The organism is Asaia astilbis JCM 15831 (genome assembly GCF_000613845.1).
GTDB classification, from domain to species: Bacteria; Pseudomonadota; Alphaproteobacteria; order Acetobacterales; family Acetobacteraceae; genus Asaia; species Asaia astilbis.
Genome location: NZ_BAJT01000014.1, coordinates 57,429 through 108,695 on the forward strand (window position 1 = coordinate 57,429; position 51,267 = coordinate 108,695).

The 51,267-nt window shown below is 57.9% G+C and carries 38 protein-coding genes, 1 tRNA gene and 6 pseudogenes (1 of these 45 cut by a window edge); 27 read left to right on the forward strand and 18 right to left on the reverse strand.

The window, feature by feature from the left end; translation table 11 throughout:
- On the reverse strand, window positions 1-450 hold the 5' end (the start) of the coding sequence (locus JCM15831_RS11275; protein WP_035774360.1) for a TonB-dependent siderophore receptor. The gene continues 1,833 nt to the left of window position 1, outside the view; 450 of the gene's 2,283 nt are visible here — the first part of the coding sequence; its start codon is at window positions 448-450; its stop codon lies off the left edge, out of view.
- A gap of 257 nt (window positions 451-707) precedes the next feature.
- Between JCM15831_RS11275 and JCM15831_RS11280 the strand changes: the two genes are divergently transcribed.
- Window positions 708-1,457, forward strand: coding sequence for a GNAT family N-acetyltransferase (locus JCM15831_RS11280; RefSeq protein WP_025824350.1), 750 nt, complete (start codon window positions 708-710; stop codon window positions 1,455-1,457).
- A gap of 24 nt (window positions 1,458-1,481) precedes the next feature.
- On the opposite strand, the gene JCM15831_RS11285 is transcribed toward JCM15831_RS11280, so the two are convergent.
- Both JCM15831_RS11285 and JCM15831_RS11295 read right to left on the reverse strand, forming a co-directional pair.
- Entirely contained in the window at window positions 1,482-2,282 is an 801-nt protein-coding gene (locus tag JCM15831_RS11285; protein WP_025824351.1) for an N-acetylmuramoyl-L-alanine amidase-like domain-containing protein, read from the reverse strand.
- A 2,763-nt stretch (window positions 2,283-5,045) separates the two neighbouring features.
- Entirely contained in the window at window positions 5,046-5,660 is a 615-nt protein-coding gene (locus JCM15831_RS11295) for an NUDIX domain-containing protein (protein ID WP_025824353.1), read from the reverse strand.
- Window positions 5,661-5,833: 173 nt separating this feature from the next.
- Between JCM15831_RS11295 and JCM15831_RS18545 the strand changes: the two are divergent.
- The 11 genes and pseudogenes from JCM15831_RS18545 (at window position 5,834) to JCM15831_RS11345 (ending at window position 20,273) form a co-directional block, all read left to right on the forward strand.
- Window positions 5,834-6,795, forward strand: a pseudogene (locus JCM15831_RS18545) (bile acid:sodium symporter family protein).
- A 162-nt stretch (window positions 6,796-6,957) separates the two neighbouring features.
- The gene (locus JCM15831_RS11305) at window positions 6,958-8,133 is read left to right on the forward strand and encodes a mechanosensitive ion channel family protein (RefSeq protein ID WP_084490671.1); all 1,176 of its coding nucleotides are present in this window, start codon (window positions 6,958-6,960) and stop codon (window positions 8,131-8,133) included.
- 364 nt (window positions 8,134-8,497) lie between these two features.
- Window positions 8,498-9,622 (forward strand): metallophosphoesterase family protein, encoded by a 1,125-nt coding sequence (locus JCM15831_RS18550; protein ID WP_373277644.1) that lies wholly within the window; start codon window positions 8,498-8,500, stop codon window positions 9,620-9,622.
- Entirely contained in the window at window positions 9,619-12,465 is a 2,847-nt protein-coding gene (locus tag JCM15831_RS11320; protein WP_025824355.1) for an AAA family ATPase, read from the forward strand. Before JCM15831_RS18550 ends, JCM15831_RS11320 begins: the two co-directional genes overlap by 4 nt.
- On the forward strand, window positions 12,462-13,019 hold the full coding sequence (locus JCM15831_RS11325; RefSeq protein ID WP_025824356.1) for an ATP-binding protein: 558 nt from the start codon (window positions 12,462-12,464) through the stop codon (window positions 13,017-13,019). The genes JCM15831_RS11320 and JCM15831_RS11325 overlap by 4 nt, the downstream gene beginning before the upstream one ends.
- An 11-nt stretch (window positions 13,020-13,030) precedes the next feature.
- The gene (locus tag JCM15831_RS11330; protein ID WP_025824357.1) at window positions 13,031-13,891 is read left to right on the forward strand and encodes an SDR family NAD(P)-dependent oxidoreductase; all 861 of its coding nucleotides are present in this window, start codon (window positions 13,031-13,033) and stop codon (window positions 13,889-13,891) included.
- Window positions 13,892-13,957: 66 nt separating this feature from the next.
- Window positions 13,958-14,311, forward strand: coding sequence for an efflux RND transporter permease subunit (locus JCM15831_RS23385; protein WP_156938846.1), 354 nt, complete (start codon window positions 13,958-13,960; stop codon window positions 14,309-14,311).
- Window positions 14,235-17,265: pseudogene (locus JCM15831_RS18555) on the forward strand (efflux RND transporter permease subunit). Before JCM15831_RS23385 ends, JCM15831_RS18555 begins: the two are co-directional and overlap by 77 nt.
- 9 nt (window positions 17,266-17,274) lie before the next feature.
- Window positions 17,275-18,513 (forward strand): TolB family protein, encoded by a 1,239-nt coding sequence (locus tag JCM15831_RS20350; RefSeq protein WP_051528470.1) that lies wholly within the window; start codon window positions 17,275-17,277, stop codon window positions 18,511-18,513.
- Window positions 18,510-19,241 carry an alpha/beta hydrolase family protein gene (locus tag JCM15831_RS20355; RefSeq protein ID WP_051528471.1) on the forward strand — a complete coding sequence of 244 codons (732 nt, stop codon included), beginning with the start codon at window positions 18,510-18,512 and terminating at the stop codon, window positions 19,239-19,241. The genes JCM15831_RS20350 and JCM15831_RS20355 overlap by 4 nt, the downstream gene beginning before the upstream one ends.
- A gap of 63 nt (window positions 19,242-19,304) precedes the next feature.
- Entirely contained in the window at window positions 19,305-20,273 is a 969-nt protein-coding gene (locus JCM15831_RS11345; RefSeq protein ID WP_232228150.1) for a L,D-transpeptidase, read from the forward strand.
- Here the strand turns inward: JCM15831_RS11345 and JCM15831_RS11350 are convergent.
- Window positions 20,261-21,316 carry a LysR family transcriptional regulator gene (locus JCM15831_RS11350; protein WP_306301845.1) on the reverse strand — a complete coding sequence of 352 codons (1,056 nt, stop codon included), beginning with the start codon at window positions 21,314-21,316 and terminating at the stop codon, window positions 20,261-20,263. The two genes, JCM15831_RS11345 and JCM15831_RS11350, sit on opposite strands and share 13 nt — an antisense overlap.
- A gap of 8 nt (window positions 21,317-21,324) precedes the next feature.
- On the opposite strand from JCM15831_RS11350, the gene JCM15831_RS11355 reads away from it, so the two are divergent.
- The 4 genes and pseudogenes from JCM15831_RS11355 (at window position 21,325) to JCM15831_RS24200 (ending at window position 23,910) form a co-directional block, all read left to right on the forward strand.
- Window positions 21,325-22,365: an aromatic ring-hydroxylating oxygenase subunit alpha gene (locus JCM15831_RS11355; protein ID WP_025824360.1), complete on the forward strand. Its 1,041-nt coding sequence runs from the start codon at window positions 21,325-21,327 to the stop codon at window positions 22,363-22,365.
- A gap of 137 nt (window positions 22,366-22,502) precedes the next feature.
- Window positions 22,503-22,985, forward strand: a complete 483-nt coding sequence (locus tag JCM15831_RS24190) for a lyase family protein (protein WP_025824361.1) — start codon at window positions 22,503-22,505, stop codon at window positions 22,983-22,985.
- Window positions 22,986-22,993: 8 nt separating this feature from the next.
- Window positions 22,994-23,469 (forward strand): annotated as a pseudogene (locus tag JCM15831_RS24195) (lyase family protein); the annotation flags it as partial.
- 78 nt (window positions 23,470-23,547) lie between these two features.
- Entirely contained in the window at window positions 23,548-23,910 is a 363-nt protein-coding gene (locus JCM15831_RS24200; protein WP_232228157.1) for a hypothetical protein, read from the forward strand.
- Between the two features lie 125 nt (window positions 23,911-24,035).
- Here JCM15831_RS24200 and JCM15831_RS11375 read toward each other — a convergent pair whose 3' ends face one another.
- Entirely contained in the window at window positions 24,036-24,749 is a 714-nt protein-coding gene (locus JCM15831_RS11375) for an MgtC/SapB family protein (RefSeq protein ID WP_051528472.1), read from the reverse strand.
- Between the two features lie 124 nt (window positions 24,750-24,873).
- Between JCM15831_RS11375 and JCM15831_RS18570 the strand changes: the two are divergent.
- A pseudogene (locus JCM15831_RS18570) lies at window positions 24,874-26,372 on the forward strand (replicative DNA helicase).
- 198 nt (window positions 26,373-26,570) lie between these two features.
- Here JCM15831_RS18570 and JCM15831_RS11385 read toward each other — a convergent pair.
- Window positions 26,571-27,440, reverse strand: coding sequence for an aldo/keto reductase (locus JCM15831_RS11385; protein WP_084490673.1), 870 nt, complete (start codon window positions 27,438-27,440; stop codon window positions 26,571-26,573).
- Window positions 27,441-27,635: 195 nt separating this feature from the next.
- On the opposite strand from JCM15831_RS11385, the gene hisG reads away from it, so the two are divergent.
- The 8 genes and pseudogenes from hisG (at window position 27,636) to JCM15831_RS11420 (ending at window position 31,988) form a co-directional block, all read left to right on the forward strand.
- Window positions 27,636-28,343, forward strand: coding sequence for an ATP phosphoribosyltransferase (hisG, locus tag JCM15831_RS11390; protein WP_025824366.1), 708 nt, complete (start codon window positions 27,636-27,638; stop codon window positions 28,341-28,343).
- Window positions 28,340-29,646 (forward strand): annotated as a pseudogene (gene hisD / locus JCM15831_RS18575) (histidinol dehydrogenase). The gene hisG and the pseudogene hisD overlap by 4 nt, the downstream one beginning before the upstream one ends.
- Window positions 29,647-29,778: 132 nt before the next feature.
- On the forward strand, window positions 29,779-29,997 hold the full coding sequence (gene infA / locus JCM15831_RS11400) for a translation initiation factor IF-1 (RefSeq protein ID WP_023979930.1): 219 nt from the start codon (window positions 29,779-29,781) through the stop codon (window positions 29,995-29,997).
- 10 nt (window positions 29,998-30,007) lie between these two features.
- Window positions 30,008-30,616, forward strand: a complete 609-nt coding sequence (locus JCM15831_RS11405) for a Maf family protein (protein ID WP_025824367.1) — start codon at window positions 30,008-30,010, stop codon at window positions 30,614-30,616.
- Window positions 30,613-30,936, forward strand: coding sequence for a hypothetical protein (locus JCM15831_RS22850; RefSeq protein WP_232228151.1), 324 nt, complete (start codon window positions 30,613-30,615; stop codon window positions 30,934-30,936). The genes JCM15831_RS11405 and JCM15831_RS22850 overlap by 4 nt, the downstream gene beginning before the upstream one ends.
- Window positions 30,937-31,016: 80 nt before the next feature.
- Window positions 31,017-31,688: a ribonuclease E/G gene (locus JCM15831_RS22855; protein WP_232228152.1), complete on the forward strand. Its 672-nt coding sequence runs from the start codon at window positions 31,017-31,019 to the stop codon at window positions 31,686-31,688.
- 10 nt (window positions 31,689-31,698) lie between these two features.
- The gene (locus JCM15831_RS11415) at window positions 31,699-31,884 is read left to right on the forward strand and encodes a DNA gyrase inhibitor YacG (protein WP_025824368.1); all 186 of its coding nucleotides are present in this window, start codon (window positions 31,699-31,701) and stop codon (window positions 31,882-31,884) included.
- A gap of 28 nt (window positions 31,885-31,912) precedes the next feature.
- Window positions 31,913-31,988, forward strand: a tRNA-Phe gene (locus JCM15831_RS11420).
- A 656-nt stretch (window positions 31,989-32,644) separates the two neighbouring features.
- Here JCM15831_RS11420 and JCM15831_RS11430 read toward each other — a convergent pair.
- The 3 genes from JCM15831_RS11430 to JCM15831_RS18585 form a co-directional block, all read right to left on the reverse strand.
- The gene (locus tag JCM15831_RS11430) at window positions 32,645-33,448 is read right to left on the reverse strand and encodes a hypothetical protein (RefSeq protein ID WP_025824370.1); all 804 of its coding nucleotides are present in this window, start codon (window positions 33,446-33,448) and stop codon (window positions 32,645-32,647) included.
- A 3-nt stretch (window positions 33,449-33,451) separates the two neighbouring features.
- On the reverse strand, window positions 33,452-34,375 hold the full coding sequence (locus tag JCM15831_RS11435; protein ID WP_025824371.1) for a glycosyltransferase family 9 protein: 924 nt from the start codon (window positions 34,373-34,375) through the stop codon (window positions 33,452-33,454).
- Window positions 34,376-34,842: 467 nt separating this feature from the next.
- The gene (locus tag JCM15831_RS18585; protein WP_156938849.1) at window positions 34,843-35,652 is read right to left on the reverse strand and encodes an AraC family transcriptional regulator; all 810 of its coding nucleotides are present in this window, start codon (window positions 35,650-35,652) and stop codon (window positions 34,843-34,845) included.
- Between the two features lie 438 nt (window positions 35,653-36,090).
- Here JCM15831_RS18585 and JCM15831_RS11450 point away from each other — a divergent pair, with 438 nt between their 5' ends.
- On the forward strand, window positions 36,091-36,819 hold the full coding sequence (locus JCM15831_RS11450; RefSeq protein ID WP_025824373.1) for an SDR family NAD(P)-dependent oxidoreductase: 729 nt from the start codon (window positions 36,091-36,093) through the stop codon (window positions 36,817-36,819).
- Between the two features lie 65 nt (window positions 36,820-36,884).
- On the opposite strand, the gene JCM15831_RS11455 is transcribed toward JCM15831_RS11450, so the two are convergent.
- Entirely contained in the window at window positions 36,885-39,056 is a 2,172-nt protein-coding gene (locus tag JCM15831_RS11455; protein WP_232228153.1) for a protein-disulfide reductase DsbD family protein, read from the reverse strand.
- Between the two features lies 1 nt (window position 39,057).
- On the opposite strand from JCM15831_RS11455, the pseudogene hrpB reads away from it, so the two are divergent.
- Window positions 39,058-41,584, forward strand: a pseudogene (hrpB, locus tag JCM15831_RS18590) (ATP-dependent helicase HrpB).
- Window positions 41,585-41,653: 69 nt separating this feature from the next.
- Here hrpB and JCM15831_RS22860 read toward each other — a convergent pair.
- From JCM15831_RS22860 to JCM15831_RS11490, 8 genes are all read right to left on the reverse strand, one after another.
- Window positions 41,654-42,895: a TonB-dependent siderophore receptor gene (locus tag JCM15831_RS22860; protein ID WP_373277643.1), complete on the reverse strand. Its 1,242-nt coding sequence runs from the start codon at window positions 42,893-42,895 to the stop codon at window positions 41,654-41,656.
- Window positions 42,896-42,933: 38 nt separating this feature from the next.
- Complete coding sequence (locus JCM15831_RS22865) at window positions 42,934-43,818, reverse strand: TonB-dependent siderophore receptor (RefSeq protein ID WP_232228154.1); 885 nt, start codon at window positions 43,816-43,818, stop codon at window positions 42,934-42,936.
- Between the two features lie 181 nt (window positions 43,819-43,999).
- Complete coding sequence (locus JCM15831_RS18600) at window positions 44,000-46,159, reverse strand: FAD-linked oxidase C-terminal domain-containing protein (protein ID WP_232228155.1); 2,160 nt, start codon at window positions 46,157-46,159, stop codon at window positions 44,000-44,002.
- Window positions 46,129-47,046 (reverse strand): FAD-binding oxidoreductase, encoded by a 918-nt coding sequence (locus JCM15831_RS22870; protein ID WP_232228156.1) that lies wholly within the window; start codon window positions 47,044-47,046, stop codon window positions 46,129-46,131. Before JCM15831_RS22870 ends, JCM15831_RS18600 begins: the two co-directional genes overlap by 31 nt.
- A 151-nt stretch (window positions 47,047-47,197) precedes the next feature.
- A complete protein-coding gene (locus tag JCM15831_RS11475) occupies window positions 47,198-47,536 on the reverse strand; it encodes a hypothetical protein (protein ID WP_025824375.1) in 339 nt (112 codons plus the stop codon).
- Window positions 47,537-47,646: 110 nt separating this feature from the next.
- A complete protein-coding gene (locus JCM15831_RS11480) occupies window positions 47,647-49,059 on the reverse strand; it encodes a HAMP domain-containing sensor histidine kinase (RefSeq protein ID WP_025824376.1) in 1,413 nt (470 codons plus the stop codon).
- An 18-nt stretch (window positions 49,060-49,077) separates the two neighbouring features.
- Window positions 49,078-49,758, reverse strand: coding sequence for a winged helix-turn-helix domain-containing protein (locus JCM15831_RS11485; RefSeq protein WP_025824377.1), 681 nt, complete (start codon window positions 49,756-49,758; stop codon window positions 49,078-49,080).
- A gap of 121 nt (window positions 49,759-49,879) precedes the next feature.
- On the reverse strand, window positions 49,880-51,061 hold the full coding sequence (locus tag JCM15831_RS11490) for a S1C family serine protease (RefSeq protein ID WP_025824378.1): 1,182 nt from the start codon (window positions 51,059-51,061) through the stop codon (window positions 49,880-49,882).
- Window positions 51,062-51,267 lie beyond the last annotated feature (206 nt).

Genomic DNA, 51,267 nt, shown 5'->3' on the forward strand with positions numbered 1-51,267 from the left:
GCCTGACGGGAGACGTAGGCCATCGACGAAATTGTTATTCGACGAAAAGCCTCCTGCACCAAAGCCGCGCACCGAGATCTCATCGACGCGATTATCGATCCCTGATGGCTCGGCCTGAACACCTGCCGTGTACGACAGCGCATCAGCAATCGTAGGGGACGCCCGCAATTCGATTTCTTCTCGCGTGACGATCGAGATCGTCTGAGGGGAGTCGATAATTGGCGTTCGGGTTTTCGTTGTCGCACCAGCCTGCGACAATCCTGTTGCCGAAACGGTGATGACCTCATCGGCCTTGGTCCTGCGGGCTTTGTCTCGCCTGACCGCCGATTGTTTGTCGGAAGCCTGCTTCTGCCGAAGGACTGAATCCGGCTGGCTGTTTTCTGCCTGTGCTGCCGTGAAACTGGTCGCACCTGCCGCAGCAAGAGCAACGAAACCGATAATCCTGCGCATCGCCAAAATTTTTCACATCAGCTGTTTGAAACCCGCAAAAGCCCTTCTTGTAAATGCGAGTCATTGTCAACTGTCTCTGATCACAAGGTTAATTTTTGTCCTCATCATGGAACAATAGCGCCACAGTGCTCATGCCGAGAGAGGACTCAAACGCCCGACGCCGTTGGGGATGAGGTCATCAAAAATGAAGTTGATTTGGCCGCAACGTCAGAAGAAACGATAAACGTTCTTTCTGACGGGAGCGCAGAGGCAAAGCCATGGAAATAGTAATCGACGCTCTTCGCCGCTTTAATTGGTTCTACAGGCATCGCCTTGGCTTGCTTGATCAGCGCTCGCCCTCTCCTGACGCCGTCCTTCCTGAAGAAGACCAGAGTCTCCTCACTCAGACGGATCGAGATGTTCTTCCCGCTTACAGACAGGACCTCGAAGCACTGACCGCGCACGAAAAGCGCGACCTGGTGCAGTCTCTGGCACGAATAGAGCATCTCCTTGCGCCTCAAACTCCGGCCGATGTTCGTATTCGCCCGGCGCGTTCCGGTGAAGTGAGCCTTATCGCCGCACGTCAGTCAGCACTCTATGCAGAGAGCCATGGTTGGGGACACCCTCTGGAATGCCTCATCGCAGAAACCGCCGCACAGTTTCTGCGCAACTTCAAGCCTGACCGCGAGGCGTGCTGGGTCGCAGAGCTGGATGGCCTCATGGCAGGAGCGGTCTTCCTGACCGACGAAGGCTCGGGCACCGCACGTCTGCGCCTGCTTCACGTCGAGCCCTTTGCTCGCCGGCGCGGCGTGGGAGACAGGCTCGTGCAAACCTGCCTCTCCTTCGCGCGCGACCACGATTACGAGCGGGTCATTCTCTGGACCCATACTGTGCTCGAGACCGCACGCCGCCTCTACGCCCGCAATGGCTTCTCCTGTATCGCCACCGCTCCTCACGACCTCTTCGGCATGCCTCTTCAGGGGGAAGACTGGGAATGCCAGCTCCATCGCGATACGCACGTAGCCTGAGGCGGAACAAGGAGCCCGCTACTCTCAGCCCGCTTCGACCATACGCAGGACCAGAAAGCCGGGCTTGCCCTTGAGATAAGCGGCGAGCGGTGTATCGACGACCTTCATGTTTGCCTTGAGTGACGAGGCATTCCGAAAATAAAGGACACCATCTTTCCAGATCGCCAAGCCGGTGTGGGTCACATCCAGCCCAGCCAGCTTGGTATAAATACCGATCACATCACCTGTATGGATTTTCGCAGCAACATCGGCTGTCAGAAATTCAGGAGTAAGATAGGCAATATTGCGCGGCTGAGGAGCGAGGCCCTTGATATAGACATCGCCATCGGCGCGACGATTAAGCTCCTTGCGGACCACCTGCACGTGGGGTGACAGGGAGGACGTCACATCCCGCGCATTGACGGGCGCGTAAGCCACCCAATCGGTCAGGAAGTGACGCCGATCAAGATAGGCCACCTGACGATCATGATAACGGGTTTTTTCCAGCGCTGTGACGAATGTCGCCTTATCCGTCGACAGAGCGAGCGCCCTTGCCAGATCGACGAATGTGTAACAATCGACCCCGTCGAAACGCACAACGAGCTTTTCAGGCGTGTCAGGACCTCCGACAAGTGTGGAAGCGATGTAAGGCGTGCCAAGAAGTTGTGCGGATGCCAGATCGATCCGTTCCATGAAACCGTTGACCGGGGCCAGTCTCTGCTCGATCTGACCTACTCGCGCCTGATCCTCTGACGAAAACTGGATGTCGGCAGCCTGGGCGGAGAGTGGCAGGAAGATTACCGCGAAGGCTCCTAGAATACGGCTAGCGAGGTTAATATGGTTCACTTTTCATTCTCCTTTGACGCGCTTTATGAGCAGCCTCAAGGGCCAAAATCGGTTGTGTTTTCAACCGCTACACAGACCTCGTGGTGAGGCCCATCTGAGATCGACAAGCTCAGCCCGAAATCACTGTTCCAAAGTCTTCATACGATTCCCCATAATCACAAACATCCTGCCACTTCCGCCCGAAGCTACACAAAACATAATCAGGAATGGTCCACTAAAATCGAGAACTCCATCTTCCAAACCGCGATGCAATAACGATCGAACCCACTGTGAAATGTCTGGGCCGTATTCAGAGGGTGTGGTGCGTTTCAGACATGGTAACCAATATGGACGCCATAGCTGACGATCAGCGCACTGCTGCAATCCTGATAAATGTACGCATGTCTCTTAGGTTACATTGACAAAAAAGTTATCAGATCTGATTCACTTTGTGTCTGTTGAATAACGGGCAGAGCAAAGAGATATGGCAAGAACCGCACTGACGGATCGGGAAAGGAAGCCCGTTAGTCCGCCTCTGCCACTTAGGCCTAGCAAGACACGTATGACCGCTACGGTAAGTGGAGCTCGTTTTATGTCCGATTCCAGCTTTGATTCGAACAAAGTGTGTGGAATGCCCTGCTGCAAACACTGGCCGATCTGGGGTTAACTGATGACTGGCACCATATGATTGACAGCACCGTGGTCTGTGCCCATTCACAGACTACTGACGGTAAAGGGAGCTCATTCATAGGGCTTTGGTCAATCACGCGACGGTTTTGAGAGCGAAAACCATGCCCGAAGTGGCAATCAGGGACGCCTTTTCGTTTTTTTCCACACTGGTGGGCAAGAGTCGGGCCCAAGAGCCACAGGCTTTCTAAAGAAGCTACCGCTTCCAAACCCAAGAGGCATGCTGGCCGACCGGGGCTACGAAAGGTGATAGCGTTCGCCAAGATATTCTGATGCACAGGATACTGCTAATCACTCCCCCAGGCAGAAGGCCGCAGCTCTCCACAAAACACTGACTGACAGCGCCACAAGGATCGAAACCCGCAGGATCTCGCATTCCGATCAGGTGACTTCAGATATCATGCCTCACGTTTTTTAAAACGCATCTGACAGCAAGCTGCGATTGACTTCTCACTTGTGTCACTTGCAACATTGGCCAGACCAAGGGCAACTCAGCTATTCCGTCACGACATGAGAAACGTAGATCTCCGAATCGTCAGGCAAACAGAGCTGAAGTACTGCGCTTCTTCTATACACGGAAACCCTTAAATACACTCATCACGTAGATCAAGCAGAATTTCCGCCCATTTCAGCACTAAGACGAGCGATTCATACTACCAATCCACGGCCATAAAAATGATATGACAATAAAAATTTTATGTGGAACCATTTCACTATTTTAAGATACCATCAAACCGTGTACTTTCAAACACCTCACCAGTACCAATAAAATAGAGAGTCGAGAGAGAATTATTATGAATGACTGAAAACGCCTAAGCAAATAAATATATGCTAAAATATAGTTAAACCACCGAGAAATGATCAGAAAATGACAGAATACAAATCGAAAGTGTACTTTTTGGTTTTCCTTTTATGCTCCGCATTTGTAGGACTAATTTCATATCAATTCAATTTACTATGTCTGTCTCAGCATTACGATCGTTTTTCGCAAATGAGTCAAAGCATTTATGACGGCACTATATCGCTTCGTGTCTTTCAACAAAGAATACTTCCTTCCATCGTCGAGAAATCTATATCTCACGTTACAGGCGGGGACATCAATTATGCTACTATGATAAATCATAAGATGATGTTCATTCTAATATCAAGCGTGTTCTTTATATACTCAAGGGCATGCGCTAAATTTGATAATATTAGCTCAATGTTGTTAACTATATTATTCTCCATGGCCAACGTCTTCATAATTGACGCAGGGTTTTGGTTGTACTCCTTCGATTTGTATAATGAGTTCTTATTACTGTGCTTTTTTACGATTTTATTTTCTGATTTGAACCTGCCTGCGAAAACAGTTTCTATCACGGCGCTTATCATTCCCTGGATGTTTGTTTTCGAAGAGGTTATTTTTGTACCCATCCTCATTGCACTTTTGATAAACGCGAGAAGAATAAGGAATCTCGAGATAGTAAGCATGATCAAAGACTACAGAAACTATGCACTCGTTTTTCTGGCGTTCTTGATGATGATCGTAACGAATATTATGAGATCCTCGTTCGCAAAAATAGCAGACACTCCCCACCCCGACACGATACTTGGTCAATGGATAATGGTCCGACCAAATGCAAACACCATTCTCGATGAATTTCGCGCCTTTAGACACTTGGGACATACACTCAAAGATGGATTTTACTGGGATCAGGGAGGTGGAGTATTTTTAGTATTACTTTTTTTCTTTTTTGCCATCATTAAAAAATATAATTGCAAGTCGGATCGCGATATTGGCATGATTATACTCATAAGCTTCATCGCCTTAATTATATTCGTTTTTGCTCACCTTGAAGAACCAAATACAATGCTACCTCTTTCCGCATCTATATTTGTATTTTTCTTGAACAAACTGCCTCGACAACAAGAAACAAACCCATGTAATAGATCGTCAATATAAAATGGTTTGGTGGCGTCACGTTCCAACTGGCGAATTTGAAGCAAATGCGTCAGCGAGGTGAAGAAATTCCGAACAATCGATGCTTCTGAAGGAGCGTTAGCATATCTCGATACAGCTAACGCTCCTGCTCATGCTACCGCGCCAAATCGACCAGCTCACCCCGGAGCGAGCGAACAGAGCCCCTTGAGAGCCGCATGCTGAAGCAGGATGATCGTCTTCGCATCCTTGATGCGACCGTCATCGATCATGGTCATGGCTTGAAGGAAAGGAAGCTCAAGAACGGCGATTTCCTCCCCTTCCTGCACCAATCCGCCGCCGGCACCCGTCCGCATATCCTTTGTATAAGCGCCGACAAACAGGTGCAGCCGCTCACTCACGCTACCGGGGCTGGTATAGACCGTCATGATCTCGCGCACCGACTTGACTGAAACACCAGCTTCCTCTTCAGCTTCTCGCCGTATCGCGGCAGCCGGGTCTTCGCCATCCAGCAATCCGGCGCAGGCCTCGATCAGATCGCCTTCCCCTTCAGCCAGAAAGACGGGCAGACGCATCTGACCGGTCAGAATGACTGTATTATCCTGCGTATTATAAAGCAGGATCGCCGCGCCATCGCCGCGATCATAAACCTCACGCTTGAGAAGCTGGCGCGTTCCGTCCCGACGCAGGAACTCAAAGGTATAGCACCACAAAGTCCCCCAGAAATCGGAGAGTGTCTCACGCGCTTTCACCGCCACACGCGAAGCACCCTGCTCAGGGTTCGAATGGCTCATGATCTTCCTTCCAGACACACAAAACAGGCTCTGATGAGGGCCTCGTTTCCAAAGGCCGCTCCCCGTCGCGTCGATCTCCGCTCCCCACACTTGCCCATTTGGCCCAAGGCGCGCGCATCACGTTTGAGACAGCCTCTTGCCAAAGACCGCCCGGACAGTGGAAATCGTTCCCCATGCGTAAACTCGATCCTTTCCTCCTCAGCCTGATCGGCGCGATCCTTCTCGCCACGTTCCTGCCCTGTTACGGGCAGGGAGCCATGGTGCTGAGCTCGCTGACGACGCTTTGCATTGCGATCATGTTCTTTCTGCAAGGGGCGCGGCTGGAGCCGAAAGCGGTTCTGGAAAGTGTGCGCGACTGGCGTTTGCAGGGCAGCGTTCTGGGATGCACCTTTTTGATGTTCCCCCTGCTCGGCATCGCCTTGCATGCGCTGATGCCCGGGGTGCTCAAACCGGATATGTGGCGTGGCGTGCTGTTTCTGTGCTGTCTGCCCTCGACCGTGCAAAGCTCGATCGCCCTCACCTCGATCGCGCGCGGCAATGTGCCTGCCTCGATCTGCGCCGCGACACTCTCCAATCTGGCCGGTATTGTCGCAACGCCGATCCTCGTGACGCTGGTGATCCAGCGAGGCAATGTGTGGTCCGGGCAGGCGATCATCGATATTGCAACCCAGCTTCTCCTGCCTTCGGGCTCGGTCAGCTTCTGCATACCCGGATCGGAGACTGGGCAAAACGCAACAAGAAGCTGCTCTCTCTCAGCGATCGCGGGTCCATCGTGCTCGTTGTCTATACTGCCTTCAGCCACGCCGTGGTTGAAGGCATCTGGCATCGGGTCTCGCTGCCCGATCTGCTGATCACAGCCCTGTTCGATACGCTCCTTCTGGCACTCGTGCTCTTCCTGTCGCGTGGCATGGGTCGTCTTGCCGGATTCAACGAGGCCAGCAGCATCTCGCTGATGTTCTGCGGTTCCAAAAAATCGCTCGCGACGGGCGTTCCGATGGCCAATATCCTTTTCCCTGCTGCCACCGTCGGGACGATTGTTCTCCCGCTGATGATGTATCATCAGGTCCAGCTTTTCGTCTGCACACTGCTCGCACGACGCTTCGCCGCCCGGTCCGAACCGCACCCGGAGACCTGATCAGAGTTTTCTTACCGCTCTTTCATGGGAAACCCCGACCGGGTGAGCGGTTAAGGCCTGCATCGGGGCCGGGTTAAGGGATCATGCCAGAGCGCTATCCAGACGTCCCCAAAACGGATTACGTCAGGAGCGCCTGTGATCAAGCAAGACTATGTAAACTCCATGTCGAGACTTCTCGCGTGGTTCGACTGGCTGCCCCCCTCACTGGCGTCGACCCTGCTTCTCTGCGCTGCGGCCCTGATTGCTCTTCTTTTCAGCCGCCTGATTACTGAGGCGCTGCCTCGTCTGCCGGGTCTGAAGCGCATTGCCTCCATTCATGAGACGATCGCACGACTTCGAAATCACGTTCGCCTCCTGTTGATGATCGTTGCCGCCAGCGCAGCCTTGCCTGCCGCGACCGGTTTTGCCCCTTCGACGTCGGCGTTCCTCGGGCATTTCTTCGCTTTTGCGTTCATCATGACCATCGGTTTCGGTCTCATTAAGGCGTTTCGTTTCGGCACGGACAAATATCTCGAACGCATCGGCAATCGGGCCGGGGTGGATGACATCACGGTGCGGTCTCACAAGACCCAGATCCGCATTCTGCGTCGCCTCATCGAGATCACGGTCGGCGTCATCACTGTCGGCGCGGCGCTCATGGTGTTTGAATCGGTGCGGCAATACGGTGTGTCGCTCTTTGCCTCTGCCGGTGCGGCCTCTCTCGTCGTCGGTCTCTCGGCACGACCGGCCCTGTCGAACCTGATCGCTGGTATCCAGATCGCCATCACCCAGCCCATCCGGATGGAGGACATGCTGATCCTCAATGGGGACTGGGCCTTTGTCGAAGAAATCAACGCGACCTACGTTGTGCTGCGCACCTGGGACCGTCGACGTTACATCGTCCCCATCGCCTATTTCCTTGAAAACCCCTTCCAGAACTGGACGCACAGCTCACCCTCGCTCATCGGCTCGCTGTTCCTCTGGCTCGACTATCAGACACCGGTGGACGAAGTTCGCCGCATCTTCAACGAAGAGCTCGCCAAAGCGCCCAACTGGGACAAGGATATGAGCTCGGTGGGATGTCAGGTGGCCGACAGCAATGCCCAGGTCATCTCGATCCGCCTGATTGCAGGCGCGAAAGACGCGGGCGGCATGTGGAATCTCTGCTGCGATCTGCGTGAGCGTATGCTCAAGCGCCTGCGTGAAGAGCTGCCTCAGTCCCTGCCACGCGGTCGCACAGCGATCGTTCCCGGCACCCCGGAAGAGCCGGCTTGGCCCGACTCGCTCCTGTCACCCCCGATCAATCACCCGATGTCGGGAGGACAATATTCCGGCCCGGATATCCGTCCAAAAGCCTGACCCCCTCGTTCATCACGTCAGTCTCTCCTACCGGGCGTTGGAAATAAGCTTGTCCCCCTGAAGCTCCGACGCCCACCGCAGACCCGAATGGCGCTGAGGACACCTGCCCCAAGCGCCGTCGAACCCGGCGACTTCAGGCAGGATCGAGACCGAATTCACAGATCTCATGCCGCTGGAAATATCGGACGACGCGCCCTGCTGCGAAATGCGGTAGGATGAATGCCATGAGTTCTTTTCGCTTCCTGCACGCGGCCGATCTTCATCTCGATAGCCCCCTCAAAGGCTGACACGCCATGGTGATTTATCCATCGAGCGCATTCGCTCGGCGTCGCGCCAGGCGCTGGACAATCTGGTCAGGGTCGCCATCGATAATGAGGTCGCCTTCGTCGTGGTCGCGGGCGATCTCTATGACGGCAACTGGAAGACCATCAGCACAGGCCGCTATATGGCCACGGCTCTGGGGCGCCTTAAGGCCCACGGGATCGAGGTTTTTATCCTGCAGGGCAACCACGATGCAGCCTCGGTCCTGACCCGGGATCTCCCCCTTCAGGCCGGGATCGAGCGCTTTCCGTCCCAAAAACCCGGCAGCTTTCAGATCGACGAGCTCGGCGTCGCCCTGCATGGGCAAGCTTGCCACCGGCATGTCCCGCATGACATGACCCCGGCCTACCCGGCCCCGATCCCCGGATATTTCAATATCGGGGTGCTGCATACGTCGCTCTCCAGTCACGGTCAGCACGAGACCTATGCTCCCACCACCCCTGAGACCCTGCGTGCCAAGGGCTACGACTACTGGGCCCTCGGTCATGTGCATGAGCGCATGATTCTCCAGGAGGGCGCACCCATCGTGTTTCCCGGGGTTCTACAAGGACGCCATATTCGGGAGACCGGAGAGAAAGGCGTCATTCTGGTCTCGGTCACGGATCACCGGATCGAGACAATCACCCCCATTCCCTGCGACGTCGTGCGCTGGCATGAAGAACGCTTCGACTGCACAGGACTCGAGCTCGACTCCGCTTTTCAGGACCAGTTGGGGGCGACGTTTCGCAGCATCGCGGAGACTCATGAAGGGCATCTCTGCGTCACACGCCTGATCCTGTACGGCGAAACCGCATTGCATGAGCGCTTGCGCCGTCAGGGCCCCGCCCTGCGCGAGACTCTCCATCATCTTGCCGCCATGAGCGGGGGTGAAATCGAACTCGAAAAACTTGTTCTCGAAACGTCGCCACTCGCAGCCATTGCGACCCCTGCAATGTCTGAGGAAGAGCCTTTCGCCCTCGCGGGCCTTGTTCGCGATGCCGTAAAGGACGACACGCTTCTGAACGAGATCGGCAAGGATCTCGATCTCTGCCTCAAGACGCTCAATCTTGGAGACATCGCGCCGGACTCGCTTCTTGCGCGCATCGACCGACGCGACTGGGCCAGCTTTCTGCCCGAGCTTAGTGAGGCCCTGTGCGACAGGCTCACCGGCAAGGGAGATGCCTCATGAGGCTCGCCCGTCTCGATCTGATCCGTTACGGCAATTTTGCCGACCGGCGCTTTGATTTCTGCGCCGACCCAACCGATCTGCACGTGCTTCATGGGCCAAACGAGGCCGGAAAATCGACGACGCTTGGTGCCATCAGCGATCTGCTTTTCGGTTTTCCCAATCTCAAGGCACAGGATTGGCGCTTCGACGCGGCCCAGCTTCGCGTTGGCGCCTGTGTGGAGCAGGACGACACGCGGTTGGACATGGTCCGCAAGCGGGGACGCACACAGACCCTTCTGACGCCGGATGACGCCACCCCCCTTGATGAGAACATCCTGCTGCGCTGGCTGGGCGGCGTCGATCGCGCTGCGTTCGAACGGATGTGGAGCCTCGACCACCAGCGCCTGCGCGCAGGGGGCGACGCGATGGCGCAATTCGAAGGCGATCTCGGGCAGCAGCTTCTGGCTGCCGGATTTGGCCTTGAAAACGTGCAATCGGTTCTCGACGCTCTTGAGGCCGAAGCGGGCGCAATCTGGAAGAAAAACGGTCGAGGCACACGTCTGAACGAGCTGAAAAACCGTCTCGCCGAGGCCCGCAGTGCTCTGAGCAAAGCAGAGGGCACCCGCGCGCTCTGGACCGCCCTGAATGAGGAGACCCAGACCCTCGACGCGGAGCGTGACCGCATCGAGCAGGCTATCGGGACACTCTGGAGCGAGCGAACGCAACTCGAGCGGCTCAAAAGGCTCAGGCCCAGCCTCACTCAGCTCGAAACGCTGGCCAAAACGCTGAGCACCGATTCCGCGCCTCTTTTCTCCCTTCAGGAACATGAAGCGTTTGATACGCTACTGCGTGACTGGAACGACGCGCAGCAGAAGCGGGCTGAACTGATGCGTCACCATGACAGCCTGACCGCCTTGCGCGCAGGATGTCAGCCCGATCTCGCTCTTCTGGCACAAGCCGAAGAGGTTCTCGCCTTCAGGAAAAAATTCGAGGCACTCGGGCCCCTCCACGCCGATCAGAACGAAGAAGCTGGCCTTGCGCGTCTAGAAGCCGAGCTGAACGCCGCCGGCTATCATGGTAAGGCAGAGGACATTCTCACCGCTTTGCCGGAAGAACGCTTGCTGGAAACCCTGCGTCCCCTGGCGAAAACCCATGATGCGCTCACCCAACGTGAAGATTTGTGGCGCAAGGATATGGAGGCCGCCCAAGAACGGCTGACTCTCGCCGAAACGCGCCTTGGCTCGTCACGTAGTCTCCCGACGCGCCCGTTGCAGATCGCCCTTCAACAGGCTGAAGCTCTGGGTGATGTCGATGGCACAGTCGCAGCGCTTGAACAGAAATGCCACGAGCTTGCCCTGCGTGACGCGCAGGCTCGGCGCGATCTGCTTCCCTGGGAAGGAGATCCAGACTCCCTTGTCACCATGTCGCTGCCCGAAGCGGATTTTCTGGACCAGCAACGGATTTTCTGGCGTGACAGAGACAAGGCCATCACGTCTCTCGAAGAGGAGAGACAGACCCTCGAGCAGGAAAGCGAGCGCCACACGCTCGACAAGACCCAGCTTGAGGAACGCGATATCGTCTCGGAGGCGATGCTGGCTCAGGAACGCGCCCGACGCGACGCCCTGTTCGAACGCGCACTCACGGCGTCTCATGATCCTGAAGCGAGAGAAAACTACGTTCAGGCGAAAAACCAGGCGGATCACCTCGCCGACCGCCGTTTCGAGAACGCTGAAGACTCCGCAAGGCTGACACAGATCGATCAGGCTCTGAAACGCTGCCAGTTGAAGCTGGGTCATGTCGCCGAACGCCGAGCCGAGCTTGCAAAACTCCATGAAGAAGCCGACCGCCAGTGGCGCGCCGAACTGGAACTGCGCGCTCTCCCAGCCCTGCCCCCCGAGCGCCTCTCCGGCTGGCTGGAGCTTCGCAACAAGGCCCTCGACTCACAGGCCGCGCTGCACGCCTCGAGAGACGAACTCGACGCAACACGCGCGCGCCGCACGGCAAGCCTCGCTGCCCTGAGCGCGCTCGTCCCGGAGCTTGCGAACCTCAATCGTCTTTCCGACGCGCTTATCGCAGCACGGCTGCATCTGCGTGATCGTGAGAAGCACGCCGAACGTCTGGCCGAACGTGAACAGGAATGCGAACTGGCCAGACGGGGCCTCGACGCAGAAAAGCGCAAGGGAGGCGAGCTTACGACAGCGCGTAACACACTTACCGCTTACTGGTCTGAAGCGCTTCCCGGCGCACCGCTCTGGTCACTCCAGATGGTGGAAGACCGCGTCCAGCTTCGCGCCAAAGCCACGACCCTTCTGCACAAGAGAAAAACCCTGACCGCACGCACTGCCGAAATTGCGTCGCTCGAGGCCTCCTTTCGCCTCTTCATGACCCGCCTCGGCCGAGGGGATGCCCTCGCTCTGGCCTCTCCTGCCGAAGCAATGGCATCGCTGCATGATGCGCTCATCAAAGCGCATGGCGACAAGGAGCAGGCGGATCGTCAGGATGAACAGATCAGGGAAAGCGCTCTCGCCCGCGAGAAAGCGGACACCGAACTGACAGGGCTGCAGACTCGCCTTGCTCCTTTTGCTGAGCGTCTAGGCACAACCGAGATCGACGCCATGAGGCCCCATTTCTCCGAAGAAGCACGCCATTATCGCGATAGAGACGAGAAAAAGCGGCTCGAAACTCAGATCCTCGACCATTCTGACGGGCTGGATCTCGCGCAGTTACAGCAACAAGCCGAAGCGATCAGTCCAGCCCAGATCGAGACCCGGCTCGGCGCTCTCGAGAGCGAACAAAAGGAACTCGAACGGCAACGCAACGCTGCCTCCTGCGTGGCGGAGAGATCAAGGAATCCCTGCGCTTGATCGAAAAGGATGAAGCCGCGCTTGATGCAGCCCTCACCATCGAGACCTGCCGCACCGAAATGGCCAGTGCCGCCGAAGACTGGGCCTCGGCACGGATCCAGACGCTGATCCTGACTCATGTCGCCAGACGCCAGAGGCTGGAGAGCACCAATCCGCTCCTGAGTGCGGCAGAAGCGTATTTTACGTCTCTCACCTGTGGCCGCTACCGGAAACTCTTCATCTCTGAAGACAGCAAAACGCCCGAACTGGCAGCTCTCCTGCATGACGAGAAACACGACGAGAAAACGGTGCGCCCCTCCGCCATGAGCGAGGGCACGCGCGATCAGCTTTATCTCAGTCTGCGTCTGGCAGCGCTCGATCAGGCTCAATCACGTGGGGTCACGTTGCCCTTTATCGCAGACGATCTTTTCATCACCTTTGACGAGGCGCGTGCGGAAGCGGGTTTTGCCACCTTGTCCGCGCTCGCGCAGAAACGTCAGATCCTCTTCCTGACCCATCACGCTCATCTTGCCGACATGGCTGCACGATTTGGCGCGACGCGGCACGCTGTGTAACGTCCATTGTCATGACCTACGGGACAATCTTCATCACAGGAGCGGCATCCGGTATCGGACGCGCCCTTGCTATAGCTCTGGCTGCACCGGGATGCCGTCTCTATCTGGCGGATTCTCAGCAAACGGGACTCAATGTCACCGGGTCAGCCTGTGAGGAACTCGGCGCCGAGACGCATCTGACCTGCCTTGACGTCACGGACGAGCCCGCCATGACGGCATGGTGCGCACAGGCACCGAGCGAGACGGTCGATCTGCTTTTGGTCTGTGCAGGAATCACCGGCGGTGTCGCCGCCGTTCAGGAGGATGGCGCCGCTTTTGAGAGCCTCGACCAGATACGGCGCATCATGGCCGTCAATCTCGATGGGGCTTTGAATGCCATCCTTCCCATGATCGAGCGCATGCGGGCTCAACCCCTGAGAAAGACCGGCTATTTTCGGCAGCAACGGGGCCAGATTTGCGCCATCGCCTCTGTCGCAGGGCTGGTTTCCTATCCCGGCACCCCGTCCTATTCCGCCTCCAAATCAGCGCTCGATCGTTTTCTGGTTGCCAGTGGTGCCTATACGCGTCGGGCGGGGATCCATCTCTCAAGCGTCTGCTGCAGTTTTGTCGCCACACCAATGGTCGCGCAAAACCGCTTTCCCATGCCCGGTCTTACGAGCATCGAAAGCGCCGTTGCCCGCATTCTACGAGGTCTCGCACGTCGCAAGAGACGGATCATTTTTCCCTCCTGGCTCGTCCTCGGGTCCCGCTTCATGGATATCCTGCCAATCAGACTGGCCGAACTCTATTATACCCGCCAGCCAACGGGCCGGCCTGGATCAATGCCGCCGCTGCCTCAGAAGCATCGTTCAGCGGATCGATCCTCCCAATAACGAAAAGATAAAGACAAACGCACCTCAGACGACGTATTCCGACAAAAACTTTGCTATGAAGACGAAATGAATTTCTGTCGTCTCTTCATCATGCGCCCTGTGGCGACGATTCTGCTCGCCCTTTCGCTCTTTGTAGCGGGGGCTATCTGCTATCCGTTGATGCCCGTGGCGAGCCTGCCCGATATCGGATCATCGACAATCAATGTCGAAATCGAGCAGCCGGGTGCGAGCCCGGAACAGATGGTGAGCTCGGTGACAACACCGCTCGAGCGCTATCTCGGCCAGATCGCCGGGGGTGAAGCTGATCGAATCCGACAGCTCGAACAGCTTCGCCTATATCCGCATCGACTTTGTCGAATCCCGCAATATCGACGGGGCCTTGCGCGACGTTCAGGCGGCCTTGCGGGCGGCACGCGCTGATCTGCCTCAGGGCACGCTGGACCGCGATCCTTACGCCTATAAGGAAGACCCGACGTCCCAGCCGGTCTATCTGCTGTCTCTGACTTCCGATGTCATGACGCTGCCCAAGCTGTTCGATCTGGCGCAGATCCGGGTCAAACCGCTTCTCGCACAGATCAAGGGCGTGGGACATGTGCAGGCTGTGGGGTCTGCCGCGCCCGCCGTGCGCGTGGATGTGAACCCCTATGCGCTGTATAAATGGGGCATCGGATTTGAGGACGTCAGGCAGGCTCTGGCTTCGGCCAATGCCAACACCCCCAAGGGTTTTCTCGATTCAGGTGGCCAGCGCATGATGCTGGAGACGAATGATCAGGCGGAAAACGCCGCGCAATATCGCGATCTGATTATCGGCTATCGTAACAACCTCAACCCGATCAAGCTTTCCTCTGTCGCCGAGGTCAAAGACAGCGTTCAGGATCTGTATCAGGCGGGCTATTACAACAACAAACCTGCCATCACCCTGATCGTGCGTGGCCAGCCCAAGGCCAATACGGTCAAGATCGTCGATGCGGTAAAAGAGCGCATGACCATGCTCCGCGCGGTGCTGCCACCGGGCGTAGAGATGGGAACGGCCATCGATCTGTCATCGAGTATCCGCGCCTCGATGGACGATACACAGCTGACGCTTGGCATTTCGATCGTTCTGGTCATCGGCGTCATTCTCGTCTTTCTGCGCAGACTGCGCTCGACGATCATCCTGCCGTGACGGTCCCCATTGCGCTGGTCGGCACGCTCGCCGTGATGAAATGGGAGCATTTCACCCTCGATATCATGTCGCTGATGGCGCTTACCATTTCGGTCGGCTTCGTCGTGGACGATGCCATCGTGGTGCTGGAAAACATCGCCCGCCACATGGAAGCAGGCATGGACGCATGAGCGCAGCGCTCAAGGGATCGTCCGAGATCGGGTTTACCGTGCTGTCGATTACGGCCTCGCTGGTGGCCGTTTTCATCCCGCTCCTGTTCATCCCCGGTCAGATCGGCGCGATCTTCTACGAATTTTCGATGACCATCGTTTCGGCGTTGCTCATCTCGCTGGCGCTATCGCTCACCCTTACCCCCATGATGTGCGCCTATTGGCTCGATGTGGAACATGAGAAGCCGACAGGGCCGGGCTCGCGGGACCGCACCCTGCGCGCGATCGATTTCGTGCTCGATGGTCTCCTCGCGCTCTATTCCCGTACGCTGCGCTGGTCACTGCGCCATCACATCCTGACCGCGCTCACCCTGCCGCTCAGCTTTATCGTCCTTGTCGGCTCGATTGTGCTGATGCCCAAGACCGGTGTGCCGGGTCAGGATATTTCGTTGATCGGCGGGTCGGTCAGCGGTGACGACACGATGTCGTTTGCCGAGATCACCAAACGGATCAAGTATGTCGGAAAGGTCATGAAATCCGATCCGGATGTGCAATCCCTCACCAGCTGGAATAACAGCAGCAGCGACGGCCAGCTTTTCGCTAGATTGACCGACAAGCGTGAACGCACACGCACAGATCTCCAGATTGTCGAAAGCATCCGCAAAAAACTGGGCGATATGCCGGGCCTGCGCACCTCGTTCTTTTCGGCAGGTGATCCCAATGGCGGCGGCGGACAGCATCGCAGCGGGGCCTATCGCTACGTGCTGCGCGATCAGGACGCGACCGAGCTCAAACTTTGGGTTAAACGCCTCGCTGTCAAACTGCGCAAAAACCCGATGATGACCTCGGTCACAACCAATATCGAAGGCCATGGTGCCTCGGTGCATGTCAGGCTGCGACGCGACACGGAGGCCCGCTATCTAGTCACACCGCAGCTGATCGGGAATGTGCTTTACGACGCCTATGGCCAGACCGTCGCCTCGCGCATCCACACCGATATCACAACGCATTCTGTCGTGATGGAAGTGGCCCGCGCCTATCGTGAATCGCCCGAGCAATTGCGCAGCGCCTGGATTTCCACCGCATCGGGCACCCCGGCTGGTGCCGTGCGCTCCAACCAGATCCGGGTCAGGGCTGTCAGTGATGCCTCGGCGTCAACCTCCACCCAACTGAGCGAAGCGTCTCTCCGTAACGCCATCGCCAACCAGATCACCGGCAACAACTCCAACGGTTCCGCCGTTGCCTCCTCGGTCGAGACCATGATCCCGCTCATCAATGTGGCCGATCTGGTCATGGAGCCGACCCCTCTGGAAATCGAACACCAGCAGGGCATGACCTCGACCGCCATCAGCTTCGATCTGGCCGATGGCAAGACCTATGAAGACGCCCGCAAGCTGATCGAGCAGACCATGCTGGATATGGGTGCTCCCCCGGGTCTGACGGGAGAATTCTCCGGTCTTGCTGGTGAAACCAAGGACATGCTGATCAACGAGCTGCTCGCTTTCGTGGCGGCGTTGTTTGCCATGTATATCGTGCTTGGCGTGCTCTATGAGAGCCTGATCCATCCCTTCACAATTCTCTCCACTTTGCCTTCGGCAGGGATCGGCGCCATTCTTGGCCTGTGGATTGGCGGAGAGTCCTTCAGTCTGATTGCCATGATCGGGATGATCCTGCTCACCGGCATCGTGAAGAAGAACGCGATCCTGATGATCGATTTCGCGCTCTATGCCGAAAAGGAGCTGGGACACACCCCGCGCGAGGCGATCTACGAAGCCTGCCTGACGCGTTTCAGGCCAATCCTCATGACCACCCTGGCTGCAGCTCTCGGTGCAGTGCCGCTCATGGTCGGCCATGGCTACGGATCCGAGATGCGTCGTCCGCTGGGGATCGCCATCGTCGGCGGCATGCTCATCAGCCAGTTGCTCACGCTCTACACGACCCCCGTCGTCTATCTTTACATGGATGCCATCGGGCGCTTCGGCACGCGGCTGTGGCACCGCCTGATCCCGAAGCGCACCGCCCCGCGCAGCCATGCCGCCCCGCTGACCTCACAAAGCTGAAAGCCCGTCATGTCCTTTAAATCGATCGTTCCGGTCTTTCTGCTTGGCGCGACGCTGCTAACCCCCGCTCTTGCAGCCGAAACGCCCCTGCATCTGTTCAGCGCCCCGACGCTTTCTCCCGATGGTCGCCTGCTGGCAACACTCGATACGGTCGAGCACCCGGAGTCAGACGAGACGCCCGTCCCATCCCTCGTTCTGCGAACGCTGCCCGATGGCAAGGCCATCACGATCACGCTTCCCTGCAAGGCGTGTACGCCTTCCAGCCCGAGCTGGAGCCCGGACGGGAAGCATCTGGCCTTTCTCGTCAGGCAGAAGGACACCCAGAACCGTCAGATCCTGCGCGTTGGCAGCAATGGCAAAGGTCTGGAAACTCTGCTGAAATTCACGGGCTCGCTTCAGACCTTGCGCTACGGGCCGGATGGCAGCCTCGCCGTGCTCGCCATTGCAGGCGCACGACGCGATCCCGGTGCCTTGCAGGCCGGGGCACCGGAAACAGGCGAGATCGACGCAAAAGAAGACGAGCAGCGCATCGCCACAGTCGAGAAAAACGCGCTGCACTGGCAATCGCCAGAGGGGCTCTATGTCTATGAATATGACTGGCAGAAAAGCGATCATCCGGCCTTTATCGGCACGGCAGCCGAAGGCAATGGCGATGCGCATTGGTGGCAGGCCCATCTCTCGCACTTTGCCGACGGGCAGGAACGCGTTCTCTACACCCATGCCCTGTCACAGCAGATTGGTCTCCCTGTCGTCGCCCCCGATGGCAAAAGCGTCAGCTTTGTCGCTGGCTTGATGAGCGATTTCGGCTTTTTCGGAGGTGACGCCCTTCAGCTCGACCTGACCAGACAGGACGCCTCTCCCACCACCCTGACCCCCAACAGCAAAAGCACCGTCACCGGGCTGAGCTGGTGTAACAACCGTCTTATTGCCTCGGTGCTCTCAAGCCCCAAAACCGTCTTTCAGGCTCTCGACAACCAACCCCCTCTCACGATCAGTGATGACGATCTCCTGTCCGACGGAGGGGGCGAACCCCGCCTGATCTGTGCTGGCACTCAGAGCGTCGTCATCCGTCAGAACTTCACAAAGGCACCGGAACTCTGGGCGGGCCCTATCGGCAGCTGGAAGCAGATCACTCATCTGAATGCGGGTCTCTCCGTCCCGGCCAAAGCTCCAGCATCAGCTGGACCAGTGACGGATTTACCGTGCAGGGCTGGCATCTCTCGCCTCTCTCTCGTCCTGAATCCATGACGCGTGGGGGCAAAGTGCCCCTGATTACCACCGTTCATGGCGGCCCTTCTTCCGCCGTCACACCGCGCTTTTTGCGTGCAAGTGGCGACGCAGCCGTTTTCCTCAAGGCGGGCTATGATCTGTTCATGCCCAATCCGCGCGGCAGCTATGGTCAGGGCGAGGCCTTTACGATGGCCAACCGGCGTGACTTCGGCCATGGCGACCTGCGTGACGTTCATCGGGGAATCGACGCCCTCGAAAAAGCAGCTCCGATTGACGAAAACCGCCTTGCTCTGACCGGCTATTCCTATGGCGGCTACATGACCATGTGGGTCGTCACCCAGACCGACCGCTTCAAGGCGGCCGCGGCAGGCGGAGGTGTCTCCAACTGGCAATCCTATTACGGCCAGAACGGGATCGATGCCTGGCTGCCCCCGTTCTTCGGCGCGTCAGTCTATGACGATCCGGGTGTTTATGCGCAGTCGTCGCCCATTACCTTCATCAAGCAGGTCAAGACCCCGACTTTCGTCTATGTCGGCGCGAACGACGTCGAATGCCCTCCCCCTCAAAGCCTGGAATTCTATCACGCATTGCGCACACTCGGGGTGCCGACCAGCCTCGTGATCTATCCGGGCGAAGGCCACGGAATGAGAGGGCACGACCATGCACGCGATGCCCAGAGACGGATGCTGGCATGGTTCGACCGTTACCTGAATACCCCCTTTGTCCGCACCAGCCCGGCGAACTGAAAGCATCCTGAAACGTAGTTGTCCTAGAATTTTGGAGTCGAAATGCAGAACAGAAATCGGGCAATGACGTCAGGCCTACTGACTTCGATGAAGCTGGTCTTTACCGGCATTGTGCTCGGTTGCGCGCTCTCTGCCTGTGCTCAGGCGCAGCCAGCCGAAGCGCCCCCTCTGCCTTCTTCTGCGGCTTCAACTCCTGCCCCGACGACGTCAGACAGCCCGGAATCCGCCCCGGTCGTGATTCCCCCTCTGCCCGTCCTCTCCGAGGCCGATGCACGTCTTGAAGCGCATCATCTCACCTTGCGCATGAAGAAATCCGTCTCACGCTTTACGACCTACACGCCGGAAGTGCGTCAGCGCTTCATCCGTCTCGCGCGTGCAGCCATCTCCAGCACCAATACGCCCATCGATCGGCCCCAGCTTCTGATGGTCGTCGACCGCAACCCGAAAGTGCAGCGTCTTTGCTTCGTGCTGGCCATGCCCGGCAATGCGGAATGGGAAACTGTCGGTGGGACGCCTGTCTCCACGGGTAAGGCCGGACGCAAGCTGTATTACATCACGCCGACAGGTGTGTTCATCAACACGCCGGATCGTCTGGGCTATCGCGCCCTCGGCACCAAAAACGAGAATGGTATTCGCGGCATCGGTGCCAAAGGTATGCGCGTCTGGGACATGGGCTGGCACAAGGCCGTCAAAGGCTGGCGCCCCGACCATGAGACCGGGGATATCCGCCTCGAAATCCATGCGACCGATCCAGATTTTCTCGAGCAACGTCTGGGTCATCCGGCATCGGAAGGCTGCATTCGCATCCCCGCCACGATGAACGTGTTTCTGGACAAAAACGGCCTGCTCGATGTGCAGTACGAACAGGCCGCCAGCTATGACGGTCGCTTCCGCGCCCTGCTGCCCAAAGACCGCACGCCCTCTCCCATTGCAGGCGATGCTCTGGTTGTCGTCGACTCAGCCGAAGCGGTTCAGGCCATCTCATCGGCAAGCGTCGGTCACCAGCCTCTCAGCGAACATCACGAAGGCTGATCGGCATCCGGGTCGCCGTCACGTAAGGGTGGTGACAATCCGGGAAAGGCCGCCTCAAGTGCTTGGGCGACCACGCGTGCAGCCATCGGTAAAGATCGAGCCTGATCGACACAGAAGCTTAGCTCGAAGGGTCTGATCTTGCGGTTGGAAAACGGGACGAAGGCTAGGGACCCGCTTCGCACGTCCTGCACGACATCCACATAGCTCAGGATACTGATCCCGACCCCGTTGCGAATGAGCGATTTGATCATCTCGATATCGTCTGACTCGCATACCGAATTAAGCGCCTGACCTGTCTCGGATACCAGCCACTCAATCTTCTGCGCGAGCGCGAGCGGCGCAGAAGGAGCAATGACATCATACGAAGCGCAGAGACTGAAACGGGCCTCATCCAGCTTCGCCAACGGATGGTCCGGTCGCGTGACCAGCCCAAGGGGGAAGACAGCTCTCGCCCTGACAGAAAGCCGCGCTGTCGCCGAAGGATCGAAGATCAGAGCCAGATCGCCTCGCCCCTCAATCAGGGCTGGCGCTATGTCATGGTTGGTCATCACGCGGACGGAGAGCGAAATACCCGGATGGGTCACGCGCAGGGCAGCGATCACCTCAGGCACCATGCCACGTGCCATCGCTTCAGGGATGAGGAGCGTGACGTGACCGCGCTTCAGCCCCTTCAGATCGTCAATCTGAGCACGACAATCCTGGAACTCACGATGCCACCGCTTTGCCTGTACCAGCAAAACAGCCCCCGATGAGGTCAGTCTGAGGCCCGATGGCAGGCGCTCGAACAGGGATGTCCCGAGAGCCTCCTCGCCCAGAAGGATCTGACGATCGATCGAGGAGGCGGAAATCCCCAATGCGTCGGAAGCCCGCCGGATCGATCCATGCTGCGAGACGGCCATGAAGTAGCGCAGAAAACGCGTAAAGACGGGCAAAAGGGTGCTCTCATTTTTGGAACGGGAAAGACGATATTTCGATATATCATCGAACGCAGCGCTTGTGAGAGGTTTGATACGCCCGTCTTCTTCTCCTGCATTATCCGGCAAGGCGCCTCATGTCCGAAACTCTCGATCGCCCGATTCAACTGCCGCGCCAATGCAGCTTCGATGCCGCTGACTGGGCGATCCTCTCGCGCTTCTGGTATCCGGTCGCGCTCTGTCGCGATATCGGCACTGCCCCCGTTGCCGCAACGCTGCTCGACGAAACGCTGGTCGTGTATCGATCGGGAGACGAGATCGTCATAGCCCAGGACCTCTGCCCTCATCGCGGAGTCCCACTCAGCATGGGATCGGGTGACGGCGAAACCATCGCCTGCGCCTATCATGGTTTCCGTTTCGGAGAGGCCGGTCGCTGCGTGCGTGTCCCGGCCCATCCCAGCTCCGCCATTCCCAACAAGCTTCATCTGAAAACCTATCCAGTAAAGCAGCTCTACGGTCTGGTCTGGACGTGTCTCGCAGGAGACACATCGCAGGATGTGCCTGACATGCCGCACTGGAACGATCCGTCCTATCAGCAGATCACCTGCCCCTGGATCGATATCGCCGGTTTCGCTGGCCGTCAGGTCGAAGGATTTCTGGACGTGGCGCATTTCGCCTTCGTCCATACCGATACCTTTGCCGATCCTGAGAACCCTGTCGTTCCCTCCTACGTGCCCAAACGGACCGAAACCGGGTTCGAGGTCGAATATCGCAGTTCAGTTGGCAACTACCCCATTGGCGTGGACGGGCGTGCACCGGAGGGGTTCGAATGGCTTCGCCATTTCCGCACATCTCTCCCATTCACCGCGACGCTCGAAATCCATTTTCCCGAAGATGGGCGTCTCGTCATCATGAATGCGGCCTCCCCCGTCTCGGCCCGCAAGACACGGATGTTTGCCCCGATCTGTCGCAATTTCGACACCGATATTCCGGTCGAGGCGGTCTATGAGTTCAACCGGCTTGTCTTTGAGGAAGACCGTCTTCTGGTCGAGGCGCAAAAGCCCGAATGCCTGCCTCTGGACCCAACATTCGAAGCCCATATCATGGCCGACCGGAGTTCGATTGCCTATCGCAAGGGATTGCGCGATCTCGGGCTGAGCCGCTTTTTCATCTCCTGAAAATCGGCCCAGCGCCGGGCCGCGCATTGCGTGCATATCTCCCGAGATAAAAGAACATATTCTCTTGGCAACGTGCCGCTTGCATCCGCCTCTTCGGTAGCCTCCTCTGGCGAGAGAGAACGGGAGAAAACCGAATCATGGTGACGTCCAGAACTGAGCACGATCTTCTTGGCACGCGTGAGGTCCCGACAGAGGCCTATTACGGCATCCATACCCTGCGCGCCGTGGAGAATTTTCCAATCACGGGACGCAAGATCAGCGCCTATCCCGAACTCATCAATGCGCTTGCCGCAATCAAGCAGGCCGCCGCGCTGAGCAACCGGGATCTGGGGCTCCTCGATGCCACCAAAGCGCAAGCCATCGTCGCTGCCTGCGAGGATGTGCGAAGTGGCAAGCTGCACGAGCAGTTCGTGGTGGATGTCATTCAGGGCGGGGCAGGCACCTCGACCAACATGAACGCCAACGAGGTCATCGCCAATCGGGCGCTGGAACATCTGGGCCGTCAGAGAGGCGAGTATAGCGCTCTGCACCCCATCGATCACGTCAATATGGGCCAGAGCACCAATGACGTGTATCCAACCGCCCTGCGCATCGCGACCATCCATGCGTCAATCATCTGACCGACGCCATGGCTGTGCTGCGCGCGGCCTTTACCGCCAAGGCCGTCGAATTTCATGACATCCTGAAAATGGGTCGTACCCAGTTGCAGGACGCCGTCCCCATGACGCTGGGGCAGGAATTTCAGACTTATGCCGTCATGCTCGATGAGGACCAGAAACGCCTCAACGAGGCGATCCTTTTGATCAAGGAAGTCAACCTAGCGGCACCGCCATCGGTACGCGCATTGCAAGCCATCCGGATTTTGCAAACACGATCTGCACGCATCTCAACCAGATCACAAACCTTCAACTCCTGACTGCCAGCGACCTCATCGAAGCGACACAGGATTGCGGGGCTTTTGTTCAGGTTTCCGGGGTTCTCAAACGCTTTGCCGTCAAACTCTCGAAGATCTGCAATGACCTTCGCCTGCTCTCTTCAGGCCCCCGTGCAGGACTGAACGAAATCAACCTCCCTCCGATGCAATCGGGCTCGTCCATCATGCCGGGCAAGATCAACCCGGTCATTCCTGAGGTCGTCAATCAGGTGGCGTTCGAGGTGATCGGCAACGACCTGACCGTCACGATGGCTGCTGAAGGAGGGCAGCTCCAGCTCAACGCCTTCGAGCCGATTATTGCCCATAGCCTGTTCAAGAGCCTGACCCATCTCCATGCGGCATGCCTCACCCTTGAATCGCGCTGCATTCGCGGCATCACGGCCAACAAGGCCCAGCTCGAAGCGATTGTGGCGAACTCGATCGGTATCGTGACCGTGCTCAATCCCTTTATCGGCTACGAGACTGCTACCGCCGTCGCTCTGGAAGCTCATCGTTCCGGTCGTGGCGTGATCGAAATCGTCCGCGAACGCCAGCTCGTACCCGAAGAGACACTGGAAAAAATCCTTAGCCCCGAAGGGCTGTGTCATCTTCACAAAGCCGAGCCTGTCTGAAGAGAGGGAATTTCAGCGTTCCACCCCAGTTTTCCGCAGCGCCGTTGCCCTTTGACTTCTTATACCGAGGGCAACACCTGCCCCCCTTAAAAAAAGAACTGGGCAGCCACCTGCTCAGGCTCGGTCTAGTCGAATGACTCATCGGGTTTCCCGCTCCAGGCAGCCTGAACACCGGGAACACGCATTAGAGCTGTGATGACTTCATCCGGTGTTTTCTTGCCGCGCACATGGATTGTGAGAAAGAGGTTTTCGGTGTGACGCTCCTGAGAAACATGGCCGAGTATGAAATCAAGCCTCGTCAGGGCATCGCCGACTCCGTCGACAAAATCACCATTGGCATCACCACGCACGCTCACCTTAAATCCGTGGCGTGAGGCACGCGGCAGACGCCTTAGCCAGACCGGGGTGAGGAACATGATGATGAGGTAGCCGACAGCCGTCAGAAGCGCTACGGTCGCCATGCCTGCACCGCACGCCATACCGATTGCTGCCGTAAGCCAGACCGAGGCCGCCGTCGTGAGACCACGCACGGTATCACGACGCATGAAAATGACCCCACCGCCGATAAAGCCGAGACCAGACACGATCTGGGCAGCCACACGCGACGGATCGACCACAACGCGTCCCGGCGACAGGACATCATCGAAACCGTATTTCGAGATAAGCATAAACAGCGCGGCCGAGACACCAACGAGCGTATACGTGCGAAAGCCCGCAGCTTTTTGTCTGTACTCCCGTTCGAGTCCGACCAGAGCGGACAGGAAGAAAGCGAGGCCCAACTCCTTGAGCTGGAGCAGCCCCTCACCTGGAATATGCGCAAACAGCCCCATCGCCTGCATGATACCCTCTCCTTAATACTGCCCCTTCTCAGGGAAGCAGGGAGTATTGCTCACCCGCCACGCATGCGACAGTCTCTCGGCTTGCTCGAATCGGCTGCGCCCATGATAGAGGGACGCTGTGACTATGACCGATGCATCCAAACAATCCGTGGCCGATGATGGCCTGACTGCGCTCTTGCGCCGCTCGCCTCCGGCCAACCCGGAAGCCGAGCGCGCTCTGCTGGGCGCCCTCCTGACCAATAACAAGGCGTATGAACGCGTCTCCGATTTTCTCGTCGCAGCGCATTTTGCCGATCCGCTGCATGGGCGGATTTTCGAAGCCATTGCGCGCCGTATCGACCGCGGAATGCTAGCGGACCCCATCACCATGCGGGCGGAGTTCGAGCATTCCGGTCTGCTGGATGAGGTAGGCGGCCCGCAATATCTGGGCCAGCTGCTGATGGCGATGGTGGGTATCGTCAATGCGGGCGATTACGGGCGCGCCATTCACGACGCCTGGATACGTCGCAGCTCATCGATATCGGCGAGAACGTCGTCAATAACGCCTATGGTGCTCGCGCCGATCTTGAAGGCGGCGACCAGATCGCTGCCGCCGAAGAAACGCTCTTCAAGCTGGCAACCGACAAGGGACAGGATGGCGGGTTCGTCACCTTCGAACGCGCCCTGACCGGGGCGCTTCAGGTTGCCGAGCAAGCTTTTCAGCGCACAGGCGATGTCAGCGGTCTGACATCAGGCCTGCGCGACTTCGACAAGAAGACCGGTGGCCTTCACCCTTCGGATCTGCTGATCCTGGCCGGGCGGCCTGCCATGGGCAAAACGGCCCTTGCAACGAAAGTCGCCTTCTCTGCAGCACAGGCGCTGTTGCGCGAGGCCGAGGATAAAGGGACGAAACCGCGCGGCGCCGTCGCGATCTTCTCGCTCGAAATGTCGGCCGAGCAGCTGGCTACCCGTATTCTGTCCGAGCAATCGGAAGTCTCCGGCGAGAAGATCCGTCGTGGCGACATTGGCCAGCGCGAGTTTGATCGCTTTGTCCGCGTCTCGCGCGAATTGTCGGAACTGCCTCTGCATATCGACGACACTCCGGCCATTTCCCTTTCCGCCATGCGAACGCGCTGCCGCCGTCTTGCCCGTACAAAGGGCCTCAGCCTGGTCGTCGTCGATTATCTTCAGCTCATGCGCCCTGCGATCGGCACAAAACCCGAAAGCCGTGTGCTCGAAATCTCGATGATCACGCAGGGGCTCAAGGCCATCGCCAAGGAACTGGCCGTGCCCGTCATTGCGCTCTCCCAGCTCTCCCGTCAGGTGGAGTCGCGCGAAGACAAGCGCCCGATGCTCTCGGATTTGCGTGAATCAGGCTCGATTGAGCAGGACGCCGACGCCGTGATGTTCGTCTATCGCGACGAATATTACTTGCAGCAGCGCATGCCGAAAGACAGCGCCTATGAGAGCATGGATAAATACCAGGTCGCCATGGAAGAATGGCAGCGCAAGATGGCGCTCGTGCATAACAAGGCAGAGCTCATCCTCGAAAAGCAGCGTCATGGACCCACAGGCACCATTCCGCTCTATTTCGAAGGCGAATTCACCCGCTTTGGCGATCTGGATATGGTCCACGACGTCTGAAGCGAAAAGGCAAACTAGAGAGCGCTTTTCCCGCCGGGAGAGCGAAAATACATCGTCTCAACGAGACGTTCGCTCTCCACTGAGATTGCAGTCGGGCACGGCGACAATCCCGGATTTATCTTCCGATGCCAGACGGAAATACTCTCGGGGCAGAAACCTAAGGGTCTTGAGGGCGCGCTTACCGCGCCCTGCTCCCCCTCAGAATTCGGCCGTGTCGGGATCGGGTCCGGTACGGCCATCGGCACGGTCGAGCGTAGCAATCCGCTGCATGTCATCTTCATCGAGGCGGAAATCGAAAACGTCGAGATTTTCATCGAGCCGCTTCGGATTAGCCGATTTCGGAATCACGATATTGCCGAGTTCAAGATGCCAGCGAAGTGTCACCTGACCGGGTGTCTTGCCGTGCTTCTTGGCGATGCTCGTCACGATCTCACCATCAAGCCCTGCACCGCGTCCGAGCGGGCTCCAGGCTTCAGTGCGGATATCCAGTGACTCGTTGAACGCCCGCAATTCTTTCTGCTGGAACGACGGATGCAACTCGATCTGGTTGAGTACCGGCTTGACCCCGGTCTCCTCGATCAGCTGCGTCAGATGTGCGGGCTGAAAATTGCACACGCCGATGGACCGGATCCGGCCCTCGTTCTTGAGCTCGATCAGCGCTTTCCAGCTCTCGGCGGTCAAGCCCGTTTTCGGCATGGGCCAGTGAATCAGATAGAGGTCCACAACGTCACGTCGCAGTTTACGGGCACTTTCATCGAAAGCGCGCATTGCCTTATCGTATCCCAAATCGGCAGCCCATAGCTTGGTCACGGCATACAGATCGGGGAAATCCTGCAAAGCATCACCGACGCCGCTCTCATTGCCATAGAACGAGGCCGTGTCGACCATCTTATAACCGGCTTTGGCCGCGTAACGCACGATCTCCGCCGTCTCGTCTGCGGGCGTCTTGTAAACGCCAAGACCGAATTGCGGGATCTGGGTTCCGTCGTTGAGCTGCAGAGACACTTGCTGCCCATCAGCGCTTGATGTGGTGGAGGCCTGATGGGGGGTAACGTTACTGCTAGACATGGGGTGCTCCTTACAAACGCATCCAGACTGAAAGCCTTTCAATCTAGCGGACTGCCCCCTGTCGGGTTGCACAGCGACCATGAAATCCATTCACCAATCCGTGAACCACAGGATGGTCGCGATATTCCCAGCCACAAAAACTCTTCGTTGCTCGAGGTTCTTGGACGAACGAGTTTGTGTTAGGAACGAGTTGTCATGAATGCTGCACCCGATACCCTGCCCCAGCCTATCTCCGAGACCTCGGATGCGCCTCTCATTCTGGCGTTGCCCAAAGGTCGTATCCTGAAAGCGCTTGGCCCTGTGCTGGAGCGTACTGGTCTGTTCGACGATGGCAGCGCTATCGGTGAAGGCACGCGCAGCCTGCGCTTCCCAACGCTTGACCCGAATGTAGACGTCGTGCGCGTGCGCTCGTTCGACGTGGCGACCTTCGTGGCGCATGGCGGCGCCCAGATCGGGGTTTGCGGTGCCGACGTGCTGATGGAATTCGATTATCCCGATATCTATGCCCCGCTCGATCTGGGCATTGGCGGGTGCCGTATCTCGATCGCGCGCCCTGTCGGGTCCGGCCAGCATGACACGACGGCAGCCAGCTCGCATCTACGCGTCGCGACCAAATATCCGACGATTACCCGGCGACACTTTGCGGCCAAGGGCGTCAATGCCGAGATCGTGCATCTGCATGGCGCCATGGAGCTTGCCCCAACGCTGGACATGGCGAGCATCATTGTCGATCTGGTCGATACCGGCTCGACACTCAAGGCAAATGGTCTGCGCGAAACCGATGTGATCGCCCATGTGACCAGCCGTCTTATCGTCAACCGCGTTGCCCTGAAGACCCGTCCCGATGCCATTCGGGCCCTGATCGAGCGCTTTCGCAACGCCCTTCAGGAGAACGCGGCATGAAATGGCTTCAGACTGACAACGCCGATTTCGAATCCCGCCTCGAAAGCCTGCTCGCTGACCGCAGCGCGGTCGAGACCGGCGTCAGCGCCCCGGTGCGGGACATCATCGCTGCGATCCGTTCCGAGAAGGATACGGCGCTTTGCGAGTTCACGTCGCGCTTCGATCGCCTTCCTCTGACGCCCGAGACGATCCGCATTTCTGCAGACGAGATCAATCGCGAGGCGGACAAGGTCGATGCCGAGTTGATGGAGGCACTCACGCTCGCCGCCACGCGCATCGAGTCTTTCCACCGCGCACAGCTCCCGTCCGATCTCTCCTACACCGATGACGCCGGGCTCACGCTTGGCATGCGCTGGACAGCGCTCGACGCTGTTGGGCTTTATGTGCCGGGCGGTAAGGCGGCCTATCCCTCCTCTGTGTTGATGAACGCCCTGCCAGCCCGCGTTGCGGGTGTCGAGCGTATCGCCATGTGCGTGCCCTGCCCCGATGGCGTTCTCAATCCGCTGGTTCTGGCAGCAGCCCGTATCTGCGGCGTCAGCGAGATCTATCGTGTCGGCGGCGCGCAAGCCGTGGCCGCCCTCGCCTATGGCACACCGAGCATTCCGCCCGTTGATCGCATTGTCGGGCCGGGCAACGCCTATGTGGCCGAAGCCAAGCGCCAGGTCTTTGGCCATGTCGGAATTGACTCGATTGCCGGCCCCTCAGAAGTCCTGATCGTTGCCGATAACCGCAACAACCCGCGTTTCGTCGCCCTCGACCTGCTTGCGCAGGCTGAACATGACGAACTGGCTCAGGCCGTGCTGATCACTGACGACGCCAGCTTTGCCAAAAGCGTGGTTGACGCTGTCGAAAACGAGTTACTGACCTGCCTCGCGCCGCAATTGCCGGCAAATCCTGGGCCGATCACGGTGCCGTCGTCATCGTGCGCGACTGGGCCGAGGCGGCCGAGATCGCCAACCGCTTCGCGTCGGAACATCTCGAAGTGATGCTCGACGATCCGGAAGGGTTTGCGACGCAGATCCGTCACGCTGGCGCCATGTTCCTCGGACGCAACTGCCCCGAAGCCGTCGGCGACTATGTGGGCGGACCCAACCATGTTCTGCCTACCAGCCGCACGGCGCGCTTTGCTTCGGGTCTTTCGGTTTTCGACTTTCTCAAGCGGACCACGTCCATCGCGGCAGATGCCAACGGCTTGCGCGCTGTCGGGCCTGCCGGCGTCGCCCTTGCCCGTGCCGAAGGATTGGGGGCCCATGCGCTGAGCCTTTCTGCCCGACTCGACGCGCTGGGGTGGAATCACGGTTGATCGAGCCCTTTTCACAGGCACAAATCACCAAGAAACTTGACTGAACGCGTTACAGCCAGCACATACGCGACAGAATTTTCCTGCCCGGGCTGACCTGGCCCGTTCTCAGTTTCAATCGCGACAAGGACCCCAATGTCAAAAGAAGACATGATCGAATTCAGCGGCACCGTTACAGAGCTGCTTCCCAATGCCATGTTTCGGGTAACTCTCGACAACGAACACACCATTCTTGCTCACACCAGCGGCAAGATGCGCAAGAACCGTATTCGTGTTCTGGCTGGCGACCGCGTCAATGTTGAAATGACGCCGTACGACCTGTCGAAGGGCCGAATTACCTTCCGCTTCAAGTAAGAGCATCTCCGTGACGGACGGCATACGGCCGGAACTGGTCCTCGCTTCGGCATCGCCCCGGCGGGTCGATCTTCTCCGCCAGATTGGTCTCGTCCCGGATCGCATCGAAGCCGCCGATCTGGACGAGTCACCACGCCAGAACGAAACGCCACGCGCCTGTGTCGCGCGTCTGGCCCGCATGAAGGCCGAAGCAATCGCGGAGCGCTGCTCGGCTCCCGCCCTCGTCCTGGGAGCCGACACGATCGTTGCCGTTGGGCGACGCATCCTGTCTAAGGCAGAAGACCGCGATACCGCTGAACGCTGTCTGCGCCTTCTCTCAGGGCGGCGCCATACGGTGCTGACCGCTCTTTGTGTGACCCCGAGTGCCGCCTGGACTGAGGGCCGTCGCGTCGAGCGTCTGGTCGAGACCGACGTCACCTTCTCTCGCCTGACCGACGGCCAGATTGCAGCTTTGCTCGACCAAGGCGACTGGCAGGGCAAGGCGGGCGGCTATGCGCTTCAGGGCGCCGCCGCGTCGGTCATCCGCTATGTGGGAGGCAGTCCGTCCGGCGTGATCGGCCTGCCGCTGTTTGAGACAGCGCAGATGCTGCGCGGCCAGCCCTTTCGCTTTCTGGCATGAGAGAGTGCCGCATCGCCTGGTCACCGGGTGAGGCACGCATTGCCGTTTGCGACGATGATGAGCTGATTGATTTCGCTCTCTGGCGCCCGGGAATGCCCGATGGTTATGGCGACACCCATCTCGTCCGGGTCCAGAAAGCCGCTCCCGCCATGGGCGGAGCCTTTGTCACCCTCGCCGATCAGAGTAGCGGCTTCCTGACCGGCACACATCAGGAAGGCACACTTGTCTCTGCACGCGTGACGCGCAGCGCCCAGAACGGCAAAGGCTGCGTCTCAAACCGCTTTCCGGCGATCTGCCAGAAGGCGATGCCCCAAGACTGATCTCCCGCGGTCCGTCACCGCTTGAAGAGATCGCAGCGCGCTATCCCGAACTTCCGCTGTGTTGCGACGCCCCGGCGTTCATGGCGCTCATTCCCTCCTCGTTGAGGTCACGTGTCGAGCGTGTCAGCATGGCCTTCGACGCCGTGCTGGAAGAAAGCTGTGAGGAACTCGCGACCCCTCTGGCAACGCTTCCAAACGGATTACGCGCCACCTTCACCCCGACCCCGGCCCTGACAGCCATCGATCTCGACGATCCAGCTCCGGATCAACGCCGCCAGATGGATGGCTTCACAGCCAATCGCAACGGATTTGTCGCTCTGGCTCGTGAGATCCGTCTGCGGAATCTCAGCGGCGCCATTCTGATCGACCCGGCTGGCGTGCCGCTTCGCAAACGCCCGGCACTGGGCAGCTTTCTAGCGGACGCTTTGGCAGGTGATCCGATGCAGCCAAAAATGCTCGGCGCAACAGCGCTCGGCCTGCTCGAAGTCGTACGTACGAGGGGACGTGCGCCCTTGCACGAAATCCTTTCAAACCCGGGAGGACGCGGGCTCGCTGCCCTGAGACAGATCCTGCGAGACAAAAGCGATAAACGCGCAGGCGGCACCCCAATGCTCCGCGCCTCAATGAGCGTTGTGCGGGCACTGGAAAGCGATCAGGATACGATCACACAGTTCGCGCTCGAATGGGGCGCGCCCCTGACCCTGACAATGATGCCCGATTATCCCGATGCCTATTGGAGCTTTACCCCATGAGCGTCACAGCATGAGCTTCTGCCCGATCTGCAAGCGCCCGACAGAGACGTCGTTTCGCCCCTTTTGCAGCAAACGCTGCGCAGACGTCGACCTTGGGCGCTGGTTTAACGAGAGCTATAGCGTTCCCGTAAGCGACGAAGACGATGAGGAAAAAATCGTCTTTCCCCCGCTTGATCCCCGTGGCCGCTTGGAGTAAACCCCCTCTCACACCGCATGGTGCCGGTGCCCAAGTAGCTCAGTTGGTAGAGCATGCGACTGAAAATCGCAGTGTCACTGGTTCGATCCCGGTCTTGGGCACCACTTATCTCCCTGAAAATCCGATATTGAACAACTTTCTTGTAGATTTTGGCTTTTGCCCGAAGTCGAGATAGTGGTCCGGGCTTGGCTGACCTCTGACTGCGACGAGCCGAAATCACTCCCTTCACAGCATGACCTTTCAAACCCATCGAAACAATGGACGTGACAGACTGCCCACAGCGTCAGCCGGGAAACAAGTACGTCTTCTCCGTTTCAACTCTCGATCTTTTACCGACCTCCAGCTTTTGGCTCTGTCTTCTCAGACCAAATGTCTTGAAGTCGAGGCACGCGGACAAAAGAGCTATGCGATCTACCAGGTCAGGAATAGGCAACAATGTGATCGGCTCTGCCACCTGAGCATGGACATCAGGCTGAACAGGGTATGCGAGCTGACTTGCCGTCTCCCTGGTAAACCATCGCCACCGATAAAGTCGCAGCCACATAGTCGGGAGAATCGTGATCTAAGCCCGCCGCGACAATCAGGGAGACGTCTCCACTCTGAAACCTTACCGGTGGTCAGGTTTCAGAGTGGAGATGCCCCAACGCCTGTGCCCATATACAGATGTCCTGTGGATTTGTGTCCTGAAACCAGAGAACCTTTCGGCTGAGTACTTCCTGTGCTTGATACCGGGCGCAGAATGCCTGCACGACTATCTTCCTCACGCGAAGAGAGATGAGAGCAGGAAGTCAGCATCAGAAGCAAAACGAGACAGAGAACGACGCGCATTTTCTTGCCTTGTTCTTTTGCAAAGAGACGGTATCCAGAAGATCTTTGCACAGAAAGGACAATCGTCGAGATCCAGGAAGTCAGGTAAAAGCGCTTTTGGACAGAGGCGAGTCCGGCTCAGAGTAATTTGGTTTGTTTTCGCCTCCACAGATGCCTCTACCTCGCTCTGGGACTGATCAGGAACGTTTGCGCAGAACGATCTCAACCGAGCATTCGGAGTGTGCGGAGAGGGATTGATCGCCTCTCTCGCGAGGGGCTGATAGGTGTGATCGATTTTCTCGATTTTGATGACCTCAACCTGCCAGTCGAGAAGTAAAAGCATCTTCAAAATACCAACTGATCGCGAAGACCAGCTCTTTGTCTTCGCAATCGTGAAGCTCCATTTGTGATCCGGGCTGTAGCTGGAGGGGAACTGCCCCTGCTCATACATATCTTCGTCCCAGAGAATTCCGACGAAATGCCCACCTGGTGCCAAGCGATCGATGTAACCCTTCAGGCCCTCGAAGGGGTTGGGCATTTTCTCCAGCGAGTGGCACGCAAAGATAAATTCTGCCTGTCGCTCCTTTTCCTCACCAAACTCGGCCTCTGGTGCAATCTGCATCAAGGGAAAAGTATCCTGAAAATCCTTGAGGCTGACGCGTGCAGGATTGGTTTCGTACCCCCGTCCCCGAAAGTATCGGCCGGAAAAACGTGAGTCGTGCACATATCGCTTTACTGCTTTTTCGACCTCGAACATGCGTCAAACTCCTCTTTCGATCTGCCACCATGCATCTCGCATCCTGAGGTTTTCGATCGTGTCTACATGGGCCCATGTATCTGAGCAGATCGTCCGGACCTGGTTCAGCACTTGTTCTGAAGTCACAGCATTCTGGTTGACGCAGGCAAAATCGCCACGCTCGCAGTTGTGCAGGTTCCACATGGTCCGAAAACATCCGATGCAGGAAAGGTCTGGCTCAAGCAACGCTATGTCATGTCCGAGACGGCCATTACGGTAAGGCATGCGGTAAGCACCTCGTGCCATCGTATAAACGGAGATCATCGGCGTTTGTGTTGTACCCGCGATATGAGAAATCCCAGTATCAGCGCTGATAAAGCACGCGCTTTGGCCGATGAGATAGGCGATCTGATGGATATTCAACGCGGAGTGGTAGTCAACCAACCCGGGAATGTCAGGAAAGCGATGATCGCCTCCTGCCCCGATCAGAACCGGAGTTAATCCCAACGCGAGAATGCCTTCAATGACCTCCAGCCAGAATTCACGCGACAGCGAACGGCTCTTCGTGTTGACCCCAGCGTGAAAGCAGACAAAGCGCTTCATATCGGCGGGTTGTGAGAGCTCAAACGCTTCCTGATGAAGCGTCATCTCCTTGGCTGGCCAGTTGCAATCAGCGAAGACCTCCATCATGAACGCATCCACCGCATGCATGGTCGGTCGACGCTCATACGCAAGTTCCAGGCTGATATCTCGAGTATAGCCTCCTTCGGGTGGCTCTACATTGACACCGTTTATGAACGGGTTGTTACGGAACACGCCCGCGTGCAATGTGCGAACATGAATAATCGCATCTTTGCCAAGCACAAATCTCAGCCGTCTGACAACTGGTGTGGTCATGATGACGTCGCCTAGAGCACCCATTCGTTGAATAAGAATTTTTTCGGCCATGTCCACTCCGGCAATCACTTCACACCGTTTTTGTAATTCAGGTCTTTATCACCGCTTGACGGTGCTGTCACATTAAGCGGAGCCAGGTGTATGTCCTGAGTATTCATTGATCTCCGGTGAGCGGTCTGATCGCACTATTCTACCGCTCCCAATCCAGACGCGACGAATGCTCCAGGACAGAACCCGGGAAACTTATGTGTTGAGGAGCGAAGAAAGCTCACGAGGAGACGGGTGCAAAGCCTGCATTGTGTGGTCTGTGGGCATACAGGGGGGAAGGTGTTATTTTCGGCTCACAGAACGCAGAAGCTCCCATGCCAAAGACCAGTTCCCCGCACAGGTTCTAAACCCACACATCCTCATTAAGTTCACGATAGCGTTGCAAGCCGATCGTGTGGATGCGTTTGATATCCTGATGAGGCGGCAAGCCAAAGATCACTTTGTATTCACGAGTAAACTGGGAAGGGCTTTCATAGCCTACGGCGAAGCCGCATCGGCAGCCAGGAGATCGTCACTGAGCATGAGACGTCTTGCTCCTGCAAGCGAAGACGCTTGCGATATTGCAGAGGTGAAAGGCCCGTGATCGCTCGAAAACGGCGATAAAAGGTCGATTGCCCCATTCCGGCAAGCTCCGGCAAAGACGCGGCTTCTACATCGTCCATGAAATTTGCGCGCAGAAAAGCCAGTGTCCGGTTGATACGCGATGTATCGCTTCTCTGATCTGCGATCTCGTGCAGTACATGACGCTGCTCCCCCTGAAGCGCGCAATAAATGATTTCGCGCTTCAGCATAGGCGCGAGGAAGTCACGGTCACGCTCATTATCAAGCGTACGAAGCATACGGTACAGAACATCGAGTAAATCTGCCGTAACAGGACTGAGACCGAGACTAGTGCGACCCAGTGTTCTCGCCCCCGGACGAGCCCTGGTCTCGGCTATGATCCGGGCTATTTCTTCGGGATTGAAAGTAATGCAGGCGGCCAAATAGGGCTTTTCAGGGGTCGCATGGGTAATCCGACCGGAAAGCGGGAGATCAAGCGTCGCGATCAGATAGTGATTCTGATCATAGTGGAAGCAACTCTTGTGGATTTTGACCGTTTTGGCGCCTTGTATGATGATATAAAAGCGCGGCTCGTAGATAACAAGAAGCGGATCCGTCGTCGTCTCGGACTGGTAAAGTGTCAGGTAGTCGATAGCAGTCTTGGTACTCTTGTGCGGACAATGCCGGCTCACGAGCATTTGTAGTTCGCCGAGTAACGACGGCTGGTCTTGGGTTTTCATACTCTGAGCTACGCGCGTCGAGAAAATAAGGCAAGTTTTTCGGAATTCTGAGATATCGCTCAGTTTTTCCGCCAGAGCAGGGTGCGCCCGTCCAAAAAGCACGAATTTACATCGGGTGAAGAGCGCGTCATGCAAAAGAATAAGATGAGGCTGGCGATAGAACCTGCCCCCCGAGCCTCCTGCAAACAGGAAAGTCAGCTTCTGTATCGCGTTTGGCGTGAGCAGATTGACGAGCTCGAACGGCGCCAGATCAATCTCTCAGTCGCTCACAAGCGGCTCATGTTCAGAGATCTTTTTCGCAGTTTCAGATTGCTGGATCGATCATGCAGGCTGCTTCTGTCATAAATCGGTTCCGGGCCTTCCTTCTTACTGGAAAACCGTAAGTAATTTGCATTTGAACAATGTATTTTCAGTATTTTAATACAGGAAAATGAAATATTGACCGTTAAGATTGCTCTCGTCACTGGTGCCAGTCGTGGCATTGGTGCCGGAATCGCTTGTCAGCTTGCGAGCGACGGCTATGACGTTGCGTTCTCATATCTTCGTGATCCGTCTGGTGCTCAGGAGACGATCAAACAGATCGAAGCTTTCGGATGTCGCGCGCTGGCAATTCAGGCTGATGGCAGCACCATCGAGGGAAACGAAAAAATCATTGAAGAGACGATGCGTGTCTTTCGTCGTCTCGACGTTCTGGTGTGCAATGCAGGATCTACGAAGGGAACGATCGACGAGATTACCCCTGAAATCGTTGAAGCCGGTTTGAATCTCAATGTGCGCGGCCCGATGATTGAGACAGCAGCCGCCGTTAGATATATGGAGGAGGGCGGTCGGATTATTCTCATGGGATCCGCGTTCGGCGGCCGCACGCCCTTGCCAGGTCTGTCCCTTTATTCCAGCACCAAAGCCGCCTTACGCGGATTTGCCAAGGGTGTTGCACGTGATCTGAGTGATCGGGGTATAACCATCAATGTGGTAGAGCCCGGGCCGATCAATACTGCGATGAACCCCTCAGATACTGACGCGGCAAAGGTTCTTGCAGGCTTCGTTGCGACCGGCGCCTACGGCAAGATTTCAGATGTTGTAAACGTGGTTTCTTTTCTAGCGAATGAACGCTCCAGCTTCATCACGGGTTCTGCGCTCGTGGTCGATGGCGGATTACTTGCCTGACAGTTCAGCAATCGTTCTCGCCTCCCGTTTCAGAGGCGAGACTGGAAATCTCAATCGGCAAAGCATTACCTGATCGCTTCAAGCACTCCTGAAACAGTCAGGATCTGCGGCAAAACGACGCCCTCCTTATGAGGCGGATAGTAGACATAAAGCGGGACGCCATCGCGTTGATGCTCACGGAGGTAAGCGCTGATGGACTCATCACGGTTCGTCCAATCGCCCTTCATGTAAGTGATGCCCTGCGTCTTGAACGCTTTCTGTACGGATGCAGCCTGCAGTGCAGCACGTTCATTGACCATGCAGGTGATGCACCATGCTGCCGTCATATCGATAAACACAGGCTTGCCCTGATCTCGCAGGGATGCAAGCCGCTCAGGCGAATAGGCAACGCTTCCTGTCCCTGCTTTGGCCTCAACGGGCGCTGGCGCTGAAACGCCATTATCGATCCGCGACAGACTGATCCCCGCAAGCACCAAAACCAGCAGAGCGAAAACGCGCCCGATGATTACACCCAGAGTCGGCCCCTTGAGGATGGCCTGACGCTGCGTCGTTCCCAGTAGCCATGCCACCAGTCCAAGACCGACAGCCCCGCCTAAGCCAACAGGCAGGATCATCGCACCACGCTGAACGCAGGCGACCCAGAAAAGCCAGACAGATGTGCCTAGCAGGGGGAACGCCAGAGCCTGTTTGAGAACAGCCATCCACGCACCGGGTTTCGGCATGTGGCGTGCAAGGAAAGGTATGGTCGCGATCGCGACATAAGGCGAAGCAAGACCGAAGCCCATCGCCAGAAACAGCGCCAGCCCTGCCCAGGCTGGGCCACTCAACGCCGCTGCAATGGCAGCCCCCATGAATGGCGCCGTGCAGGGCGTGGCCACGATCACGGCCAGCAAGCCTGTCAGCATGTCGCCCCAGACGCCATGACGTGGGGTGATATCCTGCCCGAGACGCCCGAGCGTTACTTCGAAAACACCCAGAAGATTGAGCGCCATCATGATCAAAAGCCAGGCCACGCCGATCACGAAAATCGGTGACTGAAACTGGAAACCCCATCCTGCTGCCGAACCGACATGACGCAGCACGATCATGGCAATACCCAGCACCGCAAAGCTGCCCATCACGCCGATCGTGTAAGCAACTGCACTTTTGATCTGCTCGGAACGCTGGCTTCCCCCTAAGCGCGCGAGCGAAAAGGCTTTCATGGCCAGAACAGGGAAGACACAGGGCATCAGATTGAGAATCAGCCCACCCAGAAAAGCGAAGATCAGCAGGCGCCACAAGGACAGCGGTACCGATGAGGACGGCGCATGCTGCGCCGCTGGAGCACCGGCTGGCGCGGTGGCCTGATCGGTCCTGATCCACAGCGACGTCTGCTGGCCTGCACGATCCTGCAGGACCACGACACCTGAGAGCTTGGTCGGCTTATGAGCTGCGTCGACCCATGCCAGCTTCAAGGTGACCTGTTCTTCGGAGACAGTCAGCTTCTGCGATGCGACCTGATCGATCAACCCAGCCTCTGAAGGCATGAACCAGGCCCGACTGACCGTTTTCTCCGAAAGACCCTGCCCACTCAAACTCAGCAGACCTTCTGGCGAGATGGATGCAGCAAAAGGCGAGTCCACAGGGGTTGCCTGAGCGGCATGTTCGAAAAGTGGTGCCTCGGCAGAGCTGTTCGGCGCCCCAGAGCCGGAAGGTAATGTCAGCGTGAAGTCACCCTGCTCGGGCACGCAGGTCGCTGCGCAGACCAGCCATTCTGCGTGGGCCTTGAGTACGACAGTACCAGCCTGTCCGTTGAGAGTGAGAGACTGGGGAAGCAGCACATCACCGGTATAGGCATAGGACATCAGCCCGCCTTCACTGATGCGCACCGGGGTCGGATAGACAATCGCCCCGCCCTGACCCGTCATGGCGCCGCTGGCCTGCGTCTTCAGCGTTGGAGGCTCACCGGCGTCTCCGGCATTGAGCCAATACGTGTGCCACCCCGGCTTGAGCTGCAGCCGCAGACCGACATGCAGGGTGCTACTAGGCGCGATGCTATCGCGATCCGTGACCAGCGTCGCTGTATCATGCGTCGAGACCACTGGCGCGCTCTCGGCAGCCAAGGCTGCAGGTGCGGACGGAACAGCGAAAAAGGCCGACAGGGGAAGAACGAGAAAAAACAGCTTACGCAGCATCAGACCGATCGCATCAAGGGAAGAGAATTGCCGACCGCCCTGCGGACGCGCCATAGAGGTCATTATGACCGGTCCCACATTGCCCGCCAATCTCATTTCGCTTCCTGCTCTTCCTGTCTCAGCGGCTTTGCCCGAATTGCAGGCCGTCCTGGCTGCAGGTCGCAACGCCGTTCTGGTGGCGCCTCCCGGCGCAGGCAAGACGACATTGGTGCCGCTTCATCTTTTACAAGCCCCCTGGCGTGAAGACGGGCGACTTCTGGTGGTGGAACCGAGGCGTGTAGCGGTGCGCGGCGCGGCCCATCGCATGGCGTCGCTGCTCGGTGAAGAAACGGGACAGACCGTCGGCTATCGCACACGCACCGATTCAGCCGTCAGCAGCGCCACTCGGATTGAAGTCGTGACCGAGGGTCTTCTGTTGCGTCGCCTGCTGACCGACCCGCTCCTCGACGGGGTCGCTGCAATTTTATTCGACGAAGTGCATGAGCGCTCGCTCGACCTCGACACGGCACTGGCTTTCGCGCTCGACCTGCAACGCACATTGCGGCCTGAACTGCGTCTGGTCGCCATGTCCGCCACAACCGATGGCCGCGCGTTTACCAGCCTGCTCGACGGAACCCTCGTCGAAAGCGAAGGGCGAGCCTTCCCCCTCGATATCCGTCACGCCAAGCGTGATCTCGCAGCGATACGCGAATTGCCTGACGCCATGGCGCGCAGCATTCGCGGTCTCATGGCAGAGGAAGAAGGCGATCTTCTGGCCTTTTTACCGGGTGTAGCCGAAATCAGACGGTGCGCAACGGCCCTTGCCGGCCTAGATGCCGTGGTGCTGCCACTTTACGGCGAACTCGACACGCGCGAGCAGGATCTTGCACTCAAACCCGCCGATAAACGCAAGGTCGTGCTCGCCACCTCGATCGCCGAGACCTCGCTGACTGTTCCCGGGGTTCGGCTTGTGGTCGATGGCGGGTTCAGGCGCGAACCGCGTCTTGATGTCGGCTCCGGCCTCTCGAGGCTTGAGACCCTTCGTATCTCTCGCGCCACGGCGACACAGCGCGCGGGACGTGCAGGGCGTGAGGCACCGGGTATCGCCCTTCGTCTCTGGACAGAAGCCACCGGGCGGACCCTGATCCAGCACGATCTGCCCGAAATTCTGAGCAGCGATCTGGCCGGACATTGCCTCGATACCGCCTCGTGGCACGAGGTGATGGGTACAGCGCCTGGGGCTCTGCCCTTGCTCGACCCAGCTCCGTCGGGCGCAAGACAAGCCGCCATCGCGCTTTTGCAGACCCTTGGTGGACTGGACAAGACCAGCAAGATAACGCCTCTCGGGACGGCCATGGCCCGTCTCGGGGCACAGCCGCGTCTGGCCGCCATGATGTGCGCCGCCCGGACGCCGGTCGAAAAAGCGACTGCTGCGTCGCTTGCCGCCTTGCTGGAAGAACGTGACCCCCTCCGTCCCAGACCCATACCGGGACAGCGCGCCTCCGCTGCCCCTGCCGATATCCAGTCACGCCTCGCCCTGATCGACGGCGCCGAACATCATCCGAGCGCCGATCGGGCAAGCCTTGCGCGCATTCGCCAGTCCAGTCAGCGTTATCAGAAACGCCTCGGTCTCCCGAAACGCCTGCCCCCGGACCCGAACGCCGCTGCTGCCCTACTCGCCGCCGGATTTCCTGATCGCGTTGCCATGGCAGCAGGCGAGACAGGGCGCTATCGTCTCTCCGGCGGTGGCTCGGCGAGATTGAGCGCCATCGATCCTCTGGCGCGCGAAACACTTCTGGTTGCCCCCGCGCTGCATACCCGCACCGCCACCGAAATCTGTCTGGCTGCCCCGCTCGACCTCAACGCCCTTCCCCCAAGCCTGATGGCCCGAACAGAAGAACAGGTCGAGACAGCACTCGACCTGCAACAGGGGGAGTCATCGCACGCAGGAGGCTGCGCCTTGGCGGTCTGGTGCTGCGAGATCGCTCGACACTGGCTGACCCTGAAGAAATTCAGGCGCTTCTGCTGGCCCGTATTCGTGCCGATCTCTCCGGTAGCCTGAACTGGAGCGAGGCGTGCCTGCAATTCCGTGCCCGCCTTGAACTGGCCCGCCAGCATCTTGATGAGACACTCCCTGCAGCAGACGATGAGACGCTTGCCGCCACGCTTGAGGAATGGCTCCTGCCTTATATCGATGGCATGACCAAGCTTTCTCAGGTGCAGGGGCTCGATCTGCTCTCGCTGCTCCGTCAGCGCCTCGATTATGCCCAGCTCAAACGTCTCGATCAGGAACTGCCCACAACTCTGAGCCTGCCCGGTGCCTCACCCGCAATCGATTATCGCGAACCCAACCCGACGATCTCGGCCAGAGCCCAAGCCTATTACGGATTGAAGGAAACGCCGCGCATTGCCCAAGGCAAGGTGAAGCTGCAATTTGCCCTGCTGTCTCCAGCCGGCGCCCACAGGCGATCACCGCCGATATCGCCGCCTTCTGGCAGACGGGCTGGCCCGACATGCGCCGCGATATGCGCGGTCGCTACCCGCGCCATGACTGGCCTGAAAACCCGGCTCTTGCGAGCCCGCCGCCACCGAGACGCCGCCCAGGCACCTGACGCGCTCGCCTTCTGCGACCCGGCAGGCGTCCATCACCTTGCCTGAGATCTGGAGCTTTGTTCGGCGCCTTACCAGCGCTGCGACAATGTCACGAAAACAGCTCGGCCTGGCGCCCAGGCACAGGCCACTTCACGGGTGCACATCGCCACGTATTTCCGGTTGGCGATATTGGTCCCATTGAACTGGATGCGCGTGCGTCCCCGATCGATGTGAGCCTGCAAATCCCAGACCAGCTGCGATGGAACCGAGAAGGTCAGCGGCAGTGACCCGGCCGTATTGCCCGTATAGCGCACCCCTGCACCGAGACCCGCCTGCCACAGAAATGAGAAAGCCACGTCACGTTTGAGGAAAAGCGATGCCATATGCGACGGAATGGCGACGGGACGCTGCCCGACCTGAGCCGCCACGGTCGATCGCGTGACGCGAGGGTCCTGATAGGTAAAGCTCGCCATGAAATCGATCTTGTAAGGCAGGCGGCCGACGCCCTCGAACTCGAACCCGCGCGTTCTTTGCTGCCCGGTCTGCACACTGAACGACGTGTTCACCTGATCGGCTGTCAGCACATTGTTTTGCACCAGATTAAAGACATCTGCTGTCAGCATGAAATTATCGATGCCGCGCAGTGACTTGACCGGCTTGTACTTCACCCCAACTTCGATCTGCTTGCCTGTGGTCGGCACAAAAGCAGAGCCAGAAAAAGTCGTCCCGACTTGCGGCTGGAACGATGTCGCGTAGGAGACATAAGGATTCAGCCCGATGACGGACTGGTACACCAGTCCGACACGCCCGGTGAACGCATTATTATTCTGGGGCGTCCGCGCCCCGTTGAGATTATTGACGGTCATGCTCTCCGTAAAATCGCCACGGCCGGAAAGCGTGAGATACCAACGCTGCCAGTTCGCCTGCTCCTGGGCGTAGATGCCCGTATCGGTCTCGGTCTCGTTATTGCTGGTGGTCGCAGCATAGCCGGGCCAGGTAATGGCACGATAAACCGGTGCATAGAGATTGAGCGCCGGCGCAGCACGCTGTCCTCGGCGATTGGCGAGAAAATCGCTCCGAAAATCGACGCCTGTCAGAATTTCATGATGGATCGCGCCGGTATGGAACAGGACAGCCGAACGGGTGTCGAGCGTGACGTTGTTATAATTGCCCTGCTGATTGAGGGCCGTGCGGTTGATCGATTTCTGATCGGCAGAAAGCGATGCGGTCGTGACGAAACGATAGAGCAGGTCGAGATGCGCGTAACGCATGTTCTGCGTTACCGTCCAGTTGGGCAGAATGTGACGCACGACATTATAACCCACAGCCACCTGACGCTTTGAATAGACGTCATAATCTGCGTCACTGCTCAGGAAATTGCGCGCGATTTGTCCCCATTTCGAAGGCAGAACCGTCCCGCGGCAGGCAGAAACTGTGCCGTCGATCCGGCATCGAGCTGCTCGTAGCTGGTCAATAGCGTTGCGACAGTTTTGTCATCGGGACGCCAGCTTAGGGATGGAGCGACATAGATCTCATTGTTTTTGATATTTTTCGCATAGGTGTCCGATTTGCGGATCAGCCCATTGAAACGCCAGAGCACTGTCTTGCTGCTATTCAGAGCACCGCCGACATCGACGGCTCCCTGTACGCGTCCATAGGAGCCGGTCTGAAAGTCGACTTCATTGACCTGATTGAGATGAGGCCGCTTGCTCACGGCATTGATGATACCGCCCAGCTGCCCAGAGCCGTACAGTGCCGAAGAGGCTCCGCGCAGGACGTCCATTTCCTCCAGACCCCAGGGCTCGATGCTGAAACTCTGCGAGGTGCTGGCATCGGGCGCACGCGTACCATCGATGTAAATATCAGGCGTGAAACCACGGATCGTCCCGAAATACCCACGAGGATCGTCTTTGGACCCATAATCGGAGACGCCGGCAGCGTAGCGCACAGCTTCCGACACGCTGCGCGCGTTGAGCACACTCATACGCTCCTGCGTGATGACAGAAATATTCTGAGGCGTCAGTTCAAGCGGGGTCGATGTCTTGGTCGCGCTGCTGGCCGTAGCGGGCAAAAACCCCCCACGCTTGGCCGAAACGCGAATCATCTCCTGTAACGCTTTTTTCCCCTCTCTCGCCTGTTTCTCCCCCTTGGCCGGTTTGTCCTCTGCTGCGTAGACGGAGCCGATCAGCGCACCGGATAGAGGAAGCGAACAGAGCGCAGACAGACACAGGGCAGCACGAGAAGGGGCAGGCATGGAGATTCCGAAACGATACGATGAATAGCCGTTACAAATGAGAACGTTTCTCATTTGCACTGCGGACCGATACGGAATGCGCATCCCGGCTGTCAATCGATCACGCTCCTTGGCAGAGCGCTCAATCACAAAGCTGTGTGAATTATGTCACGCTCTTCAGGGTCGCGAGGGCCCCAAGCGTTCAGGAATGCAGCGTGTCACCGCGCAGGCGCTCTAGAAGAACGACCAAGGGATGGTCGAGCCCCTCGCCCCTGAAACGCTTGACCTGACTACGGCAGGAATAACCGCTCGCCAGGAAACGTTTCTCGCCCGGTCGATCGAGATGTGCTCCCCAGGATTGCTCGAAGATCGTGCGTGACGTGTCGGCGTTGCGCGCTTCATGACCGAAGGTTCCGGACATGCCGCAGCATCCTGTTTTCTCCAGATGAAGTGTCAGCCCGACACGGTGAAAGAGAGTCTGCCAGTCGGTCCCGGAACCCGCGAGGGCCGTCTTCTCGGTACAGTGACCCAGGAAGACGTGTTGCATATCCGGTATGTCGGCGGGTTTTTCCTGCTGAGCCAGCGCATCCAGCAGAAACTCCTGAGGCAATAGAACCTTTCCTGAGACCTCAAGCCCGGAAACCTTCTGATATTCCTGCCGGTAGATGAGCGTCATCGCAGGATCGAGCCCAACAACGGGAACGCCCGCCGCCGCAAATCTGCGGAGCAACTGGGCATTGCGTCTCGCCTGACGGGCGAACAATCCCAGAAATCCATGAACATGAAGCGGTTTGCCGCAGGCAAGGCTGTCGGCAAGAAAAACCCGATAGCCGCATCGCGCGGCCAGTTCGATCAGTGCACAGACAAGCGGCGTCTCGAAATGACGCGTAAACATATCCGGCATCAAAATGACAGCCCGGGCCTTTTCACTCTCTGAGAGGGCGCCGAGACGTTCAGGCGTTGCCGGTTGAACTGCCCATTGACGGCAGGTTTCCGCGAGACGGGCGCCCTGCATCGTCGGCATATCGACCAGACCGAAAAGACGTCGTCCCAGTGTCTGAACGACTGTCAGCCCTGTCGCAGCGTTGTAGAGTGGTGCGACGCGCGCCATCAGCGGCAAGGCGTATTCAATCATTCCCACCAGATAGTCCCGCAAGGGCCGCGCATAGCGCTGATGATAAAGATTGAGAAAACGCGCCCTGAAATCGGGCACATCCACTTTTACCGGACACTGGCTGGTGCAGGATTTACAGGCCAGACAGGAGGCAAAGCTGTCATAAACCTGGTGAGAGAAATCCAGGGGCGCTTTGTTCCGCCCTCGGAAAAAAGCCGTCACGCGTCGCTTGAGAGGGAGGCTTGCAGTCTCTAGCGCCTCGATATCGGCCCCCTCTCCTGTCTGCAAACGCAGCCACTCGCGGAGCAGCGAGGCTCGGCCCTTCGGAGAAAACCGCCGATCGCGCGTCGCCTTCCAGGAGGGACACATCGGGTCGTCCTGATCGAAATTGAAGCAGGCGCCATTGCCATTGCAATGCATGGCCGTTCCGAATTTCTGCCATACAGGATCGGGAATTTGACGGTCCTGAACGCCTCTTAACGGCACCTCATCCACTTTCAGCAATGCCTGCGCCTGTGGCGGCGCAGCGATCTTGCCGGGATTGAGCTGGTTATGCGGATCGAAGACCGCCTTGATCTTCTGAAGGCTCGGATAAAGCGGCCCGAAGAGCTCAGGGACATATTCGGAGCGTACACCTTTGCCGTGCTCTCCCCAGAGCGACCCGCCATAACGACGCGTCAAGGCAAAGACCGCATCACTCAAAGGGCGAATACGCGCTGCATCGACAAGGTTTCGCATATCCAGAAGCGGGCGCACATGTAAAACGCCAGCATCGACATGACCGAACATGCCGTAATCGAGCCCGTGTCCGTCGAGAAGGGCCCGAAACTCAGCAATGAAATCCGCGAGTTTCTCAGGCGGCACCGCCGTGTCTTCAACGAAAGGCTGAGGACGCGCCTCCCCCTGAACATTCCCCAGCAGCCCCACGGCACGCTTGCGCATGGCATAGACCTTCGACACGGCGACACGGCCCTCGGCAAGGGTATGGCCACAGCGCATCACAGTCGTATCCAGTCGCAGATGCGTCAGAAACCCCGCCACCGTCTCGCGCAAAGCCGCCTCGTCATGTCCGGCAAACTCGACGAGGTTGATCCCCCTGGCTGGCCCGGCCTCATCTTCAGGGAAATAACTTTCAACTGAGTCCCAGATGAAATCCTTCATCGCAAGACCGAGCACCTTTGAGTCGATCGTTTCGATCGAAAGAGGTCTGAGTCCGGTCAACGCCCGCGCATCGCGCAGCGCATCCATAAAACTGCCGTAGCGTATGTTGACGAGAACACTATGGCAGGGATTTCGAGCAGATTGAGCTTTGCCTCACTCAAAAAGCCCAGCGTCCCCTCGGAACCGCATATCAGGCTGGTAAGGTCGAAAGATCCGTCGTCATCGCGCAGATGGCGCAAGTCATAGCCCGTGAGGCAGCGATTAAGCGCCGGGAAAACGCGCTCGATCGTCTCCTTCTCCTTATCATGAATATCCGCCACGCAGGCATGGATCTGCGCCACGCGACTGGCTCCACGGCGCTGCCTCTCAAGCGCCGCATCGTCGAGCTTGACGCTGCGAAGCACCTCGCCCCCCAGCAAAACGGTGGAGAGGCCCAGCACATGATCACGCGTCTTGCCATAGGTGCAGCTGCCCTGACCGCATGCATCGGTGCTGATCATGCCGCCGATCGTCGCCCGGTTCGATGTCGAAAGTTCAGGCGCAAAGAACAGACCATGCTGCGCGATCGCCGCATTCAACTGGTCTTTCACGACGCCGGGTTCGACGCGCACCCATTTCTCGACGAGATTGACCTCCAGAATACGATTCATGTGCCGAGAGAGATCGACCATGATTCCGTCAGTCAGGGATTGGCCATTGGTCCCCGTTCCGCCGCCCCGAGGCGCCAGAACAATCTCTCGCCACTCAGGTCTTCCAGCAAGACGCGCAAGACAGACCAGATCCGTCTGATGCTCAGGGAAAACAACCGCTTCAGGATGGCGCTGATAAATCGAATTATCTGTGGCGTGAACCAGACGCGTATCATGAGCCGTCTCGATCTCCCCGGAGAAACCCAGGTCACGCAGCGCATCGAGAAAAGCAGCGTAAAACCCGGCAGTACCAGGGGTCTTGTCGAGAACAGCGATCATGGTCATGGCCGGTCATCCATCGTCAGCGACGCGCCAGAACGAGAACGGCAGAGCCGTAAGCGCGTGCCAACGCATTACCCCGAAGCTGTATCAGGTGCGATAGAGAAAGATGAGGCTCGCCAATAACGGGAAGACAGCAACGTCCTTCCCGGAAAAATCAGGAACGCATCAGAGCGACAAGAGCGCGTCGTTCCTGGGTGATACCGGAACGTAGGTGGCCATGAGCGCAGAGCGCTTCACCTTCACGCTCGAGATACATGACCTGACTGACAAGTGGCGGGGTCGCGGTGACCGTCTGGCGCAGGGTGCGATGAACCTTGCGTGCCAGAGTTTTACAATAATCCAGCGTATCGCTGGTAATTGCCATGGGGATCGCTTCCGAACGAGCTGGGGTCGTACGAGGTAACGTCGATGTCGCGGCTTCGGCGAGGCTGGCAAGACTGGCCAGCCCCAGAAAGCACGTAAGACAAAAAAGCAGGAAAGTTGCTTGGTTCATAAAAAGACATTGATCAGAAACGCATTGCAGCACGATGGGCGACGGGTGAAGAGTTTTTTATTCTAACATGAAACCATCAGCTTTCAGTCGTAACCCACCCGAAGAACGCCTCAGGCCCGATCACTTTCCTCTACCGGCAGGCTTAGAACGACACGCAAACCACGCTGGAGGGATTCGAGAGCCAGCGCGCCCCCATGCAGCTGAGCCACAGCCTGAACCAGCGACAGACCCAAGCCCGCGCCTGGCGTATTACGCGCCTGATCTGCGCGAAAAAAGCGCTCTGAAGCTCGGAGTAAATCCTCCTCCGACATCCCCGGTCCTTCATCGGTCACGCTGATCCTGAGCAGCTTGTCGGAGACACCCGCGCGCAACGTCACCGTCGTCTCCGCAGGTGAGAACTTGATGGCGTTATCGATCATGTTCGCGACGGCCTGCTGAATAAGCCGGGCATCTCCATGAAACAACAGCCGTTGCGGCAGATCGAGGGCAATCTGCAACCCTGCTTCTTCTGCCGTCGCCTCATAAAGCTCGGCAATGTCCTGCAAGGGGGCGATGAGATCTGTCGTCTCGAATGCCGCACGTCGTGCACCTGCCTCGATCTGAGCGATACGCATCAACGCATCGAAAACAGCCGTTACATGATCGAGGTCCGCAACCGCACGATAAATCGCTTCCTGCATGTCTTCAGTCGTTCGCGCATGGAGCGCCGCATCTTCAAGACGGTTACGTGCTCTGGTGATGGGTGTGCGCAAATCATGGGCGATGGAATTGGAAACCTGCTTCACCCCCTCCATCAATCTGGAAATGCGCTCCAGCATGCGATTGATTGAATGGGCAACCAGATCGACATCATTACCGACAAGCGGCATTCTCTGGCGCATGTCGCCGCTGGCCAATGCTGACGTGGTGCGCGCGATCGAACTGAGAATACGGCTGAAGATGCCGCGGACCACCCAGGCCCCGCCGATCGCCAGGGCCGTAACCATGAGCCATGACCATAAAAAGGTCTCGGTCAGCACCCGACGCAGGATGTCCCGCCCCCGGATGTCGCGGCCAACCAGCAACTGGAGACCATCCGGCAGAACATAGGCATGCATCGCTGCTGATGTCGTCGCCCCCGCACGGCTGATCTTGAGCGTGTAAAAACGATCGGCGCGCTGCACTTCGTTCGGCCATGAGGGCATGTTGCCCGCAAGACGCTTTCCGCCGGGCGTGATCAGCAGATAGAGATCCTGATCTTCAATATCCTGGTCGAGACGATCCTGGATGGCGCGTTGCAGGCTCGACAGACCACCCTGCATCCAGCGCTCTGCCAGACCATGTGCATCCGCATCGACAGCCTGACCAACTTCTCGTTCCAGCGCACCAATAGTGTGCCACCAGAGAAACGTCAGAAAAAGGGTCGCAGAGAGCGCGAAGACGAGCCCGTAGCCGAGGGAAAACCCTAGCCCGGCTGATCGAAAACGCCAGGCACGCTTCCACCACAGACGAAGCAGGGGAAAGCGCGACAGGCTGAATTTCATGAAGCCACGGCTTCCTGTCTAGTTGGCGCGCAGGATGTAACCTGCATTGCGGATCGTATGGATCAGCGCTGTTTCGAACGGCTTGTCAACTTTCTGACGCAGGCGCGAGACATGCACGTCAATCACGTTCGTCTGCGGGTCGAAATGATAATCCCAGACGCGCTCCAGAAGCATGGTGCGGGTCACAACCTGACCTGCGTGGCGCATCAGAAATTCGAGCAAACGAAATTCACGTGGCTGCAGATCGATCTTTTCCTCCCCGCGCCTGACAGTGCGGGACAACAGATCCATTTCAAGATCGGCAACGGTCAGCTTTGTCTGCGGAGCCTGCTCGGCACTGCCACGACGGGCCAATGCCTCTACACGGGCCAAGAGTTCGGAGAAGGCGAACGGCTTGGTCATGTAATCGTCGCCACCAGCCTTGAGACCGGCAACACGCTCATCAACATCGGCCAAGGCTGAAAGCAGAAGAACGGGAGTCGCGTTATTCTGCGCTCGCAGTGTCTCAAGGATACGCAGACCGTCAATACCGCCGGGGAGCATGCGATCCAGAATCACGATGTCGAAGTTTTCGCTTACCGCAAGGAACAGGCCATCTTTCCCATTATCGGCTTCCTCGACGAGATGCCCGGTTTCCCTGAGCCCCTTCACAATGAAGCTTCGGACGGTTGGATCATCCTCGACGAGCAGAATACGCATGGTCAGTCCTTGGCTTAGAGGGTTGCCCTGACGGACAGGGACACTACGGCCCTCACTTTGCAGTGACGTTATTATCTTTCAGTTACGCGTCAGAAGAAAGAGAGAAGAACAGCATCCGTGCCTATTCATCTGCATCTGCCGGACGTTTTCCGATAGGAAGCGTTATAGTAGCAACCTTTCCTTTACGGATTACCGAAAAAGTAACGGTACTTCCCGGTTTTCCTGCTGCGACCATCCGCAACAATGCGCGTCCATTTTCAACTGGAGCATTATTAATTGCCGTGATCTTGTCACCTTTTATCAAGCCCCCCTTTTGGGCCGGCCCGTTACGATCAACATCGACCAGCACGACAGAGCCGTCTCCATCGTCAAGCGTTACGCCAAGCCAGCCATGATCGACATGACCCGTGCGACGTATCTCCTCCACGATGGGAGCGACGATTTCCGAGGGAATCCCGAAACCGATGCCTACGGACCCTCCTGCGGGGGACACCATCGCTGCATTCACGGCCACAACCTGTCCTCGCATATTAAACGCGGGACCACCTGAATTGCCGGGATTGATCGGTGCATCGAGCTGAAGGAAATCATCCAGAGATCCAGCCCCCAGGTCGCGACCACGCGCAGACACGATGCCTGAGCTGACCGACGATCCAAAACCGAACGGGTTGCCTGCGACGAGGATCCAGTCACCGACATTGACCTTATGACTATCGCCCCAGGTCACATAAGGAAGCGGTTTAGGCGATTCGACCTTGATGACGGCAATGTCTGTCAGCGCATCCACTCCAACCAGCTTAGCTGGTAGCTCCTGACCGTTCGACAACGAGACTGTGACGTTGTCGGCGTCGCCCACCACATGGTCGTTCGTCACTATGATCCCTGAAGGATCAACGATAAAGCCCGACCCCGCCCCAAGAATTTCTTCCTGGTGACGCTGCATTTTTTCTCGATACCGTTTCTCGAGTGGCGTGCCCTTGATCTGGGCGGGAACCTTGCCGCCCCCTTCTGAGCTCGTCTGTGTGATCGCAATATTGACCACAGCCGGGATGACACGCTGCACCAGAGGCGCAAAGGAGAGTGGCCCCGACTGCACAAGCACGGGAGGAAGAGCCGGCGACCCATCTGGTACGCTCGCCTGAGCCGGAATCTTGACCGCGCTGGCTGGCGGAACCGTAGGAATAACAGGGTGACTTGGCTGTGGCGGCGGATGCGGCAGGAATTTTTCCAGAAACGCTGGAAGCGCATGGGCCTGCGATGCGCAAAACCCGGCAAAGATCAGGAGGGCAAAAAAGGCGCGCATCAACAAACCACAGACAGAATGACGGTGAGGATCATGGCTGCACGATAGCGCAGAAACAAAATGATTCCATCTACTTCTCTCGACAGGAAGAAGGCGCAACTTCTGTTGCGAAGAAAACAGGTTCAAGTTGATCTAGTCTCGAGAGCAATCTGTGATCTGCTCCGAGCCCTCCGGCTGCTTTGGCGCTGCGCGCACGGACAGTTTTT

What these genes read in the sequence shown, in the direction of transcription:
- JCM15831_RS22850 (WP_232228151.1), top strand. Translation starts at nt 30,613, where the DNA reads ATGAGAGAGTGCCGCATCGCCTGGTCACCGGGTGAGGCACGCATTGCC.
- JCM15831_RS22870 (WP_232228156.1), bottom strand. Translation starts at nt 47,046, where the DNA reads ATGACCATGATCGCTGTTCTCGACAAGACCCCTGGTACTGCCGGGTTT.
- JCM15831_RS11375 (WP_051528472.1), bottom strand. Translation starts at nt 24,749, where the DNA reads ATGCAGGCGATGGGGCTGTTTGCGCATATTCCAGGTGAGGGGCTGCTC.
- JCM15831_RS11415 (WP_025824368.1), top strand. Translation starts at nt 31,699, where the DNA reads ATGAGCTTCTGCCCGATCTGCAAGCGCCCGACAGAGACGTCGTTTCGC.
- JCM15831_RS23385 (WP_156938846.1), top strand. Translation starts at nt 13,958, where the DNA reads ATGAATTTCTGTCGTCTCTTCATCATGCGCCCTGTGGCGACGATTCTG.
- JCM15831_RS22865 (WP_232228154.1), bottom strand. Translation starts at nt 43,818, where the DNA reads ATGCCTGCCCCTTCTCGTGCTGCCCTGTGTCTGTCTGCGCTCTGTTCG.
- JCM15831_RS11305 (WP_084490671.1), top strand. Translation starts at nt 6,958, where the DNA reads ATGTCGAGACTTCTCGCGTGGTTCGACTGGCTGCCCCCCTCACTGGCG.
- JCM15831_RS11295 (WP_025824353.1), bottom strand. Translation starts at nt 5,660, where the DNA reads ATGAGCCATTCGAACCCTGAGCAGGGTGCTTCGCGTGTGGCGGTGAAA.
- hisG (WP_025824366.1), top strand. Translation starts at nt 27,636, where the DNA reads ATGAATGCTGCACCCGATACCCTGCCCCAGCCTATCTCCGAGACCTCG.
- JCM15831_RS11385 (WP_084490673.1), bottom strand. Translation starts at nt 27,440, where the DNA reads ATGTCTAGCAGTAACGTTACCCCCCATCAGGCCTCCACCACATCAAGC.
- JCM15831_RS11485 (WP_025824377.1), bottom strand. Translation starts at nt 49,758, where the DNA reads ATGCGTATTCTGCTCGTCGAGGATGATCCAACCGTCCGAAGCTTCATT.
- JCM15831_RS11475 (WP_025824375.1), bottom strand. Translation starts at nt 47,536, where the DNA reads ATGAACCAAGCAACTTTCCTGCTTTTTTGTCTTACGTGCTTTCTGGGG.
- JCM15831_RS11355 (WP_025824360.1), top strand. Translation starts at nt 21,325, where the DNA reads ATGTCCGAAACTCTCGATCGCCCGATTCAACTGCCGCGCCAATGCAGC.
- JCM15831_RS11455 (WP_232228153.1), bottom strand. Translation starts at nt 39,056, where the DNA reads ATGACCTCTATGGCGCGTCCGCAGGGCGGTCGGCAATTCTCTTCCCTT.
- JCM15831_RS11480 (WP_025824376.1), bottom strand. Translation starts at nt 49,059, where the DNA reads ATGAAATTCAGCCTGTCGCGCTTTCCCCTGCTTCGTCTGTGGTGGAAG.
- JCM15831_RS18600 (WP_232228155.1), bottom strand. Translation starts at nt 46,159, where the DNA reads ATGGATGCGCTGCGCGATGCGCGGGCGTTGACCGGACTCAGACCTCTT.
- JCM15831_RS11435 (WP_025824371.1), bottom strand. Translation starts at nt 34,375, where the DNA reads ATGGCCGAAAAAATTCTTATTCAACGAATGGGTGCTCTAGGCGACGTC.
- JCM15831_RS22855 (WP_232228152.1), top strand. Translation starts at nt 31,017, where the DNA reads ATGGCGCTCATTCCCTCCTCGTTGAGGTCACGTGTCGAGCGTGTCAGC.
- infA (WP_023979930.1), top strand. Translation starts at nt 29,779, where the DNA reads ATGTCAAAAGAAGACATGATCGAATTCAGCGGCACCGTTACAGAGCTG.
- JCM15831_RS11280 (WP_025824350.1), top strand. Translation starts at nt 708, where the DNA reads ATGGAAATAGTAATCGACGCTCTTCGCCGCTTTAATTGGTTCTACAGG.
- JCM15831_RS20350 (WP_051528470.1), top strand. Translation starts at nt 17,275, where the DNA reads ATGTCCTTTAAATCGATCGTTCCGGTCTTTCTGCTTGGCGCGACGCTG.
- JCM15831_RS11430 (WP_025824370.1), bottom strand. Translation starts at nt 33,448, where the DNA reads ATGTTCGAGGTCGAAAAAGCAGTAAAGCGATATGTGCACGACTCACGT.
- JCM15831_RS24190 (WP_025824361.1), top strand. Translation starts at nt 22,503, where the DNA reads ATGGTGACGTCCAGAACTGAGCACGATCTTCTTGGCACGCGTGAGGTC.
- JCM15831_RS11345 (WP_232228150.1), top strand. Translation starts at nt 19,305, where the DNA reads ATGACGTCAGGCCTACTGACTTCGATGAAGCTGGTCTTTACCGGCATT.
- JCM15831_RS18585 (WP_156938849.1), bottom strand. Translation starts at nt 35,652, where the DNA reads ATGAAAACCCAAGACCAGCCGTCGTTACTCGGCGAACTACAAATGCTC.
- JCM15831_RS11330 (WP_025824357.1), top strand. Translation starts at nt 13,031, where the DNA reads ATGACCTACGGGACAATCTTCATCACAGGAGCGGCATCCGGTATCGGA.
- JCM15831_RS11320 (WP_025824355.1), top strand. Translation starts at nt 9,619, where the DNA reads ATGAGGCTCGCCCGTCTCGATCTGATCCGTTACGGCAATTTTGCCGAC.
- JCM15831_RS20355 (WP_051528471.1), top strand. Translation starts at nt 18,510, where the DNA reads ATGACGCGTGGGGGCAAAGTGCCCCTGATTACCACCGTTCATGGCGGC.
- JCM15831_RS24200 (WP_232228157.1), top strand. Translation starts at nt 23,548, where the DNA reads ATGGCTGCTGAAGGAGGGCAGCTCCAGCTCAACGCCTTCGAGCCGATT.
- JCM15831_RS11490 (WP_025824378.1), bottom strand. Translation starts at nt 51,061, where the DNA reads ATGCGCGCCTTTTTTGCCCTCCTGATCTTTGCCGGGTTTTGCGCATCG.